Genomic DNA, 57,671 nt, shown 5'->3' with positions numbered 1-57,671 from the left:
GGATGAAATATTCGCTCATATGTGCAAGTTTGCGGACCGGATATTCGATGCTGGCAGCAACTTCAGAAATTTCCCAGTCCTGAAGTCCTTTATCCAGAACCTGATTTCCGATTTCTACAATTTTTACACTTACTTCATAACTTAAATTTCCTGATTCCTCCCCGGTCTGACCGGAAAAAGAATAGATGATATACATAATTGCCAGTGCCGGCAGAAAAGACAGTGGTTTTAATACAAAGGTGATCAGTTCTTTCATAATGCTTATCCCTCCTTTTTATTATTACGCCACTATATCATTTTTTCAGATATTTGTAAAGGAGGACAAAATTCCCCATTGGGAATCTTCTTAAAATAAAGGAAATAGAGGAAGACTGTTTTACAACTATATCCGAGTGTGTTATTCTATAACTGTTATCCATATCGCAAAGCGGTATGTAGAAAGTCAGGAGGGAAACCGCATGAAATTAACAGCATTGTTAGAACGTTTACAATATGAAGTTGTACAGGGAACAAAAGAGATAGAAATTACGGAATTGACAAATGATTCCAGAAAAGTAACAGAAGGCAGTGTCTTTGTCTGCATCAGCGGAGCTGTATCAGACGGACATCAGTATATTGAAGAAGTAGGAAAGAAAGGTGCGGCAGCAGTCATTGTGGAGAAGGATGTGGAGGCACCAAAGCATATGACCGTAATCCGTGTGGAAGATACGAGATATGCACTGGCACTTGCATCGGCTGCATATTTCGGATATCCGGCAGAACAGTTGAAAGTAATCGGAATTACAGGAACAAAGGGGAAGACAACAACAACTTATATGGTCAAATCCATTCTGGAAGAGGTCGGACATAAAGTAGGTCTGATCGGAACGATTGAGGCAATCATTGGGGATGAGGTGATCCCGGCGGTCAATACGACTCCGGAGTCTTTTACAATTCATCAATATTTTCGGAAGATGGTCGATGCAGGGTGTGATGCAGTTGTGATGGAAGTGTCCTCACAAGGGTTGATGCTGCATCGGACGGCAGGAATTCCGTTTGAAATCGGAATTTTTACAAATCTGGGGGAAGATCATATTGGACCGAATGAACATAAGGATTTTGAAGACTATAAGAGATGTAAGGGATTGCTTTTCAGACAGTGTAAGATCGGGATTGCAAATGTAGACGATCCCTATTTTAAAGATGTATTCCGAGAGGCTACCTGTGAGATAGAAACATTTGGATTTTCCGAGAAGGCAGATCTTCGCGCCGAACATGCAGAACTGGTGACAAGACCGGGGTACCTCGGGGTAGCCTATCACGTAGCAGGTCTGATGGATTTTGATGTGGAGATTGATATTCCAGGGACGTTCAGCGTGTATAATTCGCTGACAGCCATTGCAGTGTGCAGACACTTTAATGTACCATCAGAGAAGATTCAAAAAGCGCTGAAAGTAGCGAAAGTGAAAGGGCGCATTGAGATGGTCAAAGTTTCAGATGAATTTACGCTGATGATCGACTATGCGCACAATGCGATGAGTCTTGAGAGCCTTCTGACCACCTTGAAGGAATATCATCCAAAGCGTCTGGTATGTCTGTTTGGATGTGGAGGAAACCGCTCCAAGACGCGCCGCTATGAGATGGGAGAAGTGTCGGGTCGTCTGGCAGATCTGACGATCATTACATCAGATAATCCAAGGTTTGAGGAGCCGCAGGAAATTATTGATGATATTAAGATTGGAATGAAGAAGACAGATGGAGCATATGTGGAGATCTGTGACCGGAAGGAGGCAATCCGCTATGCGATCGTCAACGGACAGCCGGGAGATGTGATCGTACTGGCAGGAAAGGGACATGAAGATTACCAGGAGATCAAAGGAGTCAAGTATGCGATGGATGAGCGGGACTTGATTGCGGATATTCTGGCAGAAGAAAGAGAACGGGAGCAGTAAATGTACGCAGATATCATTGTAGATATTACCCATGAAAAATTAGATAAGATCTTTCAATACCGGATTCCAAAAGAGATGGAAGGACGGCTGCAGACTGGGATGGAAGTTTTGATCCCGTTCGGCAGAGCAAATCGTGAGACAAAGGGATATGTGATTGGATTCTCTGAAAAATGTAATTACGATCCGGAGAAGATTAAAGAGATCACACAGATCAGCCAGAATCATATTGCGATTGAGGCAAAGCTGGTGGCGCTTGCGGCATGGATGAAGGAACATTATGGTGGAACAATGATACAGGCGTTAAAGACGGTTCTTCCGATCAAGCAGCAGGAGAAACAAAAAGAGCAGAGAAGCATTCGATTGCTCCTTGACAGAAGGGAAGCAAAAGAAAGGCTTTCGTATTTTCTCTCAAAAAATCAAACTGCCAGAGCAAGGGTTGTTGCAGCGCTGTTAGATCGTCCTATTCTTCCGTATGAGTATGTCACAAGACAGCTGAAAGTGACAGCGGCGGTGCTGCGGGCGATGGAAGAGCAGAGAATTCTTCAGATAGAAGCCGAGGTTGTGTACCGCAATCCGGTGACTGCGAAGCGAACAAAGCAACAGTCGTTTTGCTATACCGAGGCACAGCAGGCGGCAATCCATACATTTTGCGAAGAGTATCGTCGGGGAAAACGGGGAACTTATCTCGTGTATGGTGTGACTGGGAGTGGAAAGACAGAAGTCTACATGGAAATGATCGAGCATGTGATCGCGGAAGGAAAGCAGGCGATCGTTTTAATCCCGGAGATTGCCTTGACCTATCAGACGGTCATGCGGTTTTACCAGAGATTTGGCGACCGGGTGTCAATCATCAATTCCAGGCTGTCAAAAGGGGAGCGGTACGATCAGATGCTCCGGGCGAAGAGGGGAGAGATCAATGTGATGATCGGTCCCCGCTCGGCGCTGTTTACTCCATTTGAGAGACTGGGACTGATCATCATCGATGAGGAACATGAAGGAACGTATAAGAGTGAACAGACACCACGTTATCATGCGAGAGAGACCGCAATCGCGCGTGCCGCGATGGAGGGGGCAAGTGTTGTGCTTGGCTCCGCAACGCCGTCGATGGAGGCATTTTATAAAGCGGTGACTGGGGAATTCCGTTTGCTCAGACTTCCGGAACGGGCAAAGCAAAGAGCGATGGCGCATGTGACAGTGGCAGATATGCGAAAAGAGCTGGAAAAGGGGAATCGGTCTATTTTCAGTGATGCACTTCGCAGTCTGATGGAAGACCGGTTAAAGAAAAAAGAACAGATTATGCTGTTTTTGAACCGCCGTGGGTACGCGGGATTTATCTCTTGCCGTTCCTGCGGTCATGTCGTGAAATGTCCGCACTGTGATGTGTCGCTTTCTTCTCACAGGAATGGGAAACTTGTATGTCATTACTGTGGGTATGAACAGCCGATGGTGACATCCTGCCCGGAATGTGGATCCAGCCATGTCGGAGGATTCCGTGCGGGAACCCAGCAGATCGAAGAACTGCTTCTGCGGGAGTTTCCGCAGGCGAAAGTCCTTCGAATGGATATGGATACGACGAAACAGAAAGACGGACATGAGAAGATTCTTGCTGCATTTTCAAGCGGGGAGGCAGATATTCTTGTGGGAACACAGATGATCGTAAAAGGACATGATTTTGGAAATGTGACACTGGTCGGAGTTCTTGCGGCGGACTTGTCGCTCTATGCGGACGATTACCGGGCCGGAGAGAGAACCTTTCAGCTTCTGACGCAGGCGGCAGGCCGAGCGGGGAGAGGAGAGAAGGCCGGAGAAGTTGTGATCCAGACATACAGTCCGGAACACTATAGTATTGTAGCAGCGGCAAAGCAGGATTATGAACAGTTTTTTCAGGAAGAAATGACTTATCGCGCATTGATGGGATACCCTCCGGCAAGTCAGCTTATGGCAGTTCTCGTTTCCTGTAAGGAGGAAGAACTTCTTGAGACAGCATGTCACTATCTGAAGGCTTATGCGGAAACATGCTGCAAAAAGTGTGAGCGGGCAGGGACCTCTGTGCAGCTGATCGGACCGGCAAGTCCTTATGTCGGGAAGGTCAGGGATACTTATCGCAGAGTGATTTATCTGAAATCGGAGCAGGAAGCAGTACTTGTGTTCCTGAAGGATCAGCTGGAACAATATATAGAGATCAACAGTGGATTTCAAAATCTTTGGATACAGTTTGATCTGAATCCGATGAGTGTGTTTTAGTGAGCTCAATTACAGCATGATAAAATATATAAGAATAAAAATGGAAAGAAAGGAGAGTATGGCGTAGTTTTATAGGAAATACACCATACGAGAAAGAAAATGGCAATTAGAAAGATTCGTGAAATGGGAGATGACGTGCTGACAAAAGTCTGCAAGGAAGTAGAAAAGGTAACCCCTCGTACAAAAGTGCTGATCGATGATATGTTTGATACAATGTATGATGCGATGGGAGTTGGACTTGCCGCACCACAGGTTGGAGTGTTAAAGAGAATCGTTACGATCGATGTGGGAGAAGGACCGATTCTCCTGATCAATCCGGAGATCATTGAGACTTCCGGAGAGCAGACCGGGGAAGAAGGATGCTTAAGTGTGCCGGGAAAATCCGGTGTGGTGACAAGGCCAAATTATGTCAAAGTGCGTGCATTTGACGGAGATATGAAAGAAATTGTACTTGAGGGAGAAGGACTTCTTGCCCGTGCATTCTGCCATGAGATCGATCATCTGGATGGGCGTTTGTATGTAGAAAAAGTAGAAGGCGAACTGGAAGATATGTATTACGAAGAAGACTAGGAGGAAATGTGATGAGAGTCATTTTTATGGGAACACCGGAATTCTCGGTGGGGACATTGGAGGCACTTGTAGAGGCAGGTCATGAAGTCGTGCTTGCGGTCACGCAGCCAGATAAGCCAAAAGGACGAGGAAAAGAGATGCAGTTTACTCCGGTAAAAGAGGCGGCTATCCGCTATCAGATTCCAGTGTATCAGCCGGTGAAAGTCCGTGAGAAAGCGTGTGTGGAAGTGTTGAAATCGTATGAGGCAGATGTCATTGTTGTCATTGCATTCGGACAGATCCTTCCAAAGAGCATTCTGGAATTGACACCTTATGGGTGTATTAACGTACATGCATCACTGCTTCCAAAATACCGTGGGGCGGCGCCAATCCAGTGGGCAGTCATTGACGGAGAGAAGGTGTCAGGTGTGACAACGATGCAGATGGATGAGGGACTTGATACTGGTGATATGATCTTGAAAAAAGAAGTCATTTTGGATGAGAAAGAGACAGGTGGAAGCCTGCATGACAAGCTTGCAGAAGCGGGTGCGGCGCTGTGCGTAGAAACACTGAAAAGACTGGAAGAAGGAACAGCTCCGGCTGAAAAGCAAGGGGAAACGACGACAGATTACGCAAAGATGCTGACAAAACAGATGGGAGAGATTGACTGGAAGCAGCCGGCAGAGAAGATTGAGCGTCTGATTCGAGGGTTGAATCCGTGGCCAAGCGCCTATACATACTGGAACCAGAAAGTTATGAAAATCTGGCTTGCAGATACTGAGGCGGATGAAAGCGGCGAAAAAGAGAAAATGGCGTCAGAGGAAGCAAAACATCCAGAACCTGGTACCATCACAGCAGTCGCAAAAGACAGGTTTTCCGTGCAGACAGGAGAAGGACTTCTGACTGTTTTGGAATTACAGATTCCGGGGAAAAAGAGAATGGATGCAGGGGCATTTTTAAGAGGATATCAGATCAAAGAGGGAGAAATCTTAGGATAGGAAGATCTTGGAGAGAGGAACTTGAGAAATCGATAAAGATTCTCTTAAAAAACTATAAAATAAAGTATTTCTAAGGGAAATTCGTATATAATGATTCTGACAGCTGTAAAAAGCAGCAGTTTACACGAAGAAGTCTTTATCAGATAGGAGCGAGAAAATGTATAGAGCATATTATCCAATGTATTTTGATCCAACATACCTGCTTGTGATTGTAGGAGTATTGCTCTGCATGCTTGCATCTGCAAGGGTGCGGACAACTTACGCCAAATATGAGCGGGTGAGAAATCATTCCGGGATGACCGGGAGAGATGCGGCAGAAAGGATTTTAAGGGGAGCAGGAATTTTTGATGTACGAATTGAACGGGTAAGCGGGCATCTGACGGATCACTATGATCCGAGGAATAAAGTGTTACGGCTGTCGGACAGTACGTATAGTTCAGCATCGGTTGCTGCAGTTGGTGTGGCAGCGCACGAGTGCGGACATGCCATCCAGCACGCGGTCGGATATGCACCTCTTAACATCCGAAGCGCACTTGTTCCAGTGGTAAACTTTGGATCGACTATCGCATGGCCGTTGATCGTTCTTGGACTTTTTATTTCCGGAAATTCTTCTAGTCTTCTGATCCAGATCGGAATTTTAGCATTTTCATTATCCGTATTGTTTCAGATTGTTACACTGCCGGTGGAGTTTAATGCATCTGGCAGGGCAATTCGGATTTTAGGAGAGAGCGGAATGCTCTATCCGGATGAGATCAGCGGTACAAAGAGAGTACTTGGTGCAGCAGCTTTGACGTATGTCGCAAGTGCTGCGTCAGCAATCTTACAGCTGATCCGTATCATATTGATCACAGGAGGAAGAGGAAATGGCGAAAATGACAGATGATAGGGAATTGATACTCGGCGTTCTTCTTGAAATTACGAGGGATGGAGTGTACAGCCATATCGCCATTCGAAATGTGCTGGAGAAATACCAGTATTTAGATAAAAAAGAGCGTGCCTTTATCACGAGAGTTGTGGAAGGAACGCTGGAGAGAATGATTGAGATCGATTATATTATCAATCAGTTCTCAAATGTGAAAGTAAATAAAATGAAGCCGGTCATCCGGACGATTCTTAGGAGCGCAGTCTATCAATTAAAATATATGGACGGCGTTCCTGATTCTGCTGTCTGCAATGAGGCAGTCAAGCTGGCGGAGAAAAAAGGGTTTCGCAGCCTGAAGGGATTTGTCAATGGGGTGTTGCGCACAATTGCAAGAAATATGGATCAGATCCGTTATCCGGAGAAAGAAAAAAATCCTGTATCATGGCTTTCCATTCATTATTCTATACCGGAATGGATGGTAAAACTGTGGCTTTCCGAGTATGGCGCGGAGACTGTTGAGAAGATGCTGAAAGGATTTCTGGAGGAACATCCGACAGTGATCCGCTGCAATCTTCGGAAACAGTCCGAAAAGGAGCTGACAGAGAGACTACGGAAAGAAGGTGTGAAGGTGGAAGCACATCCATATCTTTCCTATGCAAAGAAAATTAGCGGATATGATCATCTTGGCGGGCTGGAGAGTTTCCGGGACGGAGCATTTCAGGTGCAGGATATCAGTTCGATGCTTGTTGCAGAGATTGCAGCTCCACAGAGAGGCGATCAGGTGATAGATGTCTGTGCGGCTCCGGGAGGGAAGTCTATGCACATTGCAGATCTGCTTGATGGCAGTGGGATGGTAGCAGCGAGAGATCTTACAGAATATAAAGTAGGACTCATCGAGGAAAATATCTGCCGGACTGGATTCCAAAATATAAGGGCAGAGCAGAAGGACGCTACCGTTTTTGATAAAGATTCTGAGCGGATAGCGGATATTGTGATCGCAGATCTTCCATGTTCTGGATTAGGGGTTTTGGCAAAAAAGACAGATCTGAAATATAAGATGACAAAGGAAGGGACAGAAAGTCTTGCAAAGCTCCAGAGGGAGATTCTTGAAGTAGTGAGAAATTATGTGAAGGAGGGCGGAGCGCTCGTATATAGTACATGTACGATCAATCCGGCAGAGAATCTGGAAAATGTGAGATGGTTTCTTGACAATAGCCCAGAATTTGAAGCAGAGGATATTACACCATTTCTCTGTGGAGAACTTCAAAAGGATGTCAAAGAAGGATGTCTTCAGCTTCTTCCAGGAGTCCATGACAGTGACGGATTTTTTATTGCAAAGTTCAGAAGGAAGAGAAAGTAAGAGGTAGTTATGAAACAGGAGAAAAAGGATATCGGATCTTTCCGGTTTGAAGAGTTGAAGGAAGAGATGACATCGATTGGAGAGAAAGCATTTCGTGCAAAACAGGTTTATGAATGGCTGCATGTAAAGCTTGTGCGGTCTTTCGATGAGATGACAAACCTATCTAAATCACTCAGAGAAAAGCTTGCACGCCAGTATGAGATCCGGGAGGTGGAGATGCTTGACAGACAGGTGTCTGCAATGGATGGGACAAATAAGTTTTTGTTCCGATTAAGTGATGGACATGTGGTAGAGAGCGTGCTCATGAAATATAAGCATGGCAATTCTGTTTGTATCTCCTCCCAGGTTGGCTGCAGGATGGGATGTCGGTTTTGCGCCTCGACGCTCGGAGGACTTGAGCGAAATCTCACGCCGTCAGAAATGCTTGGACAGATCTATCAGATTCAGAGAATTTCCGGTGAGCGTGTTGCAAATGTTGTAGTGATGGGAACTGGGGAACCGTTGGATAATTATGAAAATTTATTAAAGTTTATTCAGATGCTGACCGATGAGCACGGACTTCATATCAGTCAGAGAAATGTGACGGTTTCTACTTGTGGAATTGTGCCAAAGATGCTGGAGCTGGCAGAAGAGCATTTGCAGATTACATTGGCATTATCCCTTCATGGATCCACACAGGAAAAAAGAAAGAAACTGATGCCTGTGGCGAATAAGTATGAACTTTCAGAAGTGCTGGAAGCGTGTGATATATATTTTGCGAAGACAGGAAGAAGAATGACTTTCGAGTATAGTCTTGTTCATGGAGTGAATGATACCGAGGAAGATGCAAAAGAATTAAGTGCACTTCTTTCTCATAAAAACTGCCATATCAATCTGATTCCGGTCAACCCGATCAAAGAACGTGATTTTGAGCGACCGACAAGGGAGGCGGCTGAGAAATTTAAAAATAAACTTGAAAAAAGCGGAATAAATGTTACTATAAGAAGAGAAATGGGTTCTGACATTGATGGAGCCTGTGGACAACTAAGAAAGCGTTATGTTGAAACAAATGGAAGTAAAGGAGAACATCATGAAAACATTTTCTAAGACAGACGTGGGGAGAAAAAGGGAGACGAACCAGGATTATGTCTATGCCAGAACGAAACCGGTAGGGAAACTTCCAAATTTATTTGCAGTGGCTGATGGTATGGGGGGACATAATGCCGGAGATCTTGCATCCAAGTGTACCGTTGAGATATTGGAACGTGAAATAGAGGAGAGCACGGAGACCAACATCAAGGACATTATCCGACAGGCAATATATAAAGCAAACGAGAAGATCATTGAGATGGCAGAAAGGGACAGCAAGTTAGAAGGAATGGGGACGACGCTTGTTGTTGCCACGATTGTACATAACATGATTTATTTCGCAAATGTGGGGGACAGTCGACTTTATCTGATCAATCATACGATTACACAGTTGACTAAAGATCACTCCCTTGTAGAAGAGATGGTGCGCCTTGGGGGAATCAAGCCGGAGGAGGCAAGGAATCATCCGGATAAGAATATTATTACGCGTGCAATCGGAGCAAAAGAGGGAGTGGAACCAGATTTTTTCGAACACAGTCTGAAAAAAGGGGACATCATTTTGATGTGTTCGGATGGACTCAGCAATATGATAGAAGATGAAGAAATATTCCAGATTGTAAAGAGTGGAAGGGATGTTGTGGAGATTACAGAGGATCTGATCGAAACAGCAAATGAAAATGGCGGAAAAGATAATATAGGGGTTGTTGTGATTGAGCCATTGGCAGATGAGGTGAGTATATGTTAAATGAAGGAACCATGTTAAATGGCAGGTATGAGATCCTCGGCAAGATCGGCGCCGGGGGAATGGCAGATGTTTATAAAGGAAAAGACCATAAATTGAATCGCTTTATTGCGATAAAAGTGTTAAAGAAAGAATTTCATGAGGATGATTCATTTATTCAGAAATTTACAAGTGAAGCGCAGGCGGCAGGCGGTCTTATGCATCCAAATGTAGTAAATGTGTACGATGTTGGGGAAGATCAAGGTGCCAATTATATGGTCATGGAACTTGTGGAAGGAATTACACTGAAACAGTACATCCAGAAAAAGGGACGACTTTCCGCAAAAGAGGCAATCAGCATTACAATTCAGATGGCAAATGGAATTCAGGCGGCGCATAATAAGAATATTATCCACAGAGATATTAAGCCGCAGAATGTGATCATTTCCAAAGAAGGCAAAGTGAAAGTGACTGACTTTGGTATTGCAAAAGCAGCGAACTCAAACACTATGAGTTCTACCGTACTTGGATCGGTGCACTATACATCGCCGGAACAGGCAAGAGGAGCTGCAAGCGATGCAAGAAGTGACATTTATTCACTTGGTATTACGATGTATGAGATGGTGACGGGTCGACTCCCATTTGACGGAGATACTGCAGTTGCAGTTGCGGTAAAGCATCTTCAGGAAGAGATTGTATCTCCGGCGGAGTATGTGCCAGAGCTGCCGTACAGTTTGGAGCAGATTATCTTGAAATGTACACAGAAGCGGGCCGAATTCCGTTATCCGGATGTGGCATCACTGGTACTTGATTTAAAACGTTCGCTCGTGGATCCGGAAGGAGACTTTGTGCGGATCAGAAGAGTACCGGGTTCCGATACGGTCATGTTATCAGAAGGAGAACTTCAGCAACTTCAGATGAATAATATATCTGCAAGACGATATGACGATTATGACGATGATGATTATGATGAAGAGCAGTATGATGATTATGACAATGACTATGATGATGATGACTATGACGATGACTACGATGATGAGTATGATCAGGACGATGATTATGACGAGGATGACTATGGAAGAGGAACATCTCGGAAAAGAAATGGAGATGTCAATCCGCGGATGAACAAGCTGATCAAGATTCTGATGATTGTCGTTGCAGTTCTGATTGCATTTTTCGTGATCATGATGGCAGGAAAGGCGGCAGGAATCTTTGGATCCGGTCTGGGATTTGTCACAGAAGATTCAAAAGATAAAGTAAAAGTGCCAAATGTTGTCGGTAAGACACAGGCAGATGCGATTGAGGCTCTGAACAAAGTAAATCTTGGATATGAACTTGTGGATGGCGGAGAGTCTGATAAATATGAAAAAGGCTATGTCATGGAACAGGGGACAAAAGCAGGTACAAAAATAGCGAAAAATACAAGAGTCAAGATTGTTGTAAGCAGTGGGAAGAAAAAAGAAGAAGTGACCATGCCGGATGTGAAGGGACTGAACCAGGATAAAGCACAGAAAGAACTGGAAAAGCTGGGACTGAAAGTTTCTGTCACCTATGAGTATAGTTCGATGTATACCGAGGGAGAGGTTATTTCCACAACTTACGAGCCGGGAACCAAGGTGGCAAAAGGTACAGAAGTAGGCATGCAGGTAAGTAAAGGCGAAGAGCCAATTGAGAAAGTGGCCGTACCGGAAATTACAGGAAAGACAGAAGTCGATGCGATTGCAGCTTTAGAAGCAGTTGGATTATATGCCGGGGACAGGAAGGAAGAGTACAGCGATGAACCGGCAGGGACTGTGATCTCCCAGGATATTGCAGGTGGAAATAAGATTGAAGTCGGAGGAAGTGTCGGTTATACAGTCAGCAAAGGAAAAGAAAAAGCAAAAATGCCGGCAGTGATCGGTCTTTCAGAGGCGGATGCAAAGGCACAACTTCAGGCAGCCGGATTGACACCGGTCATCTATCATGAGGCAAATGAAAATCCAAAAGGATCTGTATTTTATGCCAGTGCGAATACCGGGGATGAACTGGAAAAAGGAGCAACGGTTGAAATCTGGATCAGTGACGGTCCGGCAGAACAGCCGCCTACCGATGGAAATAACAATGGAAACACAGATCATAATGGCAGCGGAGATAACAATAGCGGCAGCACGGATGGAAATACCACTGGTCAGGAAGGAAATTCCGGGCATTAGTTTGAAGGAACAAAAGCGGTACAGTACTGTGTATTTGTGCCCGGAAGCCAGACAAATAAATGGATAAGGGAAAATTCATGCAGGGAAAGATTGTAAAAGGAATTGCCGGATTCTACTACGTTCATGTAGTAGGATTCGGTATTTATGAATGTAAGGCAAAAGGAAGTTTCAGAAAAGAGAAGAGAAAACCACTCGTCGGAGATAATGTAGAGATCGACTGCCTGAGTGAGGAAGAGAAGACGGGAAATATTATTCAGATTTTTCCAAGGAAAAACGAATTGATCCGTCCGGCAGTAGCAAATATCGATCAGGCGCTTGTTGTCTTTGCAGTGACGGATCCAAAGCCACACTTCAATCTGTTAGACAGATTTTTGATCATGATGGAGACAAAAGGGATCCCGGCGGTGTTATGTTTCAATAAGCAGGATATTGCAACAGAAAAAGAGATTCAGGAATTGCAGGAAATTTACAGAAGGTGTGGCTATCAGATCCTTTTTACGAGTGCAAAAAAAGAGGAAAATATTGCGCTTGTAAAAGAGGTTTTAAAAGGAAAGACAACAACGGTAGCAGGCCCTTCCGGAGTGGGAAAGTCTTCCTTGATCAATATTCTTCAGCCGGAGGCGAAGATGGAGACAGGGGAAATCAGCAAGAAGATTGCCCGCGGAAAGCATACGACAAGACATTCGGAACTGATTCCGATTGATGAGGATTCCTATATTATGGATACTCCGGGATTTAGTTCGCTGTATGTGAATGAATTTGAAAAAGAAGAATTGAAATATTATTTTCCAGAATTTACATATTATGAAGGAATGTGCAAATTCCAGGGATGTGACCATATTCATGAGCCGAAGTGTGCGGTCAAGGCAGCGGTGGAAGCTGGAGAGATCCACAAAGTGCGGTATCAGAATTATTTAGAGATGTATAAGGAATTACAGGAGAAGAGGAGATACTAACATGGAAATGATTTTGGCTCCGTCTATATTGGCGGCAGATTTTACAAAATTAGGGGAACAGATGAAAGAGACAGAGCGGGAAGGAGCACAGTACATTCATTTTGATGTGATGGACGGAAAGTTTGTGCCAAGTATTTCTTTTGGAATGCCGGTACTGGCATCCATCAGAAACGCAGTGGATCAGATTTTTGATGTGCATTTGATGATTGAAGAGCCAATTCGTTATGTAGAAGAATTTCAGAAAGCGGGGGCAGATATTATCACCGTTCACCTGGAGGCGTGCAGTGATGTGAAAGCGACACTGGAGAAAATCAAAGCATGCGGGGCAAAAGCGGCAATCTCAATCTGCCCGGATACACCGGTAGCAGAACTGGAGCCATATGTGGAATTGGTAGATATGGTATTGATCATGAGTGTACATCCTGGATTTGGAGGTCAGTCTTTCATCCCATCTTCTCTGGAGAAGATTCGAGAGACGAGAGCACTGCTTGACCGTGTCAACTCAACCGCAGATATTGAAGTGGATGGTGGAATCTATACAACGAATGTAAGAGAAGTACTGGAAGCAGGGGCAAATGTGATTGTGGCAGGTTCTGCTATTTTCCGTGGAGATGCTGCAGAAAATACAAAAAATATGATGGAGATCTTAAGAGCTTATGAATAGACAACATGTTGTGATCATCAGCGGCGGCACAGTGGAAGAAAAGCTTGCACTGGATATTTTAAAAAAACAATCGTCTGCATTTCTGATCGCGGTTGACCGGGGACTGGAATTTTTTTATAAGCACAAAATCAAGCCGGATTATATTGTAGGAGATTTTGACAGTATTGCACCTGAGATTATCGCCTGGTACAAGGAGTGGACAGAGATTCCGATCCGGGAGTTTAATCCGGTCAAGGATGCGTCAGATACAGAGATTGCCGTGCGATATGCAGTGGAGAGTGGATACGGAAATATCACGATTCTCGGAGGAACCGGAACGAGGCTGGATCATGTGATGGCGAACATTCAGGTTCTTTCAATTCCTGCACGGGCAGGAATTCCGGCAGAGATCATTGACGGACACAATCGGATCCGGGTCGTGGAACGAGAAGTACGGTTGAAAAAATCAGAGACCTATGGGGAATATTTCTCTTTATTTCCACTCGGAGGAGAAGTCCGACATCTTTATATTCGTGGAGCAAAATACCCATTGACAGATCACACTCTTGTTCCTTACGACAGCCTTTGTGTGAGTAATCAGATTGACGGGGAGGAAGCGGTCATTGCTTTTGGTGAAGGGATGGTCATTTTAATGGAAACAAGAGAAGAAATGTATCAATAAGTGAAAAAAGTAAAAAGTCACAAAAAGAAGAAAAAAAGAAAAAGGAACGCAGGGTGTCTATTGGCAAACCTGCACAGATATGATAGACTAAGATGTAAGAATGCATGTTCACAGAACTGCATCTGACAGCAGAAAAGAGATGCAACTCTGTGAAAGAAAATAGAGAAAGGCAGAAATCTTTATCAGACGAAGATTTCTGAATAGGGAAGGATAGAAATGAAATTAGGTATCGTTGGATTGCCGAACGTAGGGAAAAGTACATTATTTAACTCATTGACAAAGGCAGGGGCAGAGTCAGCAAACTACCCATTCTGCACGATCGATCCGAATGTCGGCGTTGTTGCAGTGCCGGATGAGCGTCTGGAAGTGCTTGGGGAGATGTACCATACAAAGAAGATTGTTCCGGCAACGATTGAATTTGTAGACATTGCAGGTTTGGTGAAGGGAGCTTCCAAAGGAGAAGGTCTTGGAAATCAGTTTCTTGCAAATATCCGTGAGGTAGATGCAATCGTTCATGTTGTGAGATGTTTTGAAGACGAGAATATTGTACATGTAGATGGAAGTATTGCTCCGCTTCGAGATATTGAGACGATCAATCTAGAGTTGATTTTCTCAGATATTGAGATTTTAGAGAGACGTATCGCAAAGACGACAAAAGTTGCGAGAAATGACAAGTCAGCGGCAAAAGAACTTGTATTGTTAGAGCGGCTGAAAGGATATCTCGAAGAAGGAAATATGGCACGCAGCTTTACGGCTGAAGATGAGGAAGAGCAGGAATGGCTGGAAAGTTATAATCTGTTGACTTATAAACCAGTAATTTTTGCGGCAAATGTGACAGAAGATGATCTTGCAAATGACGGTGCAGACAATTCCGGTGTGGCAGAGGTCAGAGCATACGCAGAGAAAGAGCACTGTGAAGTGTTTGTTGTATGTGCACAGATCGAGCAGGAAATCGCAGAGTTAGATGACGATGAGAAGAAAATGTTTTTAGAAGATCTTGGACTAAGCGAATCTGGTTTGGAAAAATTAATTCGTGCAAGCTATAGCCTCCTTGGACTTTTAAGTTATCTGACAGCTGGAGAACAGGAAGTCAAAGCATGGACGATCACAAAAGGAACCAAAGCTCCACAAGCAGCAGGAAAGATTCATTCCGATTTTGAACGTGGATTCATCCGTGCGGAGATCGTAAGTTATGATGATCTGATGGCATGCGGTACTTATACGAACGCGAAAGAGAAAGGGCTTGTCCGTCTGGAAGGAAAAGAATATGTTGTTCAGGACGGTGACATTGTTTTATTCCGTTTCAACGTGTAGAAAGCCAGAGAAGGGAGAGGTAGTATGAATATGAATATCAATTTTCCGCATTTGGGAATCGAACTGGAACATGTGGGTCGGTCCATATCCATTTTTGGGTTTCATATTACATACTATGGAATGCTGATAGGTCTGGCGCTTGTCGCGGGGATTTTTATTACGATTTATTTTGCAGTAAAGAGCAGACAAAATATTGAGCATTATTTAGATCTTGTGATTGGGACGGTGCTTTGGGGTGTTGTCGGGGCAAGACTCTATTATGTTCTGTTTTCGTGGGACAGGTATCAAGGACATTTCTTTCGTATTTTCAATTTGAGGCAGGGAGGACTTGCATTTTATGGATCCTTGATGGCAGCGGTACTTTTTACAGTTTTCTATGCGAAACGGAAGCGGGAAAACTCGATGCGTCTGTTAGATACGGCAACTGTTGGTCTGATTGCAGGACAGATTATCGGGCGATTCGGTAATTTCTTTAACAGAGAATCTTTTGGCGGATATACAGATGGACTTTTTGCAATGCAGCTTCCGGTCGATGCTGTGCGGACCGCAGATATTACAGAAAAGATGCGGGAACATATCGTAGAACTGGAAGGGATTTCTTATATTCAGGTACATCCTGCATTTTTGTATGAGATGGTATGGAACATTCTGATTCTTGTACTTGTGCTTCTCTATTATAAGAAAAAAATGTTTGAAGGGGAACTGTTTTTAATCTACATAGCATTATATGGAATCGGGCGTACATGGATTGAGGCACTCCGTGTGGACAAACTCCATCTTCCTTTTGGAAATCTTCCGGTTTCACTGATTTTTGCAGTTGTTTCAGCGGCGGTAAGCATTGTGCTGATCATACATTTTAGAAAAGAAGTCGAGCGAAAGAAACAGATGGAAAAAAGAAGACAGCTCCGCAGAGAGTGTGAGACAGAGAGACATTAACAGAATAGATTGTGAGAGAAAAACTCCTCACCGGAAACGGCAAAGAAAAGCTGTGGAAGGTGGGGAGTTTTTTGGGAAAATTCTCTTGTATTTTAAAAGGAACAAATTCCTACTGGACTTTTGTATACAAGAGGAATATAATATGAATAAATAGGAAAAAACCTAGAATTTGAAGGAGGAAAAAACCAATGGCAAGAAAAATGAAGACCATGGATGGTAATCACGCAGCAGCTCATGCTTCTTATGCATTTACAGATGTTGCAGCTATTTATCCTATCACACCTTCATCAGTTATGGCGGAAGCTACAGATGAATGGGCTACTCAAGGTAGAACGAATATTTTTGGACAGACAGTTCAGGTAACAGAAATGCAATCAGAGGCAGGTGCAGCAGGTACAGTACACGGTTCCCTCGCAGCAGGTGCTTTGACAACTACATACACAGCATCTCAGGGATTATTACTTATGATTCCTAACTTATACAAAATCGCTGGTGAGCAGTTACCGGGTGTATTCAATGTTTCTGCCCGTGCTTTAGCAAGCCATGCATTATCAATCTTTGGTGATCACTCAGACGTTTATGCATGTCGTCAGACAGGATGTGCGATGCTTTGTGAATCAAGTGTACAGGAAGTTATGGACTTGACACCGGTTGCTCACCTTGCAGCAATCAAAGGAAAGATTCCGTTTATCAACTTCTTCGATGGATTTAGAACATCTCACGAGATTCAGAAGATTGAGACATGGGATTATGAAGACTTAAAAGATATGGCAGACATGGATGCAATTGCTGAATTCAGAGCACATGCACTGAACCCAAATCACCCATGCCAGAGAGGTTCTGCTCAGAACCCAGATATCTTCTTCCAGGCAAGAGAGGCATGTAACCCATTCTACGATGCTATGCCGGCAATCGTTCAGGAATACATGGACAAAGTCAATGAGAAGATTGGTACAAACTACAAATTATTCAACTACCATGGAGCAGAAGATGCAGAACATGTAATCATCGCTATGGGATCTGTATGTGATACAATCGATGAGACAGTTGATTACTTATTAGCAGCAGGAAGAAAAGTTGGTGTTGTAAAAGTTCGTCTTTACAGACCATTCTCTGCAGAAGCTCTGATCAATGCAATTCCAGAATCTGTAAAACAGATTACAGTATTAGATAGAACAAAAGAGCCGGGAGCGCTTGGAGAACCATTATACTTAGACGTAGTTGCATCTTTAAAAGGAACAAAATTTGATGCAGTGCCTGTATTTACAGGACGTTATGGATTAGGTTCTAAAGATACAACACCTGCTCAGATCGTTGCTGTATATGACAATACAGAAAAACAGAAATTCACAATCGGTATCGTGGATGACGTTACAAACTTATCATTAGAAGTAGGTGCTCCGTTAGTCACAACACCAGAAGGAACAATCAACTGTAAGTTCTGGGGACTTGGAGCAGATGGTACTGTTGGAGCAAATAAAAACTCTATCAAGATCATCGGTGACAACACAGATATGTACGCACAGGCATATTTTGATTACGACTCTAAGAAATCAGGCGGTGTGACAATGTCTCACTTACGTTTTGGTAAGAGCCCGATCAAATCTACATACCTGATCAAACAGGCTAACTTTGTAGCATGTCACAATCCATCTTATGTGAATAAGTACAACATGGTACAGGAATTAGTTGACGGTGGTACATTCTTACTGAACTGTCCATGGGATATGGAAGGACTTGAGAAACATCTTCCAGGACAGGTGAAAGCATTTATCGCAAATCACAACATTAAGTTCTATGTGATTGATGGTATCAAGATTGGTAAAGAAATCGGACTTGGCGGACGTATCAACACAGTTCTCCAGTCAGCATTCTTCAAACTTGCTAATATCATTCCGGAAGAACATGCAATCGAATTAATGAAAGCAGCTGCAAAAGCATCTTACGGTAAGAAAGGTGACAAGATCGTACAGATGAACTACGATGCGATCGATGCAGGTGCAAAACAGGTTGTAGAAGTTCAGGTTCCAGAAAGCTGGAAGAACGCAGAGGACGAAGGCTTATTTACACCAGAAGTAAAAGGTGGAAGAAAAGAAGTTGTTGACTTCGTTAAGAATATCCAGGCAAAAGTAAATGCTCAGGAAGGAAATACACTTCCAGTATCTGCATTCACAGAATACGTAGATGGTTCTACACCATCAGGTTCTTCTGCATACGAGAAACGTGGTATTGCAGTAGATATTCCGGTATGGAAACCAGAAAACTGTATCCAGTGTAACCGTTGTGCATATGTATGTCCACATGCAGTTATCCGTCCGGTTGCTCTTACAGAAGAGGAACTTTCAAAAGCTCCGGAAGGAATCGAGACAATCGATATGATCGGTATGCCGGGAATGAAATTTACAATGACAGTATCTGCTTATGACTGTACAGGATGTGGCTCTTGTGCAAATGTATGTCCAGGTAAGAAGGGTGAGAAAGCTCTTGTAATGGAAAACATGGAAGCAAATGCTGGAAAACAGGAATACTTCGATTTCGGAAGAGAGATTCCGGTAAAACCAGAAGTAGTTGCTAAATTTAAAGAAACAACAGTAAAAGGAAGCCAGTTCAAACAGCCATTACTTGAGTTCTCAGGAGCTTGTGCAGGTTGTGGAGAGACTCCTTATGCAAAATTAATCACGCAGTTATTCGGTGACAGAATGTACATCGCAAATGCAACTGGATGTTCTTCAATCTGGGGTAACTCTTCACCGTCTACACCATACACAGTAAACGAAAAAGGACAGGGTCCTGCATGGTCTAACTCTTTATTTGAGGATAATGCAGAGTTCGGTTACGGTATGTTATTAGCTCAGAAAGCTTTAAGAAACGGCTTAAAAGCAAAAGTTGAGAAGTTAGTAGAGAGCGGAGACAATGAAGCAGTTGTTGCAGCAGGAAAAGAATGGTTAGAGACATTTAACTGTGGAGCTACAAACGGAACAGCAACAGATAACCTTGTTGCAGCATTAGAAGCTTGTGACTGTGGATGTGAATTGAGAAAAGAAATCTTACAGAACAAAGACTTCTTAGCTAAGAAATCACAGTGGATCTTCGGTGGAGACGGATGGGCTTACGATATCGGATTCGGTGGAGTTGACCATGTATTAGCTTCCGGACAGGATATCAACATTATGGTATTCGATACAGAAGTTTACTCTAATACAGGTGGACAGTCTTCAAAATCTACACCGACAGGTGCGATTGCTCAGTTCGCAGCAGGCGGTAAAGAAGTGAAGAAGAAAGATATGGCAAGCATTGCAATGAGCTACGGATATGTATATGTAGCACAGATCGCTATGGGAGCTGACTTCAATCAGACTGTAAAAGCGATTGCAGAAGCAGAAGCTTATCCAGGACCATCTTTAATTATTGCTTACGCTCCATGTATCAACCATGGTATTAAGAAGGGTATGAACAAAGCTCAGACAGAAGAAGAGTTAGCAGTAAAATCAGGATACTGGCACAACTTCCGCTTCAACCCAGCTGCAGAAGGAAATAAATTCACTCTCGACAGTAAGGCTCCAACAGAAGATTACAGAGAATTCTTAAATGGAGAAGTTCGTTACAATGCATTGGCAAGAATGAACCCAGAAAGAGCAGAAGAATTATTTGCGAAATCAGAAGAAGCAGCAAAAGAGAGATATGCATACTTGAACAAGCTTGTAACTCTCTATGGAAGCGACGCTGAATAGAACAGACAATAATGTTTTTCGAAAGAGAATAAAGTCATGGAAAAGGGATACTTCAGAAATGGAGTATCCCTTTTTGCAGAAAGTATACAAAAAAAGAAAAAAGGACAGAAGAAAAAATAGTAAAAGTAGCAATTCCTATTTAGAGAAAATTGTGGTATACTAAATGCTGTTTGAAAAGAGAATTGAATGACAAGAGATAGAGGTGCAAGGATTATCAGTACGGTACATGAGAACACGGTGGACGACCGATGTACCGGAAAGGATGAATTGCCGAAGAACTGTTCTTTCGTCCGGGGAGCAGGATCTGGGTCACTGCAGAATATGCAGTGGACTGTCACAGACATGTGGAGTGCTATCGTTGGCTGAAATAAAACAGAGATGAGTTAGAAGGTTTTTGCCATGAACGCGCTTTAGCAAGTTGTCGTTCATGGTTTTCTTTTTCTAAAAACAAATTCGAAATTATTTTAAAGGATTAGAGAGAAAGGAGAACTTTTATGCACATTTCAAAGAAAAAAATATGGAGTGCGGCGGCATTTGTGCTTATGTTTACACTATTGCTGTCAATGACGGTATTTGCAGCGGATGGGGAGGCGGCACAGCCGAAGATGTATGCAACATTTTGGGCATTGATTCCCCCGGTGGTGGCCATTGCATTGGCTTTGATTACGAAAGAAGTTTATAGTTCACTGTTTGTAGGAATTCTTGTGGGGGCGATGTTTTATTCAGACTTTTCATTTGAGGGAACCATTGTCCACATTTTCAAGGGAGGAATCATCAGTGTGCTGTCGAACAGTTATAATGTAGGAATTCTTGTATTCCTGATCATACTGGGAGCGATGGTCAGCCTGATGAACCGGGCAGGAGGATCTGCGGCATTTGGAAAGTGGGCTGGAAAGAGAATAAAAACTCGTGTCGGTGCACAACTTGCAACAATTGCGCTGGGAATGTTGATATTTATCGATGATTATTTTAATTGTCTTACAGTCGGAAGCGTGATGCGGCCTGTGACAGACAGACATCAGGTGTCGAGAGCAAAGTTATCTTATCTGATTGATGCAACTGCAGCTCCGATCTGTATTATTGCTCCGATTTCTTCCTGGGCAGCAGCAGTGACGGGATTTGTAGAGGGAGAAGATGGTTTTTCCATCTTTATGAGGGCAATTCCGTACAATTTTTATGCACTATTGACGATTCTGATGATGATTGCGATTGTTGTGATGAAATTTGATTTTGGGACAATGCGGACACATGAGAAAAATGCAGTAAAAGGAGATATCTTTACAACTGCGAACAGACCTTACGAGAGTGGGGAGGAAATTCCTGTCAATGAAAATGGGAAAGTGACAGATCTTCTGATTCCGATTGCATCTCTGATTGTTTGCTGTGTAATCGGCATGATCTATACCGGAGGATTTTTTGACGGGGTTGATTTTGTAACAGCGTTCTCGAACAGTGACGCGTCGGTGGGACTTGTCCTCGGAAGCTTCTTTGGCCTCGTTCTTACGATTGGGCTGTACTGTGTCCGGAAGGTTTTGACTTTTAAAGAGTGTATGGAATGCATTCCGGAAGGATTTAAGGCGATGGTTCCGGCAATTATGATCCTGACATTTGCATGGACCTTGAAAGCGATGACAGACAGTCTCGGAGCGGCAGCGTTTGTTGCAATGGGTGTGAATCAGTTTGCGGAAGGATTGATGAACTTCCTTCCGGCGATCATTTTCCTGATCGGATGCTTTTTGGCATTTGCTACGGGAACTTCCTGGGGCACTTTTGGAATTTTGATTCCGATTGTCGTTGCGATTTTTGCAGAGACAAACGAGACTTTGATGATCATTTCCATCTCTGCATGTATGGCAGGAGCGGTATGCGGGGATCACTGTTCTCCGATTTCAGATACGACGATCATGGCATCTGCCGGTGCGCAGTGTGATCATGTTACCCATGTATCGACACAGCTTCCATATGTCATTACGGCGGCACTTGTCTCTTTTGTGACGTATATTATTGCCGGATTTGTACAGAGTGCATGGATAGCACTCCCGGTTGGAATCGGATTGATGATCGTGACATTGATGGTGATCAAGAAGAAAACAGAAAATCAAGAATAAAAAGAAAACAAACGGGAGATCGTAAAAATACGGTCTCCTATTTGCGTTTGAAAGAACACATTGTTTATGAAATCAAAGAGATCAGATTCTTTTTACTTTCTTAATATAGAAAATAATGATATAATGTATAAATCGGAGCGGTCTGTTTGATCCGCTGCTATGATAGGAAAATACAGAGTGGAGAGTGATAGTATGAAGCATACACAATTATCTGCATACGAACTTGTACGGAAACAGGACGTATCAGATTTACAGTCTGTCGGCTATTTATTCAGACATAAAAAGACGGGAGCGAGGGTACTCCTTTTAGAGAACGATGATGAGAATAAGGTATTTACGATTGGTTTTCGTACACCGCCGGAAGACAGCACAGGACTTCCGCATATTTTGGAGCATTCTGTTCTCTGTGGATCGAAGAAATTTCCGGCAAAAGATCCGTTTGTGGAGCTGGTGAAGGGCTCTTTGAATACATTTTTGAATGCGATGACATATCCGGACAAGACATTGTATCCGATCGCAAGCTGCAATGACAAGGATTTCCAGAATCTGATGCATGTTTATATGGATGCGGTTTTTTATCCAAATATCTATGAGCGGGATGAGATTTTCCGGCAGGAAGGCTGGAGTTATAAGCTGGATGAAAAGGAAAGTGATCTGGAGTATAACGGAGTAGTATACAATGAGATGAAGGGAGCATTCTCCTCACCGGAAGGTGTTTTGGATCGTGTCATCTTAAACACGCTGTTTCCGGATACCTCTTACCGCAATGAGTCCGGAGGGGATCCGGATGTAATCCCGGAACTGACGTACGAACAATTTTTAAACTTCCACAAGAAGTATTATCATCCGTCTAACAGTTATATCTATCTGTATGGGGATATGGACATGGAGGAAAAATTAAACTGGCTGGATCAGGAATACTTAAGTAAGTTTGATTATCTTGCAATCGACTCAGAGATTCGTTTCCAAAAGCCGTTTGAGCAGATGAAGGAAGTAGAGATGGTATATTCGATCACAAGCAGTGAGTCAGAGGAAGATAACACATATCTATCCTACAACAAGGTGATCGGGACAAGTCTGGATGAGAAGTTGTATCTCGCATTTCAGATTCTTGACTATGCACTTCTGTCTGCACCAGGTGCGCCGTTGAAGAAGGCACTTGTGGATGCGGGCATCGGAAAAGATATTATGGGATCTTACGACAATGGGATTTATCAGCCGATTTTCTCGATCATTGCAAAGAATGCCAATCTGGAACAGAAGGAAGCATTTATTCAGGTCGTAGAAGATACGTTGAAAGAAATCGTGAAAAATGGAATGGATCAGAAAGCGCTGGAAGCAGGAATCAATTATCATGAGTTCCGCTACCGGGAAGCCGATTTTGGAAATTTCCCGAAAGGATTGATGTATGGACTGCAGATGTTTGACAGCTGGCTTTATGACGATGAAAAACCATTTATCCATGTGGAAGAGCTGAAAACATTTGCATTCTTAAAAGAACAGATCGGTTCAGGGTATTTTGAAGAATTGATTCAGAAGTACATTTTGGACAATCCGCACGGAGCGATCGTCGTGATCAAGCCGGAGAAAGGGCGCACCGCACGGTTAGACAAAGAATTGGCAGAACGTCTTCAGGAATATAAGAAGAGTCTTTCGGAAGCAGAAGTGGAGAAGATTGTGGCAGATACGAAAGAGCTGATCGCATATCAGGAAGAGCCATCGACGAAAGAAGAACTGGAAGCAATTCCGGTGCTGGAGATTGAGGATATTTCAAAGGAAATTGCACCGATTTATAATGAGGAACTGCATCTGGCAGATACACTTGTCGTACATCATGATGTAGAGACAAACGGAATCAGCTATCTGTCATTGATGTTTGATCTGTCAGATGTGCCGGAAGAACAGCTCCCGTACGTGGGAATTTTACAGTCTGTAATTGGAATGATCGACACGAACAACTATGCCTATGGAGAATTGTTCAATGAGATCAATATGAGCACTGGGGGAATCGGGACAAGCCTTGAAGTGTATCCGAATGTGACGAAAGTTTCTGAGAAGGAATTTAAGGCTGCTTTTGAGGTGAAGACAAAAGCACTCTATGATAAACTTCCAGTTGCATTCCAGATGATCCGTGAGCTTTTGATGGAGTCAAAATTCGAAGATGAGAAGCGTTTGGAAGAAATTTTGGCATTATTGAAATCAAGACTTCAGATGAAATTCCAATCTTCCGGACATATGACCGCAGTGCTGCGTGCGATGTCCTACCGCTCGCCGATGTCACAATTCAAAGATTTGACAAATGGAATCGCATTCTACGAAAAAGTGTGCCAGATTGCAGATCATTTTAAGGAAGAGAAGGCAGCACTGATCATGAATTTGAAGAAATTATCCGAACAAATCTTCCGCGCAGATAACATGATCATCAGTTGTACATCCAGAAAAGAAGGATTGGAAGAATTGGAGAAATTGATCAGAGAGCTGAAGAATGGAATTTATCAGGGAACAGCAGACCATACTCCGTGCATTCTTCACTGTGAGAAGAAGAACGAAGGGTTTCAGACAGCATCAAAAGTGCAGTATGTAGCCCGTACCGGAAATTTTATGGAGGAAGGTCTTGATTACACCGGAGCGCTGCAGATTTTGAAAGTAATTTTAAGCTATGATTATCTCTGGCAGAATATCCGTGTAAAAGGCGGCGCATACGGATGTATGAGTAACTTTAACCGGGTTGGAGATGGATATTTTGTTTCTTATCGGGATCCGAATCTGGAGAAGACTAATGAGGTATACGAGGGAATCACAGAATACCTCAGAAACTTTGACGTCGATGACAGAGATATGAAAAAATACATCATCGGAACGATCAGCAATATGGATGTGCCGATGACACCTGCTACAAAGGGAGAACGATCTATGAACCTCTATATGAATCATGTGTCAAAGGAGATGATCGAGCAGGAGAGAAAAGAAGTATTAGATGCAAAAGTATCAGACATCCGTGCACTTGCCGATATTGTGGAGGCAGTGTTGAAGGCAGGAGATTTGTGTGTAGTCGGAAGTGAAGAGAAGATTGAAGCACAGAAAGAATTATTTATGGAGATTAAAAATCTTGCATAGGAAGGAGAACGAATGAGAGCAGATTACAGATCAGGTTTTGTCACATTGATCGGAAGACCGAATGTGGGAAAATCAACACTGATGAATTATCTGATCGGACAGAAGATAGCGATCACATCGAACAAGCCACAGACGACGAGGAACCGGATCCAGACAGTTCTGACAACAGAGGAAGGACAGATTGTTTTCGTAGACACCCCTGGAATCCACAAGGCGAAAAATAAGCTTGGAGAATATATGGTAAATGTGGCAGAGCGCACACTGAATGAAGTAGATGTGGTGCTCTGGCTCGTAGAGCCGTCGACATTTATCGGAGCGGGAGAACGGCATATTGCAGAACAGCTGAAAAAGGTAAAGACACCGGTGATCCTTGTAATCAATAAGACAGATAAAGTTAAGAAAGAAGAAGTGTTTACATTTATTGATGCCTACAAGAATATCTATGACTTCGCGGCGATTGTTCCGGTTTCGGCGCGAAGCGGAGAAAATACAGATGAATTGATCCGTGTGATCATGCAGCACCTTCCATACGGACCTCAGTTCTATGATGAGGATACGATCACAGATCAGCCACAGCGCCAGATTGTAGCGGAAATTATCCGTGAGAAAGCGCTTCATAGTCTGAACGAAGAGATTCCGCATGGTATTGCAGTGGCAATCGACAGGATGAAGATGCGTAAGAAGATTGTAGATATCGATGCGACGATCATCTGTGAGCGAGATTCGCACAAAGGGATCATCATCGGAAAGCAGGGGGCGATGTTAAAGAAAATCGGAAGCACGGCACGCTATGAGATTGAGCAGATGCTGGAGTGCAAAGTGAACCTGCAGCTTTGGGTGAAAGTCAAAAAAGATTGGAGAGACAGTGATTTCCTGATCAGGAACTTTGGATACACAAAGGAAGATTAAACAAGAACACAACATGAGGTACAAGACCAGTTGTATAGTTTCATTCGGAATGGACATCCTAGAAGTAAAGAAATACGAAGGGATGATTGGATGAAGAATGCATATTGGGATCATTTTGTGGAGACAGGAAAAGTAGAAGATTATCTCTGTTACAAAGGGATGGAGATTTGTCAGCAGACAATGGAATTGTATAAAGACAGAGAAAAAAGTTTAGGATGGGCAGGAGAACAGACAAGTGAATCAGGCAGTGACAGTGACAGGAATGATTTTATCGGCGGCCCCGGTGGGGGACTACGATAAGAGAGTTGTGATCCTGACAAAAGAACGAGGCAAGATTTCTGCATTTGCAAGGGGAGCGAGACGTCCAAACAGCTCCCTTGTAGGTGTGACAACGCCGTTTGCTTTCGGGGAGATGACGTTGTATGAAGGGAAAAGCTCCTACAATCTGGTGCAGGCAGATATCTCTAATTATTTTTCAGAGCTGCGCACAGATATGGAGGGAGCCTACTATGGGTTTTATTTCATGGAATTTGCGGACTATTATACAAAAGAGAATAATGATGAGCGGGAAATGCTGAAACTTCTGTACCAGTCGCTGCGTGCGCTTGTAAGAAAGACCATACCTTATGAATTGATCCGTTACATATTTGAACTGAAGTCGATCAGTATCAATGGGGAGGCGCCGGAAGTGTTTGCATGTGTGTCCTGTGGCTCGACGGAGGAACTGGAAGTGTTCAGTGAGTCTGGGCAGGGGATGCTGTGCAGCGAGTGCTGCCACGAGGTCAAGGATGGGAAAAGACTGCATCCATCCACAATTTATGCGATGCAGTATATAATCAGCAGCAGTATTGAGAAGCTTTATACCTTTACGGTAAGTGCTCAGGTGCAGAAAGAACTGAAACAGCTGATGAAGCAGTATATCCGGCATCATATTGACAAGAATTTTAAATCACTGGAAGTACTGGAAGTCTGTATTCGATAAAAGGAATGCTATTTCATACTGCCATTAGGAAAAACTATCCCGGATTGCTTGAAAAAACAAACGGGAAAGGGTATAATAACAGACATTAATATCTTATTTATCTGTGGGTGGAAACTGTCATGGATGAAGAGAAGAGAGTGAGGTAGATAGTTATGGAGAAGACAATGGACAAAATCGTGGCCTTAGCAAAATCAAGAGGTTTTGTATATCCGGGATCTGAGATCTACGGTGGGCTTGCGAATACATGGGATTATGGAAATCTCGGTGTAGAACTTAAGAACAATGTAAAAAGAGCCTGGTGGAAAAAATTTGTTCAGGAATCAAAATATAATGTTGGTGTAGACTGTGCGATTCTGATGAATCCTCAGACATGGGTGGCATCCGGACATCTCGGGGGATTCAGTGATCCGCTTATGGATTGTAAAGAATGTAAAGAAAGATTCCGTGCAGATAAGTTGATCGAAGATTTCGCTCAGGAGCATGGGATTGAATTAAAAGACAGTGTAGATGCATGGTCACAGGAAGAGATGGCAGCATGGATTGAAGAACATAACGTACCATGTCCGTCCTGCGGAAAACATAATTTTACAGATATCAGACAGTTTAACCTGATGTTCAAGACCTTCCAGGGAGTGACAGAGGATGCGAAAAACACAGTATATTTAAGACCGGAGACTGCGCAGGGAATCTTTGTAAACTTTAAAAACGTACAGCGTACATCCAGAAAGAAAATTCCGTTTGGAATTGCACAAGTTGGGAAATCTTTCCGAAATGAGATCACACCAGGGAACTTCACATTCCGTACAAGAGAATTTGAACAGATGGAATTAGAATTCTTCTGTGAGCCGGGTACAGATTTAGAGTGGTTTGCATATTGGAAGAAATTCTGTCTTGACTGGTTGAGCTCTCTTGGATTGAAAGAGGAGGAGATCAGAGTCAGAGACCATTCGCCGGAAGAGTTATGCTTCTATAGTAAGGCGACATCCGACGTAGAATTCTTATTCCCATTTGGATGGGGAGAACTCTGGGGAATCGCAGACAGAACGGACTATGACTTGTCACAGCATCAGGAAGTCTCCAAACAGGATCTGACTTACTTTGATGATGAGAAGAAAGAAAAATATATTCCGTATGTCATCGAGCCGTCACTGGGAGCAGACCGTATGGTTCTTGCATTCCTTTGCAGCGCATATGATGAAGAAGAGTTGGAAGGTGGAGATACCCGTACAGTGATGCATTTCCATCCGGCGCTTGCACCGATCAAGATTGGTGTGCTTCCGCTTTCTAAGAAATTAAATGAAGGCGCAGAGAAAGTATTTGCAGAGCTGTCAAAGACTTACAATTGTGAGTTTGATGACCGTGGAAATATCGGAAAGCGCTATCGCCGTCAGGATGAGATCGGAACTCCGTTCTGTGTTACATACGACTTTGAGTCTGAAGAAGACGGAGCGGTTACAGTCAGAGATCGTGATACGATGGAACAGGAGCGAATCAAGATCGAAGATCTGAAAGCATATTTTGAAAAGAAATTTGAATTTTAATAGGAGTACGCGATACTCAGAATGCTATGAGATGTATGGTGAAAAGTAAATTTTACCATACATTGCATATAGAGAAAACAAAAAGGAGCGACGACAAAATGAAAAGAGAAAATCAGTGGAATAACTATGATGCAGCTGAATTAGAAGTGCTTGAAAAAGTGAATGCTGCATACAGAGAATACCTTGATGCAGGAAAGACAGAGAGAGAATGTGTGACAGAGTGTATCCGCCTTGCAGAAGAAGCTGGATATCAGAGTCTTGAATCTGCGATTGCAAGCGGAGTAAAATTACAGAAAGGCTCAAAAGTTTACAGCCAGTGCATGGGAAAATCTATCGTATTGTTCCAGCTCGGAGAAGAGCCTTTAGAAAAAGGTATGAATATTTTAGGAGCACATATCGACTCTCCACGTATTGATGTAAAACAGAACCCATTATGTGAAGACAATGAGTTTGCTTATTTAGATACACATTACTATGGCGGAATCAAAAAATACCAGTGGGTAGCAACACCACTTGCACTTCACGGAGTCGTAGTGAGAAAAGATGGAACAAAAGTTGAGATCGTAATCGGTGAAAAAGAAGATGATCCGGTACTTGTGATTACAGATCTTCTTGTACATTTATCAAGAGAACAGCTGGATAAACCGGCAAGAACTGTGATCGAAGGTGAAAAATTAGATCTCTTGATTGCCAACAAGCCATTAGAGGGAGAAGAAAAAGACGCTGTCAAAGCAGGTGTATTAAAGTTATTAAAAGAGAACTACAACATCGAAGAAGAAGACTTCCTCTCAGCAGAGCTTGAGATCGTTCCGGCTGGAAAGGCAAGAGAATGTGGAATTGACAGAAGTATGATTATGGCATACGGACAGGATGACAGAGTTTGTGCATTTACATCTTTACTCGCAATGTTAGAGACAAAAGATGTGAAGAGAACAGCATGCTGTATCCTTGTGGACAAAGAAGAAATCGGAAGTGTCGGAGCAACTGGTATGACATCTAAATTCTTTGAGAATGCAGTCGTAGAACTGATGGATGTTGTGGAAGGATATTCAGAAGTGAAGTTCCGCCGTGCAATGGCAAATTCTAAGATGCTTTCTTCAGATGTAAGTGCTGCATTTGATCCGTTATATGCAGCAAGCTTCGAGAAGAAAAATTCTGCATTCTTTGCACACGGTCTTGTGTTTAATAAATATACAGGAAGCGGCGGAAAAGGTGGATCTAACGATGCCAACGCAGAATATGTTGCAGAACTTCGCAAGATCATGGATGACAACAACGTTGCATTCCAGACAGCAGAACTCGGTGCAGTAGACGTCGGAGGTGGCGGAACAATCGCATACGTTCTTGCAAGACATGTCATGAACGTGATCGATAGTGGTGTGGCTGTACTTTGCATGCACGCTCCATGGGAGATTACAAGTAAGGTAGACGTATACGAAGCTGTAAAAGGATATAAAGCATTCTTAAAAGATGCATAAGATCAGGAAGCAAAGGCAGAGATTGCTAAAATAGAATAGAAAATAGAAAATAGAAATCCCCTCTTTTTAGAAGCACTGTGAAAGCGGTAAATTCTAAAAAGGGGGGAGTTTACATTAGGCGAAGAACTTATGGATGCAGCTTTTCTTTTGTTGAATGCGAGAATGCATTGGAGATTCCCTTTACCGAAGAAGAATATTCCAGTGGGGACATCCCGGTTGCTTTCTTGAATTGTTTGGAGAAATACTGGAGGGAACTATAAGACAGGTAATGAGCAATCTCGGTGAAGTTCATTGTTCCGATCCGAATGATTTCTTTTGCATATTCAATCTTCATCTGACTGAAATACTCGATCGCACCGCAGTTTTTTTCTTTGTGGAACAGTGCCTGTAAGGCAGAACGGCTGATCGAGAATTGGGAGCAGATCAGTGGAATTGTCAGGTGGTCGCAGATATGTTCTTCCATATAAGTCGAAATCTGTTGAAACTGGTTCTGTTTTGCCGTAATATTGGCGGGAGATTCCATGAGCGGTGGTTCAGGAGAATGTTCTAACTGACCGGAGGAGGATCTGTTTCGCTGGATTGTGATCAGAAACAGTTCGAGGTAAAGGGTAATCAATTGCTGTGCGCCAAAAGGAGCTTCCTCGGAAATATGAACTTGTTCGATGCGCGGCTCATGAAGCGGGGTAGAAAATGCAAGTCTTGCCTCAGCAATGATCTGCGAGATGATCGTACGTTCTTCTAAAGTCAGAGTGGTGTGTAGTTTCTGGAACAAGTGCATGGCGGGTGAAAAGCAGTAGAAGGAGATCGCGACAAGGTTTGGTGCTTTTTCGCCAATGGACTCAAAGGCATGAAATTCATTTGGCCGATGAAAGATAATATCCCCTGCGTGGAGTGTGAGCCATTCATTTTCTGCGCGAACAGATACTTCTCCTTTATCTACATAGAGTAATTCCCAAAAATCGTGAGATTCTCCTTGAAAGACGAAATTTTTCATATATTCAAAATAGTGTATGGTGACAATGCTCTCGATATTGATTTCTTTTTTCATGCGTGTACTGACATATCCCATTGTATCTTTCCTCCAGTGTGATCATTTGCCGATTGCAAATGATTCTCAGTGATTGTTTTTTTAAATAGGTTCTGTTTTTTACTTGGTTATTCTATCAGAAATTGGATAATAAGACAATAAGCATAGATGATAAAATAAGCGGTTTTCCACAGAACAATATATAATAGATAGAAGAGATGTTGTTATTGTTCGCTGTGTGAACGGCAGCAGGAATCATAAAGAAAGAGAGGGTATAAAAGTTGGAGAACATTTATACAAAAGGAACGGAGATCCGCTTTGACGAGAGCAGATTGTCATTTACGATCACACATGAAGGAGATAGCTGGAACTGGGGAGAAGGATTCCGTCCACGCATGGAATGTGAGGAAGGAACAATCTATTTTGCAGATGCGAAGAAGATTTCACATGAGGAGTGGAAGACGGGAATCGGACATGGAATCTTAAGCCATTTTGAGGGATTTGAGTTAAATGGAGCAGATGCAGGCATCGCATTTGACACAATCGTATGGATTGAAGAGGTGTCCGGAGATGTATTTTTTGAGTGGGTGCCACTTTCCACAGAGACAGTTAAAGTAAAATCCGTGTACTGGCCGGGATACATGGAGTTTGATGAGAAGAAAGACAGCTGGTATACACTTTTGAACTGGCAACAGGGATTGCTGGTGCCAAATACATGGAAAACAGCAGTGGATAAAGTTGTATTTGATGGTTTTATGGGAACTGCAGGTGCATATATGCCATGGTTTGGACAGGTAAAGGATCGCGCAGGATATATTGCAATTTGTGAGCAGCCGTGGAATGCAGCATATTATACAGAACATCCGGCAGAAGGACCATACACTCATGTGGGAATCCGCTGGGAGCCAAGTCTGGGCAAGATGGATTACCGCCGCGTGATGAAATACAGCTTTGTCAAGGATTGTGATTACAATGATCTCTGCAAGATTTACAGAAACTATGTGATCGAAAAGGGAAGATTCAAATCTCTGGCAGAGAAGGCAGTAAAGACTCCTTCTATTGATCAACTGATCGGATCTGCATTTTTACATAAGGGAATTAAGACACAGGTAATGACAAACTCTGATTTCTATGATGCAGAGAATCCGGATAAGAACAATCATCTGACGCCATTCTCCGTGAGAACAGAAGAGATTAAAAAATTCCATGAACTTGGTGTGGAAAAATTATACCTGCATTTAGATGGATGGGCAGAACCAGGATATGATAATCAGCACCCGGATTACCTTCCGGCATGTGAGAAAGCAGGCGGATGGAAAGCGATGAAAGAACTGTCCGACACGATGCATGAATGCGGATATTTGTTTGGAATCCACGACCAGTACAGAGATTACTACTATGCAGCAAAAACGTTTGATGAGAATTTTGCGACACGTCTCGCAGATGGGACAATTCCAAGTCATGCGCGCTGGGCAGGAGGTCCGCAGACATATCTCTGTGCGACACAGGCTCCTTTTTATGTGAAGCGAAACTTTACAGAGATCATGGACAATGGAATTAAACTGGATTGTGCTTACCTGGATGTATTCACATGTAATGAAGGGGATGAGTGTTCTCATCCATGGCATAAGATGACAAGAAGAGAATGTTACGAATACAGAAATGCATGCTTTGAGTATCTTCTGTCAAAAGGAATTCTTCCAAGTTCTGAGGAAGTGAACGACTGGGCAATCCCAAGTCTCGTATTTTGCCATTATGCTCCATATGATTTCATGCTGGATCGACCGGGAAGTCCAAAGAAAGGAATTCCGGTGCCGTTATTTAATCTTGTTTATCATGACTGTCTGATCGAGCCATGGATGATGGACAAGGTAAGTGAGGAAGAAGACTACATGCTGTATGCAGTGTTAAACGGAGGTGCTCCATATCTTGTGAGAGATGGTGCATATCAGAATACAGACGGTTCTTTCGCAGGAGGAGTGGAAATTACCATCGAAGATCAGATTAAGAGATGTAAAGTCGTATCAGATCTGCATGAGAAAGTTGCGAAATGTGAGATGGTGCGCCATGAGATGGTAGATGGAAATCCAGAAGTACAGAGAACAACATTTGCTGACGGAACAGTTGTTACGGTAGATTTCCAGGCACAGACATACCAGATTCGATAAAAACAGAGACAGATAAGTACAAAATGAGAAAAGACAAGGAAATAGATCAAAAAAGATCGAAGGGATTCCTTGTCTTTTTTGATTCAATTTTTACAAAAAGGCTGCTTTGCTGTGCAGAGAAAAATCTGTCTGTTGAATTTGACGAACGCAGGAAAGACTAAGGATGAGCAGGAGCAGGGAAAACTAAGACGGATTTTGAAAGCATTTCTCGTCAAAATGGACAGAGGAGAACAGAAAAAGGAATATAAAATGTCCTAAATGACAAATACAGGACAATAAGACAAGTTTAGGAGATTATCTTGTAAGCATTTATGTGCAATAAAATATATAATAAGAATAAATAAAGAACGAATATAGACAACAGACAACCAAGAATCGAGTATTCAAACAAACTTATAACAGAGGAGAAGAAAGATGAGTAAGAGAATAAAAGTTGCGCTGGCAGGGCTTGGAAGCCGAGGGAAAGATACATATGCACCAACGGCAAAACTGTTTCCGGAAAAGATGGAGATTGTGGCAATTGCAGATATTGATCCAGAGAAAGTAAAAGCGGTTGCAGCAGAATATCAGATTCCGGAGGAGATGTGCTTTCAGAGTGCGGAGGAGATGATCGCCAGAGAAAAACTTGCAGATGTGATGTTTATTACAACACAGGATAGACAACATGTGCGACAGGCAATTCCGGCATTGAGAAAAGGATATCACCTATTACTGGAAAAACCGATTTCGCCGGATCTGGATGAATGCAGAGAGATTGTGAAGGTTGCACAGGAATGTGATAGAAAAGTAATTGTCTGTCACGTTCTCAGATATACTCCATTTTATACGAAGATCAAAGATCTGATCGATGAAGGAACGATTGGTGAAATAGTATCTGTGAATTCGGTAGAAAATGTAGGGTATTGGCATCAGGCACACAGCTTTGTCAGAGGAAACTGGAGAAATTCTAATACGACAAGTCCAATGATCCTTCAGAAGTGCTGTCATGATATGGATATTTTATTATGGCTGACAGGAAAGACTTGTAAATCGGTATCTTCTTTCGGAAATACCTATCTGTTCCGGGAAGATAAAGCACCAGAAGGAGCGGCACACAGATGCATGGATGGATGTAAAGTGAAAGATCAGTGCCCGTATGATGCAGAGAAAATTTATATTACAGATCCAGTGACAGGTGTTCAAAATGGAAATACAGACTGGCCGGTCAATGTGGTGGCACTTCATCCAACAGTGGAAAGTGTACGCGAAGCAATTCAGACGGGACCGTATGGACGATGTGTATATCACTGTGACAATAATGTAGTAGACCATCAAGTTGTTAATTTAAATATGACAGATGGATCGACGATCAGCCATACAATGTGTGCGTTTACGGCATATACAGCTGCCGGAAATCGATATGCGAAGATCATGGGAACTTTAGGTGAGATTATCGCCGATATGGGAGAAAATACCATTCAAGTCAATGTGTTTGGAAAAGAACCGGAAGTGATAGATGTACGCACACTGGCAACTGATTTCTCAGGACACGGTGGCGGCGACAACCGGATGATCGAAGAGTTTCTTGATATGTTGATCAATGAATCAGGTCCGACAAAGAGCACAACTTCTGTGGAACAATCTGTGGAGAGTCATTATTGTGCATTGGCTGCTGAGGAGTCCAGATTAAATGGTGGGGCAGTAATCGAACTGGATACTTATAGAAGATAGTATATAATACAAATTTGTTACCAGGCGGCAAATAACTGCCGCATGATATAAACCAAAAGGAGGATGATTTCAATGAAAAAGAATCTGAAAAAATTAGTCGCTTTAGGATTAGTTGCGACAACAGGAACTACATTGTTAGCTGGATGTGGTGGAAGCGACAAAGGCGGAAGCAAAGATGGAAAAGTTGAGCTTGTGATGAGTGTGTGGGATTCTGACCAAGAACCGGTTATGAAACAGATGGCAGAGGCATACTCAAAAGAAAATCCAAATGTAACAGTAAAGACACAGCTTACAACATGGAATGAGTACTGGACAAAATTAGAGGCAAGCGCAACAGGTGGATCTGCTCCGGATATCATCACTATGAACGTGCTTCATGTAGAAGAATATGCAGACGCAGGAATTTTAATGGATTTAACAGATGCAGAGAAAGAGTCAGACTTAAAGGTGCATGATAATTTCCCGGCACCACTGGTAGATGGATATACAGTAGAAGGTAAATTATACGGAATCCCGAAAGATTTCGATACAAATGCCGTATTCTACAACAAAGAAATCTTTGACCAGGCAGGAGTTGCTTATCCAACAGATGGATGGACATTTGAAGATTTCAGAAAAACTTGTGAAGACTTACAAGCAGCAGGTCTTCCGGACGGAGTTTATCCGACAGCAATTAACCGTAACTCCGGACAGACTACATATGATGCAGCTGTATTCGCAAACGGTGGATATTTCTTAAATGAAGATAACACAGAAACAGGATGGGATAAAAAAGAGACAATCGAAGGTATCCAGCCATGGTTAGATCTTGTATTAGACGGACTTTCACCAACATTACAGCAGATGACAGATACAGATCCAGACAGTATGTTCCAGGGCGGACAGTTAGCAATGTACTTCTCAGGAAACTACATGATTCCTTCTTATAATAAAACATTAGAAGGAAAATACGGAATCGTAAAAAGACCTTCTTTCAATGGTGTAGATAAAGATATCATCAATGGTCTTGCATTCTCTGTATCTGCAAATACAAAACACCCAGAAGAAGCAAAAGACTTCGCATTATGGTTAGGAAGCAAAGAAGCTCAGGAAATCCAAGGAAAATCAGGTACAGTTATCTCTGCTAGAAATGACTGCCAGGAATTATTCTTAGATACACATAAAGACTTAAATCTTCAGGTATTCCTTGACAATGTACCGAACACAGAATTACTTCCTCACTGTAAAGTGACTGCAAAACTTTCTCAGGTTGAAAAAACTTACTTAGAGCAGGCTTGGCAGGGAGAAATCACATTAGAAGAGGCTTGTAAGAGCATTAAGCCAGAGGCAGATGCAATTCTTGATGAAATGAACGCAAAGTAAAGTAGGTAGATACAAATGGGCGAAGGAAAGAAAAAAGTAAGGCGGAAAGCGAGCAGACGTGAGAAGAAAGACTGGGTAGCAGGCTACGTATTTATTGCGCCGGTTACGATCGGACTTCTGATCTTCTATGTATTTCCGTTTATCCAGAACTTCTGGTTCAGTTTTAATGATGTAAACAAATTTAACATGGCAACCTTCTGCGGAATCAGCAACTATCAACGTCTGTTCCAAGAACCAGATCTGATGCTCGCCATGAAAAATACACTTTTATATGCCGTTGTGACAGTGCCGATCGGGCTGGCGCTGTCACTGTTAGTGGCATCCCTCTTAAATTCCAAGATCAAAGGAACTTCCTTTTATCGGACAATCTACTTCCTGCCATCAGTAACGATGTCAGTAGCAGTAGCACTTGTATGGAAATTGATCTTTCACGGAGATTTCGGTATTTTAAATACGGTTCTTGGAATTTTTGGAATCGAAGGGCAGAGTTGGCTTACAAACCCGCATACCGCATTGTTCTGCGTAATGATCGTGGCAATCTGGGGAAGTGTTGGTTATAATATGATCATTCTTCTTGCGGGTATGCAGGGAATTTCAAGATCTTATTATGAAGCAGCGGCAATCGACGGAGCAGGACCAGTAAAACAGTTCTTTAAGATTACAATCCCGTTACTTTCTCCAACGATCTTTTTCGTAATGATCACAGGTCTGATCGGTGCGTTCCAGGTATTCGACAGCATCTATATGATGGTCGATCCAGTAACGAACCCGGCGTTCAACAAAGTAAAGACCATGAACGTTTTGTTCTATCAGAATGCGTTTATGTATGGAGAAAAAGGTTATGCAGCAGCAATTTCTATCTTTATGTTCGCAGTGATCATGATCATCACAGTGATCCAGTTGGTCGGACAGAAGAAATGGGTAAACTACGATTAGAGGAAAGGAGGAAATACGATGAAAAAGACATCTACAAGAAATCATTTGCTTATACACATTCTTTTGATCGCAGGTATTGCAGTCACAGTATTCCCATTCCTCTGGATGGTGTTTACATCATTTAAGACATTGCCGGAATCTATGCAGATACCGCCGTCAATTTTACCGGAACATTGGCAGTTCGACTCTTATAAATATGTACTTGAGATTCTGCCGTTCGGAAAAGTATATATCAATACGATTGTGGTAACCATCATTACGGTATTGGTACAGGTTGCATTTTGTACAATGGCAGCTTATGGATTTGCAAGAATTGATTTTCCATTTAAAAATGCGATTTTCATGATCTTGTTATCTATCTTAATGGTACCGGGACAGATTTTCTTAATCCCACAGTACTTGATCATTCAGAATTTAGGATTGATCAATACCTTACCGGGTCTCTTCCTCCCGAACTTGTTCAGTGCATTTGGTACGTTCTTATTGAGACAGTTCTTTATGTCACTGCCAAAGGAATTGGAAGAAGCAGCATTGCTTGACGGATGTAACAGATTCCAGATTTTTGGAAAGATCATGCTTCCGTTAGTACAGCCAGGTATCGTAGCGCTGGTAATCTTTACAGCGAAATTTGCATGGAATGATTTCATGTGGCCATTGATCGTTAACACAGATCCGGCTAAGATGACATTAGCTCCAGCACTTTCTACACTGAAAGGACAATATGCTACAAACTACCCGGCACAGATGGCAGGTGCCGTAATGGCAGTTATTCCGATGATCGTACTGTTCTTCATCTTCCAGAAACAGTTTATCGAAGGTGTTGCACAGTCTGGTATCAAAGGCTAGAATTTAATCGAATATGTAATAGAAATATCAGAAGACGAAAAGTAAAAAATGCACGGTTTTATAATCGTGCATTTTTTGTACAAAAAAACAGTATAAAAAGCCAAGTGGGGGGGAGATGTCAATGAAAAAATTTTATTATCTTGTGAGAATGACATTTTTGGAAAAGATGGCATACACGAAAGCAGTGTGGTTTAATACGATTGGTACACTTGTGTCTATTTTCAGTTACTATTTTTTATGGAAAATTGTGTTTATGGGAGAGAATGAACTTGTTGGATTTACGATGGGGGAGATGATAACGTATGTCATTTTGTCCAAGGTTTTATCGTCACAGTTTGCAGGTGGAATTAATATGCAATTTGCAGAGTGGGTATATGAAGGAACGATTGGGACAGAACTTTTACGTCCGGTGACGTTGTTTTATACATTATTTGCACGGCGCAGTGGAGAGTTTGCATATTTTATTTTATGGAAGGGAATTCCGGTTTCTTTAATTTCTTTTTTTATATTGAGAGGAGTAGGTCCGGCAGGAGCCGGGGAATTTCTTTTGTTTTTAATTAGTGTGTTGTTGGCGCTGGTAATTTTATTTTATGTGGAATTTATGGTTGGACTAGCTTCTTTTTATACACTCAGTATGTTTGGCATGGCATTTACAAAGACTGCAGTATTGTCCATATTATCTGGCGGGGTTGTACCATTAGCTTTATTTCCGGAAGGAGTTGCAAGGGTATTTGGACTTCTTCCATTTGCGGGTATGGTATCAGTTCCGTTAAATATTTTTCTTGGGAAATATAGATTGGAAGAATGCATGGGATATATGGGACTTCAGATATTCTGGTGTATAATAATGGGAGCAATAGCTCATTTGTTGTATCATATGGTGATTCGGAAAGTGATTGTCCAAGGAGGATAGAAGAGTGAAAAGATTGAAATATTATTTTCGATTGTATCAGGAATTTTTAAGAATAGGGATGTTATGCCTTGTACAATATCCGATGGATAGTACTATTCGCTTGATTTCTATTATTGCGAGGGAAGCAGCAGGATTTCTTGGCGTATTTGCAATCGCAAATGTAGTTGGTACTCTTGGGGAGTGGAGTATATATGGTGTCTGCTTGATATTTTCCCTGGGTGCAATGACGGAGGCTATTAGCCGGGGACTTTTAGATAATGTATGGAGCATTGGGAGTTTTGTTAGGAAGGGAAAGTTGGATATTTTTTTGATACGTCCGGCTTCTGTTTTGTTTCAAATGCTGACATTTCGAATGGAATTTGCGTCGTTAGTCAGTTTTTTTCTGCCGTGCTCTTTGATGATTTGGTCGCTCGCAAAATCAGGGGTAGAGTGTTCGATTAGTTTGATCGCATTTTTAATCGAGTTTCTCGTGATGGGCACAATTTTGAATTCTTCCCTCTATTTGATTTTTAATGCGCTTAATTTCTGGCTTGTCCAGGGAAATGAGATTGCAGATCTTATACAGACTTTTCGTGAATTTGCAAAATATCCGATTAATATATTTCCGGCAGTTTTTCAAGTGCTTTTTACCGTAGTGATACCGTTCGGCTTTATTGGATATTATCCGGCAATGTATTTACTTGGGAAAACAAAGATGTGTGTACCGATGTGGCTTTTGGCAGTGACATTGCTCTTTGCGCTGGCAGCAGTGCTCATTTGGTGTTGTGGAATGAAAAAATATGATAGTACAGGTACTTAAAAGGAATGGCGAATCAGTGCTTATAATACAAATGTGATATAAATGAGAGGAATTAAGAACGGTGAAGATGATAGAAGTGCAGCATTTATGTAAGGAATATAAAAGAAAAATCGTACAGCCAGGGTTGATTGGCGGAGTGAAAGGTTTTTTGACTCCACAGTTTGATAATTTTTGTGCGGTGGATGATATTAATTTCCAGATAGAACGTGGAGAATCAGTGGGATATGTAGGTCCGAATGGAAGTGGAAAATCAACAACAATCAAAATGCTTTCAGGTGTACTTACCCCTACGTCCGGAAAAATCATTGTGGATGGGATAGAACCGATCAAGAAGCGGATCCAGAATAATAAGCAGATCGGGGTGGTGTTCGGAAATCGTTCCCAGTTATGGTGGGATGTTCCTATTATAGAGTCTTTTCGTGTTCTGCAAAGACTCTATGAAATTCCGAAACCGATATTTGATGAGAATATTGAAAAATTTCGGGATATTTTAGGACTGGAGAAACTTTTGAATGTGCCGGAGAGGCAATTATCCTTAGGACAAAGAATGCGTTGCAATATTACGGCAGCATTTTTGCATAATCCTAAAATTGTGTATTTAGATGAACCGACAATTGGATTGGATGCGGAGTCAAAACAGCGGATACGTGCATTTATCAAACAGATGAATGAGGAAAAAAAGACAACATTTATCGTTACTTCTCATGATTTCCAGGATATAGAAGCACTCTGTAAGAGAATTATCCTGATTAATAAAGGAAAAATTGTTGTGGATTCGGATATGGAGCACATCCGCAAAGAGTTTACAGAATTTAAGCGGATTACAGTGGAAGTAAAGAAAAATGCAGTGGAAATGGCTAGAAGTTCAAAAGCGGCAGGTATGAATGTTAAGGTTGTAGATGATTACCATTTAGAAATCATATATCGTCCGGAGGAAAAGAATCCAATGGAAATTATGGTAGAACTGGGAAAATATGGAGAGATTGTAGATATTTCTATTACGGGACAGGATATTGAAAGCATTATACAGAGAATTGTAACAGAGAATAATAAGGATAGAAGATAAAATGAGATTACATTCTGGCAAAACTATGCTATGATAGGGGAAACTTAAAAAATATGAGTGACAGGAGAAAAATTAAGATGAAGAAGACGGTATCGATCTTGCTTGCAATCCTTTTAGGGATGAGTATATTTGCAGGATGTGGAAAAGGGAAGGAAGAAGCCTCAAAAGATACAACGAAGACAGAAAAGGGAACAGAAGGTGGTGAAGAGAATCTTCTTACCGGAAAACATCATGTAGAAATCCAGGTGAAGGATTATGGGACGATTAAAGTGGAGCTGGATGCAGATGAAGCGCCGATCACAGTGACAAATTTTGTAAATCTTGCAAAGGAAGGTTTTTATGACGGACTGACTTTTCACAGAATTATGAGTGGATTTATGATCCAAGGCGGAGATCCAAGAGGCGATGGCACCGGAGGATCTGATCAGACGATCAAAGGTGAATTTTCTCAAAACGGAGTGGAAAACAACCTTTTACATACGAGGGGTGCGATTTCCATGGCGCGTTCTCGCGCAAACGACAGCGCAAGTTCCCAGTTCTTTATCGTCCATGAGGACAGCAAACATCTGGACGGAAGTTATGCGGCGTTTGGATATGTGACAGAAGGTATGGATGTTGTAGATAGAATCTGTGAAGATGCAGAACCGACAGACAATAACGGCACGATTCCGACAGAAGAGCAGCCGGTCATGACATCCGTGAAGGTGATAGACTAAATCTCTTGCAAGAGGGAATGGGAGAGGGAAGGAAACGATGAGAGAGACAAAGCAGGCAGAGAAAGAAACTATGCCAAAGCAGCAGCGAGGAATTACAGTGGAAATCCCGGGATATCAGAAACTGCAGATGAGGTATTTGATCCTGGATTATAATGGAACAATTGCATTGGATGGGGCATTGCAAAAAGGGGTTGCTGAGCGTTTGCAACAGCTTTCGGAACAGTTGGAAATCTATATTGTGACTGCAGATACACATGGGACTGTGAGGAAATTGTGTCAGCAACTTCCGGTACAAATACATACATTTCCGACAAGTGAAGCGGCAGAGGAAAAGCGAAAGATTGTGGAAACGCTTGGCGCTGATCACTGTGTCTGCATAGGAAACGGAAGAAATGATCTGGAAATGTGCCGAATTGCAGGGTTGTCTGTTGCTGTGATGGGAGAAGAAGGAATGTGTGGGAAACTTGGGGCAAAAGCAGATATCTGTGTGAGAAATATTACAGATGGATTGGACCTGCTTTTATATACCAAACGGTTGATTGCAACACTTCGAGGGTGAGAGTAAGAGCAGATAGAAGATTCTTTGATAAAAAAGTAACAAAACAGTAGTTTTTACCAAGAAAGTCCTTGACTATCCGAAGTAAAACAGATAAAATGATATACAGATAGCGGGGGAAACCGTTATTGGATATATAAAAGATGAACGACTTCATGGCAAAAAGTCGTATTTTTCATGTTTTATACTAAAGCAAAATATTTTTAGGAGGTCGTTTAGACATGGCAAAATGGGTTTATATGTTCACCGAAGGTGACGCAAGCATGAGAAACACTCTTGGCGGTAAAGGTGCTAACCTTGCAGAGATGACAAAGTTAGGTCTTCCAGTGCCACAGGGATTCACAATCACAACAGATGCTTGTACACAATATTATGAAGATGGAAGAAAAATTAACGATGAGATCATGGAACAGATCATGGACGCAATCGTTAAAATGGAAGAAGTTACTGGAAAGAAATTCGGTGACAAAGAAAATCCACTTCTTGTATCTGTTCGTTCTGGAGCAAGAGCTTCTATGCCAGGTATGATGGATACAATCTTAAACCTCGGATTAAATGAAGAAGTTGTCAAAGTATTAGCTGAAAAATCAGGAAATCCACGTTGGGCATGGGATTGCTATAGAAGATTTATCCAGATGTACTCTGACGTAGTTATGGAAGTCGGTAAAAAATATTTTGAAGAACTGATCGACGAGATGAAAGCTGAAAAAGGTGTAACTCAGGACGTTGACCTCACAGCAGAAGATTTACAGAAACTTGCTGAACAGTTCAAAGCTGAATATAAAGAAAAGATTGGGGAAGAATTCCCTACAGATCCAAAAGAACAGTTAATGGGTGCTGTAAAAGCTGTATTCCGTTCTTGGGATAACCCACGTGCTAACGTTTACCGTCGTGACAACGATATCCCATATTCTTGGGGAACAGCTGTAAACGTACAGATGATGGCATTCGGTAACATGGGAGAGACATCTGGTACAGGTGTTGCATTTACTCGTGACCCAGCAACAGGAGAGAAACACTTAATGGGTGAGTTCTTAATGAACGCTCAGGGTGAAGACGTTGTTGCAGGTGTTCGTACACCACAGAAGATTGACCAGTTAAAAGAAGTTATGCCAGAAGTTTACGAACAGTTCGTAGGAATCTGCAAGACTTTGGAAGATCACTACAGAGATATGCAGGATATGGAATTCACAATCGAAGATAAGAAACTCTACATGTTACAGACACGTAACGGTAAGAGAACAGCTCAGGCTGCTTTAAAGATCGCTTGTGATTTAGTAGACGAAGGAATGATCACAGAAGAGAAAGCTGTTGCAATGATCGATCCTCGTAACTTAGATACATTACTTCACCCACAGTTTGATGCTGCAGAATTAAAGAAAGCTGTACCAGTTGGAAAAGCTTTAGGAGCATCTCCAGGAGCTGCTTGCGGTAAGATTGTCTTCACAGCAGAAGATGCAAAAGAGTGGGCTGCAAGAGGAGAAAAAGTTGTTCTTGTTCGTCTTGAGACATCACCGGAAGATATTGAAGGTATGAAAGCTGCTCAGGGTATCTTAACAGTTCGTGGTGGTATGACATCTCACGCTGCCGTTGTTGCTCGTGGTATGGGTACATGCTGTGTATCTGGATGTGGTGACATCACAATGGATGAAGCAAACAAGAAATTTACATTAGCTGGAAAAGAATACCATGAAGGAGATCCAATCTCTCTTGACGGTTCTACAGGTAACATCTACGACGGAATCATCCCGACAGTAGACGCTACAATCGCTGGTGAATTCGGAAGAATCATGGGATGGGCTGATAAATATAGAACATTAGGAGTAAGAACAAATGCGGATACTCCAGCAGATGCAAGAAAAGCTCGTGAGCTTGGCGCTGAAGGTATCGGACTTTGCCGTACAGAGCATATGTTCTTCGAAGGAAACAGAATTGATGCATTCCGTGAAATGATCTGTTCTGAGACATTAGAAGAAAGAGAAGCTGCTCTTGAGAAGATCCTTCCAGAACAGCAGGGAGACTTCGAAGCTTTATATGAAGCATTAGAAGGTAATCCGGTAACAATCCGTTTCTTAGATCCACCGTTACATGAATTCGTTCCGACAACAGAGGAAGATATTAAGAAACTTGCTGATACTCAGGGAAAAACAGTTGAACAGATCAAAGCAATCATTGATTCTTTACATGAATTCAACCCAATGATGGGACATCGTGGATGCCGTCTTGCAGTTACTTATCCAGAAATCGCAAGAATGCAGACAAGAGCTGTGATCCGTGCAGCAATCAATGTACAGAAAGCACATGCTGACTGGGATGTTTGCCCAGAGATCATGATTCCGTTAATCGGAGATATCAAAGAATTAAAATATGTGAAGAAAGTTGTTGTAGAGACAGCAGATGCTGAGATCGAAGCTGCTGGTGTTGAATTAAAATACCATGTAGGTACAATGATCGAGATTCCAAGAGCTGCTCTTACAGCTGATGAGATTGCAAAAGAAGCTGATTTCTTCTGCTTCGGTACAAACGACTTAACACAGATGACATTCGGATTCTCTCGTGATGATGCTGGTAAATTCTTAGAAGGATACTACGATGCAAAAATCTTCGAGAACGATCCATTTGCAAAATTAGACCAGATCGGTGTAGGTAAATTAATGGAGACAGCTGTGAAATTAGGAAGACCGGCAAATCCAGATTTACATGTAGGTATCTGTGGAGAGCACGGTGGAGATCCAAGTTCCGTAGAATTCTGCCATAAGATTGGATTAGACTATGTATCTTGTTCACCATTCCGTGTGCCGATCGCAAGATTAGCTGCTGCACAGGCTGCAATCAATAACAAGTAATACACCGTATAGAATAGGTGTGGAAACTTAATTAGTTTCAATAACAGAACCCCTTACGCAATGAAAGCGTAAGGGGTTTTTACGGTTTCAAGGATATAGTCAATTCCAAATTCCCATATCCTCTAATAGATCCAGTGTAATCTGTGATGCAGTGCTTCCGGAGGCCTGCTGTTCTGCCTGAATATTTGTGGCAAACAAATATGTATTTTGTGAGTTTTCGATATATCCGATGAACCATCCATTTACATTTTGCCCATTGACATTACCGGTTCCTGTTTTTCCATAAAGTGTGTTTTTGCCGTGTGTAATCAGGCGGATGGAATCTTTTACGGCAGCAATATGTTCCGGATTAAAAGCAAAGGTATTTTGATAGAAATCTGTCAGCAGGCTGACTTGTTCGAAGGCAGAAATTTTTAAGGAAGACTCCATCCAGTAAGAATCAGATTGATCGATCGATTCGTTCCCATAATGAATCTGCTGTAGGTAAGAACGGATTTTGCCGTGCCCCAATTTTTTGTCGATTGTCTGGAAATACCAGTTGACCGAAGCAGACATTGCAGAGTCCAAGGTATGGTTTTTATTCCAGGCATCAAACGGATAATGATTGTGATCCCATGGGATCATGGAATCTTTTGGAGTAATAATTTTTTCTTCCAATCCGAACAGAGCACTATAGAGTTTGTAGGTAGAATCCGGGGAAATTCTTTTGTATGCCTGTTCGGGATGATAAATTTGGTAATGATCCTTTTGCAAATCGTATAATACAAAAGTACCTTCATAATCTCTGAAATAAGAAGAAAGATCAATAGTAGAAACAATGCTGTCCGAGGGATCTGGGCGGAAGGAAGTTTCCTTTGCGGCCTGCATAGACAACACAGGGGACATACTGATCAACAGTAGAGAAATCACCAGAACCAGGGCGTAGCCTTTCGCCTTTTTCCACTGTGTGGGAGCTTGATAGGAGGCGATATTAAGGATCCTCCGCTTCATCTGCGGCATCGATCCGCCAAGTCCGACAGAGAAGGAAAAGGGAGTGTGAGAAAGTGTCTCAGCAAAATTAATTAAAGCGGCACCATACTCCTGACAGGAAGTTTCGCCTAAGGTTTCCAAAACAGAAGTATCACAGGCGATTTCACGGTCGATGCGTATTTCATGAAGGACATACCAGACAGCCGGATTGAACCAGTAGAGTGCACAGAAAATATTTAGAAAAAGATTCAACAGGCCATCTTTTTGGCGATAGTGCTGCAATTCGTGCAGGAGAATGTAGCGGAGGGCACTGTGAGGATAACCGGAAATCAGACGAAGTGGAAGGTAAATGCGAGGTTGAAAAATTCCGGTAATCGCAGGTGATGGAAGAAAGGCAGTGGTATAGACGGGGATGTTCCGCGTAATACCAAGCTCTTTCAGGCAGCTTATATACAAAGAAGAAATTTCAGCATTTTCCAGAGGAAGTGCTGTACTGCTTAAGTGATATAGCTGCCGGACAGAACGGATAAAAAAAATGAACATGATCCCAATCCCTGTGCACCATAGCAAAAAAAGAATCTGTCCTGCAATGGAAGGAACCTGCCTGCTCATAGATATTGTAAAATCATTCATCCATTCAGAAGTGTTTGAAAATGTGGAAGAAAGAGGGCTGTCTGTGAGAGGGTGATGGGCAAATCCTTTCTGGGAGGAAAATGTACTGAAAAATGAAGAAATTTGTGCGGGCAGAGAAAAAGAGCATACCGGGACAAAAGGAACAAGCAGGAAAAAGAAGAGAAGGAACCAAAGATGGTACTGCATTTGACTGGAGAGTGTCCTGCGAAATATCCATTTGCAGAATGCAAGTATCCCGATGAAAATTCCAAGAAACAAGTTTGACAGAAGAAAACGAATCATAAAATCAGCCATGTTACTGTCCTCCTTTGCCGTTGGAAAGAATAGAACGAAGAGTAGCGATTTCACTGTCTGATAATCGGTCATTTTCAATGTAGGAAGACAGCATAGCGGTGATATCACCATTATAATAGCGATTCAAAAAAGAAGAACTTTCCTGACAAATGTATTCATTTTCCTTTACCAGTGGTGAGTAGACAAAAATACGTCCGTGCTTTTCGTAGGAAAGAGCTCCCTTTGTCGTAAGGCGCTTAATCAGGGTTTGGATTGTTTTGGGGCTCCAGGAAGTAGTACGTGTGAGTTTTTCAGTAATCTCATTTGTATTGATCGGTGCGTATTTCCATACGATTTTCATAACTTCATATTCGGCTTCTGAAATTTGTGGCAATTTTTTCATAGTAATCCTCCAAATCTTACATATGTAATAAAAATATTATAAAGGAGAGAGAAAAAAAAGTCAAATAGCAGGTGACAGGTAGAAGTGGCAGGATGCGTATGTGAAATAAAAATAAGAAGATATACAAAAAGTCTGAAAAATTAAGACAAAAGTTAATATTTATGTAAAAATGTCGAAATAACATTAGTTTTAGAAAGAAAAAAGAAGAAAAAATATACAAAATAAATAAAAATAAAATGTATAGAATAAAAAAATAGACAAAATACACAACAAATGTTATATTGACAGTATCAGAAAAATCGGAATAAAGGAGGAAGTGGATATGAAGAGAAAGCAATTAGCAGCATTGGGACTGGCAATTGTTATGGCAGTGGGGACTGTTGGCACATCGGGCATCACTGTTATGGCTGCAGAGACACAGACAGCAGGTACGGAAGCGGAAAAAGAAAGTCAGAATGCGGAAGCTGAGTCTCAGACACAGGAAGATCTCTCTGCACCACAGCAAGACGAACAACAAACACAGCAGCCGGTGGTTGGAGAAGAGCAAGATCAGCAACCGGTAACGGGAGAAGAACTTCAGACACAACAGCCGGAGAAGGAAGAACAACAAGAGGTACAGCAGCCAGAGACTGAAAGTGATCAGGAAGTACAGCAGCCGGGGCTCGGACAGAATAAGGAAGAAAAAGAGAGCATGACGGAAGCTGAATTTATTGCAATGGTGCAGGCAGAAGTGGATGGACTTTTGGCAGATGCAGATGAGGTTATTTTTGGACCTTTGATGTATACGGAACAGTCATGGAAGGTATATGAAGCTGCGAAAGCGGAGATGCTGGCACTTCGCGCAGATCCAATGAAATATTATGATCCAGATGGAACACAGATTTATGGAATTTTTGAACGTTTTGTCAATGCTGTAAATGGTCTTGAACTCATTCCAGAGGTGGTAGACAAATCGGAACTTTATGAATTGATTGCGTTGGCAGATCAGGTTGTATCACAGGCAGAAGTATATGCTCCGGATTATATTCAAGCTTTGAAGAATGTACTTGCAACGATTGACAGAAATAAGATCGAAGCGATGACGCAAGCAGAGACGGCTCAGGCAGTGGCAATGTTGAAGCAGTTGTTACAGACGCCGGTCGTTTCAGAAAGTGGAGTGATAAAGCTCATAGAGGAATCTCGTCAGATGCTGGAACAGTTAAAAGTTTCCGGTCTGTATGCAGATCAGGATCTGGCTACAATTCAAACATTGCTTGATGAAGCACAAAAGGCTGCCGACAGTGCGAACTGGAATGAAGCAATAGAAAAGCTGAATATGGCAAATCAGAAAATGACAGAGATCCCAATGTCTGCTGAGAAAATAAAAGAGGCATTGGCAGGTAAAGTTGCAGATAAAGAATACAAAGATTTGTATGAAGATATTAAAGCACACCCAGAAAATTATGATAAGAATACAACAGGATTTTATGTCGAGTCTTATGATCAGGCAAAAGCTCTTTCTGTATCCAATGAGACAGACGTGGAGAAACTGTATGAGGCATTACAGCAGATAGAGTTTGCGAAGAGTACTGTTATGAAATTGGAAGATTCTATGAAGAATTTCATGGAAGATATGGAAAAGATTCTTGAATCCGAGAGAAAAAATGTCGGCAAAGCCGGAGGCTTTACAAAAGAGGACTTTGACAAGATGGAGGCGCTTTACAATGAGTTGAAGGAACTTCTTGCAAATCCGGATACAGAGAAGGCTGTGCTCCAGGAGAGAGTGGAAGCACTGAATAATCTTCTTGTAACGGCGGAGAGGATTGAGAAAGAGGAAACAGTAGATCCGGAACAAAAACCAGAGCAAAAGCCGGAACAGAAGCCAGAGCAGAAACCGAATAAAGAAGAGGAAAAGAACGAGGACAAAAAGAAGAAATCTGAGGCTCCAAAAACAGGAGATCCGGCTTCGATTCTTGGATTAGGAGTAATGTTAATCGGAAGTGGAATTGCAGGAGCAGTAGGACTTAGAAAAAAATCCGAAGATTCTGAAGAATAGCGGAACGGATTTCAAGCAGGATAAAATGAATTATTAAAAGAAGAGCATGTCTGTGAGTATTTGCAGACATGTTCTTTTTTCGTTATAAGAAGTTTTAGGAAACTTCAAACAAAAAACAGAAAAAATTATAAAAAACATCGTTATTAACAGAAAAATATGTTATAATTTGTATAAAATATCCATATGAAAATAGATGAAATAGCTTTGTTTGTGTTTTGGAATCATATTTTCGGAGCGCAGGGAATCGTTTTTTAAATGGACTAAAGAAGGTGAAAATATGGGAAAGAAACAACCGTTGTATCAAAGTTTCAGGTATGCGTTTGAAGGCATTTTTACCGGGATCAGGAAGGAGCGGAATATGAAGATCCATTGTCTAGGAGTTATCTGTGTGACTGCGGCAGGATTTTTCTTTGATATTTCTGCAACAGAGTGGTGTATCTGTCTGATTTTGTTTGGTCTGATTCTTGGTTTGGAACTTGTAAATACTGCGGTGGAGGCAGTAGTTGATCTTGTGACCGAAGAGAAAAAGCCGCTTGCAAAGCTGGCGAAAGATACTGCGGCAGGTGCAGTTCTGATTGCAGCTATCATGGCAGCATTTGCAGGAGTGATTATTTTTTTGCCGAAGGCGGCACAACTTTTTGTGGGATAAGACAGGGTATCTGGAAAAGATAGACATAAGGAGGAAATTTTTATGGAGAAACTTGGAGAAAATGTAAAGAAATTATTGTTGGCAGGAATCGGAGCAGCAGCAGTGACAGCAGAGAAATCAAAGGAACTTCTGGATGAGATGGTAAAAAAAGGGGAGCTGACTGTGGAGCAGGGAAAGGTGTTAAATGAAGAGTTAAAACATAATCTCAAAAAGACGGTACAGGAGAATGTCCATAAAGCAGAAAAGCAGACTTCCACAGAAGAAGTGGATGATCTGCTGGAAAAATTATCACCGGAACAGCTGGAAGAATTGAAAAAGAAACTATATGTTACAGAAGGTGACGGTGAGAAAGACGACTGTGATGACAGAGCAGAATGAGGTTGTAGATGAGCAAAGAAGAATCCAGAGAATACAGGACAAGATTAAAAGAAATGACTGCAATTTTGCATCGCCATGAGATTTCCAAAGGAATTTCACCGGAGAAGCTTCGCTTGATTTTGGAGGATCTTGGTCCTACTTTTATTAAATTAGGACAAATTATGTCCATGCATTCAGATATTTTACCAAAAAGATACTGTGATGAGCTGATGAGGCTTCGCTCAGAAGTAGCTCCGATGAACTTCGCAGAGGTGGAGGAAGTACTAAAGTCTGCCTATGGATGTCCGTGGGAAGAGATTTTTGCATCCATAGAGGAGAAACCGCTTGGTTCAGCATCCATCGCTCAGGTGCACCGTGCTGTTTTAAAAGACGGTAAGCAAGTTGTGATCAAAGTACAGCGCAGAGGGATTTATGAGAAGATGGCGAGGGATATTGGATTGCTGCACCGCGCAGTGAAGCTGGTTCCCCCGGTGAGTCTGAAAGAACTGGTAGATCTTGATATGGTGCTCGATGAGTTGTGGGCTGTGACAAGGGAGGAGATGAATTTTCTGACAGAGGCTTCCAATATGGAAGAGTTTGCCCGGAGAAATAAAGGGATTCTGTTTGTGAAAGTTCCAGAACTTTATCAGGAGTACACAAATCAGCATGTGCTTGTTATGGAACATATTGACGGGTGGAGCATCGATGATAAAGCAGCATTAAAAGAGAATGGATACGATCTGGAAGAAATTGGAACAAAACTGATCGATAATTATATCAAACAAGTAATGGATGATGGATTCTTTCACGCAGATCCTCACTCTGGAAATGTAAAGGTTTGTGGTGGTAAAATTGTATGGATTGATATGGGGATGATGGGACGGCTGACTGAACGTGACAGAAAACTGGTCGGTAAGGCTGTACAAGGTGTTGCGCTGGGGGATGTAGGAATGATTCAGGAGGCAGTTTTGGCGCTTGGAGAATTTCGGGATAAGCCGGATCAGAGCAGACTTTATGAGGACATCAGTGCACTTCTCGCCAAATATGGTACGACGGATATGGGCAGCATTGATGTGGCAGAAGTGATGGTAGATCTGATGGAAGTGATGAAAGAGAACCGGATCATCATGCCCCATGGTCTGACAATGTTGGCGCGTGGACTGACACATATGGAGGGGGTGCTGGCAGACATTGCCCCGGAGATCAATATGGTAGAGATTGCCTCCAGACATATGGCAGGGAAAATTTTCACAGAGAAGGACTGGAAAAGTGAATTGAAAAATGGAGGCAGAAGTTTTTACCGGTCCATTCACAAAGCGCTGGATCTACCTTCCCTTGTGGCAGATTTGATTCAGGGAAATTTGAGAGGACAGACAAAGATCAATCTCGATCTTCATGTATCTGGGGAACTGGAGCGATTGCTTCGGAGACTTGTGAGAAATATTGTGATGGGGTTGTGGGTGATGGCACTTTTGATCAGCTCCAGCATTATCTGTACGACGAATATGAAACCAAAAATATGGGGGATTCCGGCACTTGGTGCGTTTGGGTATGTCAGTGCATTTCTCATTGTGATGTATGTATTTTTGAAACATATTTTTTCAAAGAAATAGAGGAAATACAGCAAGAGACAACTAAAAAAGAATGGTTTGCACATTATTGATAAGAAAATAACGTACAGACCATTTATTTTTGTCAAAACAGGTGTCTTGTCACTTGTAAAGGACGGTGCTATAATGGTAGGAACTGAGGTGGAGAAGAGGATAGGAGAAGACAGAATGAAAATAGTAGAAGAGATTAAAAAATGGAAACAAAAGAAAAATGCAGTCATCCTTGCCCATTATTATGTGAATCCAGAGATACAGGAGATTGCAGATTATATTGGTGATTCATTTTATTTAAGTAAAGTTGCAGTTGGGTTAAAAGAACAGACAATCGTATTTTGCGGCGTTTCTTTCATGGGAGAAAGCGCGAAGATATTAAATCCAAAGAAGACCGTGCTGATGCCGGATCTGACTGCGGATTGTGCAATGGCACATATGGCAGATGCAGAGACCATTCAGAAGATGAGAGAAAAATATGAGGATCTGGCAGTTGTATGTTATATCAATTCTACTGCAGAGTTAAAGAGACATTCGGATGTCTGTGTAACTTCCGCAAATGCAGTGCAGATTGTAAAGGCATTGCCAAATAAACGTATTTTCTTTATTCCGGATAAAAATCTGGCGAGATATGTGGCAGAACAGGTGCCGGAGAAGGAATTTGTATTTAATAACGGATATTGCCCAGTGCATGAGCATATGCAGTTAGAGGAGATCAAGAAAGCAAAAGAGCAACATCCGCAGGCGGAGATTCTCACACATCCGGAATGTCCGGAGGCTGTGTGTGCGATTTCGGATTATATCGGAAGTACATCCGGAATTATTGCATATGCGGCAAAAAGCTCTTGCAAAGAGTTTATTGTCTGTACAGAAAATGGGGTGCGCTATGAATTGGAGAAGCAGAATCCAGATAAGAAATTTTATTTTGCAGAGACGGAACCGGTTTGTCCGGATATGAAGCTGATCACACTGGAAAAAATTCTTCATGTGTTGCAGACAGGTGAAAATGAAGTTCACATCACAGAAGATCTGCGTAAAGAATCAGGAAAGACACTGGAGCGGATGTTAGAACTCGCGAAATAAGAGGAAATGAACGTAGGAAAAAGTAAAGACAGAGGAACTGGAGGAAAAAGAGATGGAGATAAGTGCAGACATAGTTGTAGTGGGAACTGGAGTAGGAGGTTTATTCAGCACACTTTGGCTGCCGGAGGAGAAACAAGTCGTACTGATCACGAAATCGGATTTGGAGAGCAGTGATTCTTTTCTTGCGCAGGGAGGAATCTGCGTACTCCGAGATGAAAAGGATTACGAGAGCTTTTTTGAAGATACGATGAAAGCAGGGCATTATGAGAACCGAAAGGAATCCGTAGATCTGATGATACGAAAATCCAGAGAGATTATTGACGATCTGATTGGATTTGGAGTTGATTTTGAACAGGAAGACGGTTGTTTGAAGTATACGAGAGAAGGGGCACATTCGTGTCCACGTATTTTATTTCACAAGGATATTACCGGAAAAGAAATTACAAGTAAGTTGCTGGAACGTGTAAAAGAGCGGAAAAATGTGACAATCTTTGAGTATACAACAATGACGGATATTCTTGAGGAAGATGGCAAATGTACTGGAATTCTTGCAGAAAATGAACAAGGGACATTGCATATCCATGCAGCAGATACCATTCTTGCAAGTGGTGGAATCGGCGGGACTTATCAGCATTCGACAAACTTTCCGCATTTGACCGGAGATGCGATCCGAATCGCAAAGAAACACGAAGTGCGGTTGGAACATCTGGACTATGTGCAGATCCATCCGACGACATTGTATTCGAAAAAACCAGGAAGACGCTTTCTGATCTCGGAGTCAGTGAGAGGAGAAGGGGCAGTGCTGTACAATAAGAAGCATGAGCGTTTTGTCAATGAATTGCTTCCGCGGGATGTTGTGACAAAGGCGATCCACGAAGAAATGGAAAAAGATGGAACAGATTACGTATGGCTTTCGATGGAACATATTCCAAAAGAAACAATCCTCGGGCACTTTCCAAATATTTATCAGAGGTGTCTGGAGGAAGGATACGATGTGACAAAAGAATGTATTCCGGTTGTGCCTGCACAGCACTACTTCATGGGAGGTATCTGGGTAGATCTGGACAGCCAGACTTCGATGGAACATCTTTATGCAGTAGGGGAGACAAGTTGTAACGGTGTGCACGGGGCGAATAGACTGGCGAGCAATTCGCTGCTGGAAAGTCTTGTATTTGCTAAGCGGGCAGCGACAAAGATCTCCGGAAAATCTGAGAAAAGATATCGATAAAGAATCAAAAGATAAGAAAATCAATCAGAGCAGTTGTGATATGAAATAGATATGGGAGGTAAACAACATGAATAAGATTACAATGACACTTCAGGTGGATCACCTGATTCTGGAAGCGCTGAAAGAAGATATTTCAAGCGAAGATGTGACGACCAATGCGGTGATGAAAGAAGCTGTAAAAGGGGAAGTAGAATTGATCTGCAAGCAGGATGGGATTATTGCAGGATTGGAAATTTTTGAAAGAGTATTTAAATTGCTTGATGCAGAGACGGAAGTAACATTTTTCTGCAAAGATGGGGACAAGGTGACAAATGGACAGTTGATGGGAAAAGTGACAGGAGATATCCGTGTACTTCTTTCTGGAGAGCGTGTTGCGTTAAATTATCTTCAGAGGATGAGTGGGATTGCATCTTATACACGTTCGGTTGCCGATCTTTTAGAAGGTACAGATACAAAATTGCTTGATACGAGAAAAACAACACCGAATATGAGAATTTTTGAGAAATATGCAGTCCGTGTCGGAGGAGGGTATAATCACCGCTATAATTTGTCTGACGGAGTGCTGTTGAAAGATAACCATATTGGGGCGGCGGGCAGTGTGACTGCGGCAGTGAAAATGGCGAAAGAATACGCTCCGTTTGTTCGAAAGATAGAAGTGGAAGTAGAAAATCTTGATATGGTGAAGGAAGCAGTGGAAGCTGGGGCAGATATCATTATGCTTGACAATATGTCAACAGAAGAGATGCAGAAGGCAATAAGCATCATCGACGGACGTGCTGAGACAGAATGTTCCGGAAATGTGACAAAAGAAAACATCGGTCGTCTGACTTCTCTTGGAATTGACTATATTTCCAGTGGAGCATTGACACATTCTGCTCCAATCCTGGATATTTCCCTGAAAAATCTTCACGCGTTAGAAAATGCGTAAGTGGAATTAAGAAGGAGATGGAGGGAACAGGTTGCAAGGGACAGAGAGAAGAGAACAGATCATTCACGAAATCCGTGAGAGTACTGCACCGGTATCTGGGAAAAAGCTGGCAGCCCTCTACAATGTGAGCCGTCAGGTGATCGTGCAGGATATTGCGTTGATCCGGGCGGCAGGTTATGATATTCTTTCTACAAACAGAGGATATATTTTGCAGACACCGGCAACAGTCAGCCGTGTGTTTAAAGTAAATCATACGGATGAGCAGCTGGAAGAAGAGCTTTGTTCGATTGTAGATATGGGCGGTTGTGTAGAAAATGTAATGATCAATCATAGGGTATATGGACATATGGAAGCAGAATTACATATTAATTCCAGAAGGAAGGTTATGGAATTCATCGGTGATATCAAAAGTGGAAAATCAAGTCCTCTGAAAAATATCACCTCGAACTATCATTATCACAAAGTAAGTGCAGACAGTGAAGAAACGTTGGATATGATAGAAGAGGTATTGCGGCAGAAGGAAATTTTGATTGAAACAGCTTAAAAAGCAGAGAGGAAATGGACAAAGATGTCTGTTTCCTCTTTTGTGTGTGGAGAGTATAGAAAAAATGTAAGGGAAAAGAAAATGACGAAAACAGGCAGCTGTGTTATAATTTACCAAAAGAAGCAGAAAGAAGGTAGAAAACGAGATGCGGATTTTGATTGCAGAGGATGAAAGAGATTTAAATAAGATTCTGGCGCAGCGGCTGATAGCAGAGCATTACAGTGTCGATTCCTGTATGGATGGGGAGGCGGCTCTTGATTATCTTGCAGGGGCAGAGTACGATGTTGTAATTCTTGATATTATGATGCCAAAAAAGGATGGGTTATCAGTACTTCGGGAAATTCGCCAGAAAAATAAACATGTCCCGGTGCTTCTTTTGACGGCAAAAGACAGTGTTGAGGACCGGGTGCGGGGATTGGATGCAGGTGCCAATGATTATCTCGTGAAGCCATTTGCATTTGAGGAATTACTTGCAAGGATCCGGGTACTTTTGAGGCGGCCTGAGAAATCAGAGGATTCGTGTTATAGAGAAGGCGGTTTGGAAGTTCATGTAGATACGCATCAGGTATTTCGGGATGGGAAGGAAATCCAGCTGTCCGGCAAGGAGTTTGCCTTGCTACGCTATATGATTCAGAACAAAGGAATTGTATTGTCGCGGGAAAAATTGGAGCAGCACTTGTGGAATTATGATTATGCGGGCGGTTCTAATGTGATTGATGTATACATTCGCTATTTGCGAAAAAAGATTGACGAACCGTTCAAGGAAAAATTGATCCATACAGTTCGTGGCGCCGGATATGTGCTGAAGGAGAAAGTGTCAACTACCCACGATCTAAAGGCCATGGGCTTGTAACTGCCCAGTCGTACTAACGACTTACGTCTCCGACCTTTAACCCCAATAGATATTGCTATCTAAAGTGGCGTTACATCATAGGGTGGTTGACAACACCCTTTGTAACAAAGTTTACTCTGTTACAACTGTATCAGGTACTTGGCTATCAACAAGATAATTTATTCCCATACGATACAGATTCATCGCTCCTATACGGTCATCATTGGACTTATAGCCACAGTTTTTACAAGTAAACAAATGTATCTTCTTGTTACGGTTGGCCTTTTCAGTATGTCCACAAATAGGACAACACTGGCTTGTATAATGAGGGTCTACCTTAATTACAGAAGACTGATTTTGCTTAGCCTTGTAAATTAGTTTCTGTTCTAAATCATAGAACGACCACGATACAGAAACATAAAAGTCTTTGGTTTTGACACGCTCTGTAGCATTACGAATACCCGACAAATCTTCTAATACAAAGAGTGTATGCTTTGGGTTGTTCTCAACGAGTGCCTTTGATACACAATGGTTAACATCTTGCATCCAACGGTTTTCTCGATGACCAATAGCTTTTAATCTTCGTCTTGAAGATGGAGTTTGTCGCATTTGGAGTTTTTTACGAAGTTTGGAATAGTTAGCACGTTTCTGCTTGATAGCTTTTCCACTAACAAATCCAGACTTGTGATTACTGTCATAGGTTGCAACAACGAAGTTAATACCTCTGTCAATGCCTACGACATTACAAATGTCAGAAATATTACTTTCTTCGATATCATAAGTTACTGGTATGTGAAGATAATATTTCCCATGTTTGTTTGTGAGCTTAGCTGTACCAAACTTATAGATTGTGTGGTCAAAATATTTAG

48 protein-coding genes and 1 riboswitch (1 of these 49 running past the window's edge) are annotated in these 57,671 nt (G+C 42.1%); of the genes, 43 read left to right on the top strand and 5 right to left on the bottom strand.

Going from position 1 to position 57,671, the window contains the following annotated elements:
* On the bottom strand, nucleotides 1-256 hold the start of the coding sequence (locus EDD74_RS01180; protein WP_116441785.1) for a VanZ family protein. Its footprint begins 620 nt before the window's first position; the window shows 256 of its 876 coding nt (coding positions 1-256); its start codon is at nucleotides 254-256; its stop codon lies off the left edge, out of view.
* A 202-nt stretch (nucleotides 257-458) separates the two neighbouring features.
* Between EDD74_RS01180 and EDD74_RS01175 the strand changes: the two genes are divergently transcribed.
* The 22 genes from EDD74_RS01175 to EDD74_RS01065 all read left to right on the top strand — a co-directional run bounded on the left by EDD74_RS01175 (nucleotide 459) and on the right by EDD74_RS01065 (nucleotide 30,322).
* Nucleotides 459-1,931 carry a UDP-N-acetylmuramoyl-L-alanyl-D-glutamate--2,6-diaminopimelate ligase gene (locus tag EDD74_RS01175; RefSeq protein ID WP_008976363.1) on the top strand — a complete coding sequence of 491 codons (1,473 nt, stop codon included), beginning with the start codon at nucleotides 459-461 and terminating at the stop codon, nucleotides 1,929-1,931.
* Nucleotides 1,932-4,175: a replication restart helicase PriA gene (gene priA, locus EDD74_RS01170; RefSeq protein WP_116441786.1), complete on the top strand. Its 2,244-nt coding sequence runs from the start codon at nucleotides 1,932-1,934 to the stop codon at nucleotides 4,173-4,175.
* A gap of 99 nt (nucleotides 4,176-4,274) precedes the next feature.
* A complete protein-coding gene (def, locus tag EDD74_RS01165; RefSeq protein WP_116441787.1) occupies nucleotides 4,275-4,745 on the top strand; it encodes a peptide deformylase in 471 nt (156 codons plus the stop codon).
* 11 nt (nucleotides 4,746-4,756) lie between these two features.
* On the top strand, nucleotides 4,757-5,722 hold the full coding sequence (gene fmt / locus EDD74_RS01160) for a methionyl-tRNA formyltransferase (protein WP_116441788.1): 966 nt from the start codon (nucleotides 4,757-4,759) through the stop codon (nucleotides 5,720-5,722).
* A gap of 157 nt (nucleotides 5,723-5,879) precedes the next feature.
* Nucleotides 5,880-6,605 (top strand): zinc metallopeptidase, encoded by a 726-nt coding sequence (locus EDD74_RS01155; RefSeq protein ID WP_116441789.1) that lies wholly within the window; start codon nucleotides 5,880-5,882, stop codon nucleotides 6,603-6,605.
* On the top strand, nucleotides 6,586-7,944 hold the full coding sequence (gene rsmB, locus EDD74_RS01150) for a 16S rRNA (cytosine(967)-C(5))-methyltransferase RsmB (protein ID WP_116441790.1): 1,359 nt from the start codon (nucleotides 6,586-6,588) through the stop codon (nucleotides 7,942-7,944). The genes EDD74_RS01155 and rsmB overlap by 20 nt, the downstream gene beginning before the upstream one ends.
* A gap of 9 nt (nucleotides 7,945-7,953) precedes the next feature.
* Nucleotides 7,954-9,030, top strand: coding sequence for a dual-specificity RNA methyltransferase RlmN (gene rlmN / locus EDD74_RS01145; protein ID WP_116441791.1), 1,077 nt, complete (start codon nucleotides 7,954-7,956; stop codon nucleotides 9,028-9,030).
* Entirely contained in the window at nucleotides 9,014-9,757 is a 744-nt protein-coding gene (locus tag EDD74_RS01140) for a Stp1/IreP family PP2C-type Ser/Thr phosphatase (RefSeq protein WP_008976356.1), read from the top strand. Before rlmN ends, EDD74_RS01140 begins: the two co-directional genes overlap by 17 nt.
* Nucleotides 9,751-11,925, top strand: coding sequence for a Stk1 family PASTA domain-containing Ser/Thr kinase (gene pknB, locus EDD74_RS01135; RefSeq protein WP_116441792.1), 2,175 nt, complete (start codon nucleotides 9,751-9,753; stop codon nucleotides 11,923-11,925). The genes EDD74_RS01140 and pknB overlap by 7 nt, the downstream gene beginning before the upstream one ends.
* A 77-nt stretch (nucleotides 11,926-12,002) precedes the next feature.
* Complete coding sequence (gene rsgA, locus EDD74_RS01130; RefSeq protein ID WP_009262848.1) at nucleotides 12,003-12,881, top strand: ribosome small subunit-dependent GTPase A; 879 nt, start codon at nucleotides 12,003-12,005, stop codon at nucleotides 12,879-12,881.
* A gap of 1 nt (nucleotide 12,882) precedes the next feature.
* Nucleotides 12,883-13,545, top strand: a complete 663-nt coding sequence (gene rpe / locus EDD74_RS01125; protein ID WP_008976353.1) for a ribulose-phosphate 3-epimerase — start codon at nucleotides 12,883-12,885, stop codon at nucleotides 13,543-13,545.
* The gene (locus tag EDD74_RS01120) at nucleotides 13,538-14,206 is read left to right on the top strand and encodes a thiamine diphosphokinase (protein WP_116441793.1); all 669 of its coding nucleotides are present in this window, start codon (nucleotides 13,538-13,540) and stop codon (nucleotides 14,204-14,206) included. Before rpe ends, EDD74_RS01120 begins: the two co-directional genes overlap by 8 nt.
* 216 nt (nucleotides 14,207-14,422) lie before the next feature.
* The gene (gene ychF / locus EDD74_RS01115) at nucleotides 14,423-15,520 is read left to right on the top strand and encodes a redox-regulated ATPase YchF (protein WP_116441794.1); all 1,098 of its coding nucleotides are present in this window, start codon (nucleotides 14,423-14,425) and stop codon (nucleotides 15,518-15,520) included.
* Nucleotides 15,521-15,544: 24 nt separating this feature from the next.
* Nucleotides 15,545-16,456, top strand: coding sequence for a prolipoprotein diacylglyceryl transferase (lgt, locus tag EDD74_RS01110; protein WP_116441795.1), 912 nt, complete (start codon nucleotides 15,545-15,547; stop codon nucleotides 16,454-16,456).
* A 188-nt stretch (nucleotides 16,457-16,644) separates the two neighbouring features.
* Nucleotides 16,645-20,187, top strand: a complete 3,543-nt coding sequence (gene nifJ, locus EDD74_RS01105; RefSeq protein WP_008976349.1) for a pyruvate:ferredoxin (flavodoxin) oxidoreductase — start codon at nucleotides 16,645-16,647, stop codon at nucleotides 20,185-20,187.
* Nucleotides 20,188-20,376: 189 nt separating this feature from the next.
* Nucleotides 20,377-20,550, top strand: a riboswitch (Lysine riboswitch).
* A 131-nt stretch (nucleotides 20,551-20,681) separates the two neighbouring features.
* On the top strand, nucleotides 20,682-22,295 hold the full coding sequence (locus tag EDD74_RS01095) for a Na+/H+ antiporter NhaC family protein (RefSeq protein WP_008976347.1): 1,614 nt from the start codon (nucleotides 20,682-20,684) through the stop codon (nucleotides 22,293-22,295).
* A gap of 192 nt (nucleotides 22,296-22,487) precedes the next feature.
* Nucleotides 22,488-25,412, top strand: coding sequence for an insulinase family protein (locus EDD74_RS01090; protein ID WP_116441796.1), 2,925 nt, complete (start codon nucleotides 22,488-22,490; stop codon nucleotides 25,410-25,412).
* 12 nt (nucleotides 25,413-25,424) lie between these two features.
* Nucleotides 25,425-26,321, top strand: a complete 897-nt coding sequence (gene era / locus EDD74_RS01085) for a GTPase Era (protein ID WP_008976345.1) — start codon at nucleotides 25,425-25,427, stop codon at nucleotides 26,319-26,321.
* 90 nt (nucleotides 26,322-26,411) lie between these two features.
* Entirely contained in the window at nucleotides 26,412-26,621 is a 210-nt protein-coding gene (locus EDD74_RS01080; RefSeq protein ID WP_008976344.1) for a hypothetical protein, read from the top strand.
* A complete protein-coding gene (recO, locus tag EDD74_RS01075) occupies nucleotides 26,557-27,303 on the top strand; it encodes a DNA repair protein RecO (protein ID WP_116441797.1) in 747 nt (248 codons plus the stop codon). The genes EDD74_RS01080 and recO overlap by 65 nt, the downstream gene beginning before the upstream one ends.
* 152 nt (nucleotides 27,304-27,455) lie before the next feature.
* On the top strand, nucleotides 27,456-28,844 hold the full coding sequence (locus EDD74_RS01070; RefSeq protein ID WP_008976342.1) for a glycine--tRNA ligase: 1,389 nt from the start codon (nucleotides 27,456-27,458) through the stop codon (nucleotides 28,842-28,844).
* Between the two features lie 98 nt (nucleotides 28,845-28,942).
* Complete coding sequence (locus tag EDD74_RS01065) at nucleotides 28,943-30,322, top strand: aminopeptidase (RefSeq protein WP_008976341.1); 1,380 nt, start codon at nucleotides 28,943-28,945, stop codon at nucleotides 30,320-30,322.
* Between the two features lie 127 nt (nucleotides 30,323-30,449).
* Here EDD74_RS01065 and EDD74_RS01060 read toward each other — a convergent pair whose 3' ends face one another.
* Nucleotides 30,450-31,391 carry an AraC family transcriptional regulator gene (locus EDD74_RS01060; RefSeq protein ID WP_008976340.1) on the bottom strand — a complete coding sequence of 314 codons (942 nt, stop codon included), beginning with the start codon at nucleotides 31,389-31,391 and terminating at the stop codon, nucleotides 30,450-30,452.
* Between the two features lie 239 nt (nucleotides 31,392-31,630).
* On the opposite strand from EDD74_RS01060, the gene EDD74_RS01055 reads away from it, so the two are divergent.
* From EDD74_RS01055 to ppdK, 12 genes are all read left to right on the top strand, one after another.
* A complete protein-coding gene (locus EDD74_RS01055) occupies nucleotides 31,631-33,517 on the top strand; it encodes a DUF5696 domain-containing protein (RefSeq protein WP_008976339.1) in 1,887 nt (628 codons plus the stop codon).
* Nucleotides 33,518-33,628: 111 nt separating this feature from the next.
* A complete protein-coding gene (locus tag EDD74_RS14975; protein ID WP_158547700.1) occupies nucleotides 33,629-33,775 on the top strand; it encodes a hypothetical protein in 147 nt (48 codons plus the stop codon).
* Between the two features lie 156 nt (nucleotides 33,776-33,931).
* The gene (locus EDD74_RS01050) at nucleotides 33,932-35,227 is read left to right on the top strand and encodes a Gfo/Idh/MocA family protein (RefSeq protein ID WP_116441799.1); all 1,296 of its coding nucleotides are present in this window, start codon (nucleotides 33,932-33,934) and stop codon (nucleotides 35,225-35,227) included.
* 72 nt (nucleotides 35,228-35,299) lie between these two features.
* On the top strand, nucleotides 35,300-36,589 hold the full coding sequence (locus tag EDD74_RS01045; RefSeq protein WP_016439293.1) for an ABC transporter substrate-binding protein: 1,290 nt from the start codon (nucleotides 35,300-35,302) through the stop codon (nucleotides 36,587-36,589).
* Nucleotides 36,590-36,604: 15 nt separating this feature from the next.
* Entirely contained in the window at nucleotides 36,605-37,525 is a 921-nt protein-coding gene (locus EDD74_RS01040) for a carbohydrate ABC transporter permease (RefSeq protein WP_008976336.1), read from the top strand.
* Between the two features lie 18 nt (nucleotides 37,526-37,543).
* Nucleotides 37,544-38,371, top strand: coding sequence for a carbohydrate ABC transporter permease (locus tag EDD74_RS01035; protein ID WP_008976335.1), 828 nt, complete (start codon nucleotides 37,544-37,546; stop codon nucleotides 38,369-38,371).
* A gap of 121 nt (nucleotides 38,372-38,492) precedes the next feature.
* Nucleotides 38,493-39,284 (top strand): ABC transporter permease, encoded by a 792-nt coding sequence (locus EDD74_RS01030; RefSeq protein WP_116441800.1) that lies wholly within the window; start codon nucleotides 38,493-38,495, stop codon nucleotides 39,282-39,284.
* Nucleotides 39,285-39,288: 4 nt separating this feature from the next.
* A complete protein-coding gene (locus EDD74_RS01025) occupies nucleotides 39,289-40,083 on the top strand; it encodes an ABC transporter permease (protein ID WP_116441801.1) in 795 nt (264 codons plus the stop codon).
* A gap of 67 nt (nucleotides 40,084-40,150) precedes the next feature.
* Nucleotides 40,151-41,149 carry an ABC transporter ATP-binding protein gene (locus tag EDD74_RS01020; RefSeq protein WP_116442490.1) on the top strand — a complete coding sequence of 333 codons (999 nt, stop codon included), beginning with the start codon at nucleotides 40,151-40,153 and terminating at the stop codon, nucleotides 41,147-41,149.
* Nucleotides 41,150-41,226: 77 nt separating this feature from the next.
* Nucleotides 41,227-41,865 (top strand): peptidylprolyl isomerase, encoded by a 639-nt coding sequence (locus EDD74_RS01015; RefSeq protein WP_116441802.1) that lies wholly within the window; start codon nucleotides 41,227-41,229, stop codon nucleotides 41,863-41,865.
* A 37-nt stretch (nucleotides 41,866-41,902) separates the two neighbouring features.
* Nucleotides 41,903-42,424: an HAD family hydrolase gene (locus tag EDD74_RS01010; RefSeq protein WP_008976329.1), complete on the top strand. Its 522-nt coding sequence runs from the start codon at nucleotides 41,903-41,905 to the stop codon at nucleotides 42,422-42,424.
* Between the two features lie 218 nt (nucleotides 42,425-42,642).
* The gene (gene ppdK, locus EDD74_RS01005) at nucleotides 42,643-45,267 is read left to right on the top strand and encodes a pyruvate, phosphate dikinase (RefSeq protein ID WP_009262822.1); all 2,625 of its coding nucleotides are present in this window, start codon (nucleotides 42,643-42,645) and stop codon (nucleotides 45,265-45,267) included.
* Nucleotides 45,268-45,366: 99 nt separating this feature from the next.
* Here the strand turns inward: ppdK and EDD74_RS01000 are convergent, their stop codons facing one another.
* Nucleotides 45,367-47,151, bottom strand: a complete 1,785-nt coding sequence (locus EDD74_RS01000) for a BlaR1 family beta-lactam sensor/signal transducer (RefSeq protein ID WP_330572307.1) — start codon at nucleotides 47,149-47,151, stop codon at nucleotides 45,367-45,369.
* A 13-nt stretch (nucleotides 47,152-47,164) separates the two neighbouring features.
* On the bottom strand, nucleotides 47,165-47,545 hold the full coding sequence (locus tag EDD74_RS00995; RefSeq protein ID WP_008976326.1) for a BlaI/MecI/CopY family transcriptional regulator: 381 nt from the start codon (nucleotides 47,543-47,545) through the stop codon (nucleotides 47,165-47,167).
* A gap of 322 nt (nucleotides 47,546-47,867) precedes the next feature.
* Here EDD74_RS00995 and EDD74_RS00990 point away from each other — a divergent pair, with 322 nt between their 5' ends.
* From EDD74_RS00990 to EDD74_RS00950, 9 genes are all read left to right on the top strand, one after another.
* A complete protein-coding gene (locus tag EDD74_RS00990) occupies nucleotides 47,868-49,580 on the top strand; it encodes a hypothetical protein (RefSeq protein WP_116441804.1) in 1,713 nt (570 codons plus the stop codon).
* A 277-nt stretch (nucleotides 49,581-49,857) separates the two neighbouring features.
* Nucleotides 49,858-50,229, top strand: a complete 372-nt coding sequence (locus EDD74_RS00985) for a diacylglycerol kinase family protein (protein ID WP_008976324.1) — start codon at nucleotides 49,858-49,860, stop codon at nucleotides 50,227-50,229.
* Nucleotides 50,230-50,271: 42 nt separating this feature from the next.
* On the top strand, nucleotides 50,272-50,607 hold the full coding sequence (locus EDD74_RS00980) for a phasin family protein (RefSeq protein WP_008976323.1): 336 nt from the start codon (nucleotides 50,272-50,274) through the stop codon (nucleotides 50,605-50,607).
* A gap of 8 nt (nucleotides 50,608-50,615) precedes the next feature.
* A complete protein-coding gene (locus tag EDD74_RS00975; protein WP_008976322.1) occupies nucleotides 50,616-52,199 on the top strand; it encodes an ABC1 kinase family protein in 1,584 nt (527 codons plus the stop codon).
* Nucleotides 52,200-52,364: 165 nt separating this feature from the next.
* Entirely contained in the window at nucleotides 52,365-53,270 is a 906-nt protein-coding gene (gene nadA, locus EDD74_RS00970) for a quinolinate synthase NadA (RefSeq protein ID WP_016440131.1), read from the top strand.
* A 52-nt stretch (nucleotides 53,271-53,322) separates the two neighbouring features.
* Nucleotides 53,323-54,498 (top strand): L-aspartate oxidase, encoded by a 1,176-nt coding sequence (locus tag EDD74_RS00965; RefSeq protein WP_116441805.1) that lies wholly within the window; start codon nucleotides 53,323-53,325, stop codon nucleotides 54,496-54,498.
* Between the two features lie 67 nt (nucleotides 54,499-54,565).
* Nucleotides 54,566-55,426 (top strand): carboxylating nicotinate-nucleotide diphosphorylase, encoded by an 861-nt coding sequence (nadC, locus tag EDD74_RS00960; RefSeq protein ID WP_009262814.1) that lies wholly within the window; start codon nucleotides 54,566-54,568, stop codon nucleotides 55,424-55,426.
* A 31-nt stretch (nucleotides 55,427-55,457) separates the two neighbouring features.
* Complete coding sequence (locus EDD74_RS00955; protein ID WP_008976318.1) at nucleotides 55,458-55,970, top strand: transcription repressor NadR; 513 nt, start codon at nucleotides 55,458-55,460, stop codon at nucleotides 55,968-55,970.
* Between the two features lie 145 nt (nucleotides 55,971-56,115).
* The gene (locus EDD74_RS00950) at nucleotides 56,116-56,823 is read left to right on the top strand and encodes a response regulator transcription factor (RefSeq protein ID WP_116441806.1); all 708 of its coding nucleotides are present in this window, start codon (nucleotides 56,116-56,118) and stop codon (nucleotides 56,821-56,823) included.
* Between the two features lie 111 nt (nucleotides 56,824-56,934).
* Here EDD74_RS00950 and EDD74_RS00945 read toward each other — a convergent pair.
* On the bottom strand, nucleotides 56,935-57,671 hold a 737-nt coding region (locus tag EDD74_RS00945), incomplete at its 5' end, for an RNA-guided endonuclease TnpB family protein (RefSeq protein WP_132038437.1).

The organism is Faecalimonas umbilicata, from assembly GCF_004346095.1.
Lineage (GTDB): Bacteria > Bacillota > Clostridia > Lachnospirales > Lachnospiraceae > Faecalimonas > Faecalimonas umbilicata.
The sequence above is the reverse complement of the archived record's forward strand: the minus strand, read 5'-3'. Positions and strand labels throughout refer to the sequence as shown.

Bases quoted from the DNA above. Each gene is read 5' to 3' on its own strand.
- EDD74_RS01070 (WP_008976342.1), top strand. From the start codon at position 27,456: ATGGAGAAGACAATGGACAAAATCGTGGCCTTAGCAAAATCAAGAGGT.
- EDD74_RS01140 (WP_008976356.1), top strand. From the start codon at position 9,014: ATGAAAACATTTTCTAAGACAGACGTGGGGAGAAAAAGGGAGACGAAC.
- nifJ (WP_008976349.1), top strand. From the start codon at position 16,645: ATGGCAAGAAAAATGAAGACCATGGATGGTAATCACGCAGCAGCTCAT.
- EDD74_RS00985 (WP_008976324.1), top strand. From the start codon at position 49,858: ATGGGAAAGAAACAACCGTTGTATCAAAGTTTCAGGTATGCGTTTGAA.
- EDD74_RS01080 (WP_008976344.1), top strand. From the start codon at position 26,412: ATGAAGAATGCATATTGGGATCATTTTGTGGAGACAGGAAAAGTAGAA.
- rpe (WP_008976353.1), top strand. From the start codon at position 12,883: ATGGAAATGATTTTGGCTCCGTCTATATTGGCGGCAGATTTTACAAAA.
- EDD74_RS01175 (WP_008976363.1), top strand. From the start codon at position 459: ATGAAATTAACAGCATTGTTAGAACGTTTACAATATGAAGTTGTACAG.
- EDD74_RS00975 (WP_008976322.1), top strand. From the start codon at position 50,616: ATGAGCAAAGAAGAATCCAGAGAATACAGGACAAGATTAAAAGAAATG.
- EDD74_RS00995 (WP_008976326.1), bottom strand. From the start codon at position 47,545: ATGAAAAAATTGCCACAAATTTCAGAAGCCGAATATGAAGTTATGAAA.
- pknB (WP_116441792.1), top strand. From the start codon at position 9,751: ATGTTAAATGAAGGAACCATGTTAAATGGCAGGTATGAGATCCTCGGC.
- EDD74_RS01045 (WP_016439293.1), top strand. From the start codon at position 35,300: ATGAAAAAGAATCTGAAAAAATTAGTCGCTTTAGGATTAGTTGCGACA.
- EDD74_RS01050 (WP_116441799.1), top strand. From the start codon at position 33,932: ATGAGTAAGAGAATAAAAGTTGCGCTGGCAGGGCTTGGAAGCCGAGGG.
- rlmN (WP_116441791.1), top strand. From the start codon at position 7,954: ATGAAACAGGAGAAAAAGGATATCGGATCTTTCCGGTTTGAAGAGTTG.
- EDD74_RS01095 (WP_008976347.1), top strand. From the start codon at position 20,682: ATGCACATTTCAAAGAAAAAAATATGGAGTGCGGCGGCATTTGTGCTT.
- EDD74_RS01010 (WP_008976329.1), top strand. From the start codon at position 41,903: ATGAGAGAGACAAAGCAGGCAGAGAAAGAAACTATGCCAAAGCAGCAG.
- nadC (WP_009262814.1), top strand. From the start codon at position 54,566: ATGAATAAGATTACAATGACACTTCAGGTGGATCACCTGATTCTGGAA.
- def (WP_116441787.1), top strand. From the start codon at position 4,275: ATGGCAATTAGAAAGATTCGTGAAATGGGAGATGACGTGCTGACAAAA.
- rsgA (WP_009262848.1), top strand. From the start codon at position 12,003: ATGCAGGGAAAGATTGTAAAAGGAATTGCCGGATTCTACTACGTTCAT.
- EDD74_RS01040 (WP_008976336.1), top strand. From the start codon at position 36,605: ATGGGCGAAGGAAAGAAAAAAGTAAGGCGGAAAGCGAGCAGACGTGAG.
- rsmB (WP_116441790.1), top strand. From the start codon at position 6,586: ATGGCGAAAATGACAGATGATAGGGAATTGATACTCGGCGTTCTTCTT.
- EDD74_RS01060 (WP_008976340.1), bottom strand. From the start codon at position 31,391: ATGGGATATGTCAGTACACGCATGAAAAAAGAAATCAATATCGAGAGC.
- EDD74_RS01000 (WP_330572307.1), bottom strand. From the start codon at position 47,151: ATGATTCGTTTTCTTCTGTCAAACTTGTTTCTTGGAATTTTCATCGGG.
- nadA (WP_016440131.1), top strand. From the start codon at position 52,365: ATGAAAATAGTAGAAGAGATTAAAAAATGGAAACAAAAGAAAAATGCA.
- EDD74_RS01015 (WP_116441802.1), top strand. From the start codon at position 41,227: ATGAAGAAGACGGTATCGATCTTGCTTGCAATCCTTTTAGGGATGAGT.
- era (WP_008976345.1), top strand. From the start codon at position 25,425: ATGAGAGCAGATTACAGATCAGGTTTTGTCACATTGATCGGAAGACCG.
- EDD74_RS01120 (WP_116441793.1), top strand. From the start codon at position 13,538: ATGAATAGACAACATGTTGTGATCATCAGCGGCGGCACAGTGGAAGAA.
- priA (WP_116441786.1), top strand. From the start codon at position 1,932: ATGTACGCAGATATCATTGTAGATATTACCCATGAAAAATTAGATAAG.
- EDD74_RS01155 (WP_116441789.1), top strand. From the start codon at position 5,880: ATGTATAGAGCATATTATCCAATGTATTTTGATCCAACATACCTGCTT.
- EDD74_RS01020 (WP_116442490.1), top strand. From the start codon at position 40,151: ATGATAGAAGTGCAGCATTTATGTAAGGAATATAAAAGAAAAATCGTA.
- fmt (WP_116441788.1), top strand. From the start codon at position 4,757: ATGAGAGTCATTTTTATGGGAACACCGGAATTCTCGGTGGGGACATTG.
- EDD74_RS01035 (WP_008976335.1), top strand. From the start codon at position 37,544: ATGAAAAAGACATCTACAAGAAATCATTTGCTTATACACATTCTTTTG.
- EDD74_RS00980 (WP_008976323.1), top strand. From the start codon at position 50,272: ATGGAGAAACTTGGAGAAAATGTAAAGAAATTATTGTTGGCAGGAATC.
- ychF (WP_116441794.1), top strand. From the start codon at position 14,423: ATGAAATTAGGTATCGTTGGATTGCCGAACGTAGGGAAAAGTACATTA.
- EDD74_RS00990 (WP_116441804.1), top strand. From the start codon at position 47,868: ATGAAGAGAAAGCAATTAGCAGCATTGGGACTGGCAATTGTTATGGCA.
- EDD74_RS01065 (WP_008976341.1), top strand. From the start codon at position 28,943: ATGAAAAGAGAAAATCAGTGGAATAACTATGATGCAGCTGAATTAGAA.
- EDD74_RS01030 (WP_116441800.1), top strand. From the start codon at position 38,493: ATGAAAAAATTTTATTATCTTGTGAGAATGACATTTTTGGAAAAGATG.
- ppdK (WP_009262822.1), top strand. From the start codon at position 42,643: ATGGCAAAATGGGTTTATATGTTCACCGAAGGTGACGCAAGCATGAGA.
- EDD74_RS01090 (WP_116441796.1), top strand. From the start codon at position 22,488: ATGAAGCATACACAATTATCTGCATACGAACTTGTACGGAAACAGGAC.
- lgt (WP_116441795.1), top strand. From the start codon at position 15,545: ATGAATATGAATATCAATTTTCCGCATTTGGGAATCGAACTGGAACAT.
- EDD74_RS00965 (WP_116441805.1), top strand. From the start codon at position 53,323: ATGGAGATAAGTGCAGACATAGTTGTAGTGGGAACTGGAGTAGGAGGT.
- EDD74_RS00950 (WP_116441806.1), top strand. From the start codon at position 56,116: ATGCGGATTTTGATTGCAGAGGATGAAAGAGATTTAAATAAGATTCTG.